General features: G+C 38.5%; 52 protein-coding genes. 30 read left to right on the top strand and 22 right to left on the bottom strand.

Features of this window, described 5'->3' with window-relative positions:
- Positions 1-50 precede the first annotated feature (50 nt).
- From FJR05_RS13660 to FJR05_RS13650, 3 genes are read right to left on the bottom strand one after another with little or no spacing between them, the layout of a single operon-like run.
- Positions 51-200, bottom strand: a complete 150-nt coding sequence (locus FJR05_RS13660; RefSeq protein ID WP_254446936.1) for a hypothetical protein — start codon at positions 198-200, stop codon at positions 51-53.
- Positions 197-1204, bottom strand: a complete 1008-nt coding sequence (locus tag FJR05_RS13655; protein WP_174783699.1) for a glycosyltransferase family 4 protein — start codon at positions 1202-1204, stop codon at positions 197-199. Before FJR05_RS13655 ends, FJR05_RS13660 begins: the two co-directional genes overlap by 4 nt.
- A complete protein-coding gene (locus FJR05_RS13650) occupies positions 1201-2259 on the bottom strand; it encodes a polysaccharide pyruvyl transferase family protein (protein ID WP_168644613.1) in 1059 nt (352 codons plus the stop codon). Before FJR05_RS13650 ends, FJR05_RS13655 begins: the two co-directional genes overlap by 4 nt.
- A gap of 408 nt (positions 2260-2667) precedes the next feature.
- Between FJR05_RS13650 and FJR05_RS13645 the strand changes: the two genes are divergently transcribed.
- From FJR05_RS13645 to FJR05_RS13615, 8 genes are all read left to right on the top strand, one after another.
- Positions 2668-3708: a polysaccharide biosynthesis/export family protein gene (locus FJR05_RS13645; RefSeq protein ID WP_168644612.1), complete on the top strand. Its 1041-nt coding sequence runs from the start codon at positions 2668-2670 to the stop codon at positions 3706-3708.
- The gene (locus tag FJR05_RS13640) at positions 3705-5102 is read left to right on the top strand and encodes a hypothetical protein (RefSeq protein WP_168644611.1); all 1398 of its coding nucleotides are present in this window, start codon (positions 3705-3707) and stop codon (positions 5100-5102) included. Before FJR05_RS13645 ends, FJR05_RS13640 begins: the two co-directional genes overlap by 4 nt.
- 243 nt (positions 5103-5345) lie before the next feature.
- Entirely contained in the window at positions 5346-5723 is a 378-nt protein-coding gene (locus FJR05_RS13635; RefSeq protein ID WP_168644610.1) for a hypothetical protein, read from the top strand.
- Positions 5724-5750: 27 nt separating this feature from the next.
- Positions 5751-8195, top strand: a complete 2445-nt coding sequence (locus FJR05_RS26980) for a hypothetical protein (protein WP_217385590.1) — start codon at positions 5751-5753, stop codon at positions 8193-8195.
- Positions 8196-8265: 70 nt separating this feature from the next.
- Positions 8266-8397, top strand: coding sequence for a hypothetical protein (locus FJR05_RS27655; RefSeq protein ID WP_256376193.1), 132 nt, complete (start codon positions 8266-8268; stop codon positions 8395-8397).
- Between the two features lie 121 nt (positions 8398-8518).
- Positions 8519-9091 carry a Uma2 family endonuclease gene (locus FJR05_RS13625; RefSeq protein ID WP_168644609.1) on the top strand — a complete coding sequence of 191 codons (573 nt, stop codon included), beginning with the start codon at positions 8519-8521 and terminating at the stop codon, positions 9089-9091.
- 37 nt (positions 9092-9128) lie between these two features.
- Entirely contained in the window at positions 9129-9386 is a 258-nt protein-coding gene (locus tag FJR05_RS13620; RefSeq protein ID WP_254446935.1) for a hypothetical protein, read from the top strand.
- Between the two features lie 132 nt (positions 9387-9518).
- Positions 9519-10823, top strand: a complete 1305-nt coding sequence (locus tag FJR05_RS13615; protein ID WP_168644608.1) for an O-antigen ligase domain-containing protein — start codon at positions 9519-9521, stop codon at positions 10821-10823.
- Between the two features lie 161 nt (positions 10824-10984).
- Here FJR05_RS13615 and petE read toward each other — a convergent pair whose 3' ends face one another.
- Positions 10985-11404: a plastocyanin gene (petE, locus tag FJR05_RS13610; protein ID WP_168644607.1), complete on the bottom strand. Its 420-nt coding sequence runs from the start codon at positions 11402-11404 to the stop codon at positions 10985-10987.
- Between the two features lie 185 nt (positions 11405-11589).
- Between petE and leuC the strand changes: the two genes are divergently transcribed.
- The 4 genes from leuC (at position 11590) to FJR05_RS13590 (ending at position 15557) form a co-directional block, all read left to right on the top strand.
- The gene (leuC, locus tag FJR05_RS13605; protein WP_168644606.1) at positions 11590-12993 is read left to right on the top strand and encodes a 3-isopropylmalate dehydratase large subunit; all 1404 of its coding nucleotides are present in this window, start codon (positions 11590-11592) and stop codon (positions 12991-12993) included.
- Positions 12994-13098: 105 nt separating this feature from the next.
- Entirely contained in the window at positions 13099-13707 is a 609-nt protein-coding gene (leuD, locus tag FJR05_RS13600) for a 3-isopropylmalate dehydratase small subunit (RefSeq protein WP_168644605.1), read from the top strand.
- A 54-nt stretch (positions 13708-13761) separates the two neighbouring features.
- On the top strand, positions 13762-14223 hold the full coding sequence (locus FJR05_RS13595) for an EVE domain-containing protein (RefSeq protein ID WP_174783698.1): 462 nt from the start codon (positions 13762-13764) through the stop codon (positions 14221-14223).
- 74 nt (positions 14224-14297) lie between these two features.
- Complete coding sequence (locus tag FJR05_RS13590; protein ID WP_168644604.1) at positions 14298-15557, top strand: GTPase family protein; 1260 nt, start codon at positions 14298-14300, stop codon at positions 15555-15557.
- A gap of 51 nt (positions 15558-15608) precedes the next feature.
- Here the strand turns inward: FJR05_RS13590 and FJR05_RS13585 are convergent, their stop codons facing one another.
- The gene (locus FJR05_RS13585; protein ID WP_168644603.1) at positions 15609-15995 is read right to left on the bottom strand and encodes a Fur family transcriptional regulator; all 387 of its coding nucleotides are present in this window, start codon (positions 15993-15995) and stop codon (positions 15609-15611) included.
- Positions 15996-16122: 127 nt separating this feature from the next.
- Between FJR05_RS13585 and purS the strand changes: the two genes are divergently transcribed.
- From purS to FJR05_RS13560, 5 genes are all read left to right on the top strand, one after another.
- Positions 16123-16401, top strand: coding sequence for a phosphoribosylformylglycinamidine synthase subunit PurS (gene purS / locus FJR05_RS13580; protein WP_027401955.1), 279 nt, complete (start codon positions 16123-16125; stop codon positions 16399-16401).
- A 105-nt stretch (positions 16402-16506) separates the two neighbouring features.
- Positions 16507-17178 carry a phosphoribosylformylglycinamidine synthase subunit PurQ gene (gene purQ, locus FJR05_RS13575; protein WP_168644602.1) on the top strand — a complete coding sequence of 224 codons (672 nt, stop codon included), beginning with the start codon at positions 16507-16509 and terminating at the stop codon, positions 17176-17178.
- Between the two features lie 133 nt (positions 17179-17311).
- Positions 17312-20353, top strand: coding sequence for a hypothetical protein (locus tag FJR05_RS13570; RefSeq protein WP_168644601.1), 3042 nt, complete (start codon positions 17312-17314; stop codon positions 20351-20353).
- A 90-nt stretch (positions 20354-20443) separates the two neighbouring features.
- Positions 20444-23122 carry a helicase-related protein gene (locus tag FJR05_RS13565; RefSeq protein WP_254446934.1) on the top strand — a complete coding sequence of 893 codons (2679 nt, stop codon included), beginning with the start codon at positions 20444-20446 and terminating at the stop codon, positions 23120-23122.
- A 178-nt stretch (positions 23123-23300) separates the two neighbouring features.
- Positions 23301-24176, top strand: a complete 876-nt coding sequence (locus FJR05_RS13560; protein WP_254446933.1) for a hypothetical protein — start codon at positions 23301-23303, stop codon at positions 24174-24176.
- Positions 24177-24428: 252 nt separating this feature from the next.
- On the opposite strand, the gene FJR05_RS13555 is transcribed toward FJR05_RS13560, so the two are convergent.
- On the bottom strand, positions 24429-25829 hold the full coding sequence (locus tag FJR05_RS13555) for a TldD/PmbA family protein (RefSeq protein WP_168644600.1): 1401 nt from the start codon (positions 25827-25829) through the stop codon (positions 24429-24431).
- Positions 25830-25861: 32 nt separating this feature from the next.
- Positions 25862-26278 (bottom strand): deoxyribodipyrimidine photo-lyase, encoded by a 417-nt coding sequence (locus tag FJR05_RS13550; RefSeq protein ID WP_168644599.1) that lies wholly within the window; start codon positions 26276-26278, stop codon positions 25862-25864.
- A 679-nt stretch (positions 26279-26957) separates the two neighbouring features.
- Between FJR05_RS13550 and FJR05_RS13545 the strand changes: the two genes are divergently transcribed.
- The 4 genes from FJR05_RS13545 to FJR05_RS13530 all read left to right on the top strand — a co-directional run bounded on the left by FJR05_RS13545 (position 26958) and on the right by FJR05_RS13530 (position 28329).
- Positions 26958-27218 carry a hypothetical protein gene (locus FJR05_RS13545; protein WP_168644598.1) on the top strand — a complete coding sequence of 87 codons (261 nt, stop codon included), beginning with the start codon at positions 26958-26960 and terminating at the stop codon, positions 27216-27218.
- A 143-nt stretch (positions 27219-27361) separates the two neighbouring features.
- Positions 27362-27619, top strand: coding sequence for a hypothetical protein (locus tag FJR05_RS13540; RefSeq protein ID WP_168644597.1), 258 nt, complete (start codon positions 27362-27364; stop codon positions 27617-27619).
- A gap of 118 nt (positions 27620-27737) precedes the next feature.
- Positions 27738-28046 carry a DUF3181 family protein gene (locus FJR05_RS13535; protein ID WP_168644596.1) on the top strand — a complete coding sequence of 103 codons (309 nt, stop codon included), beginning with the start codon at positions 27738-27740 and terminating at the stop codon, positions 28044-28046.
- Between the two features lie 58 nt (positions 28047-28104).
- Positions 28105-28329 carry a hypothetical protein gene (locus FJR05_RS13530; RefSeq protein WP_027401946.1) on the top strand — a complete coding sequence of 75 codons (225 nt, stop codon included), beginning with the start codon at positions 28105-28107 and terminating at the stop codon, positions 28327-28329.
- A gap of 55 nt (positions 28330-28384) precedes the next feature.
- Here FJR05_RS13530 and FJR05_RS13525 read toward each other — a convergent pair whose 3' ends face one another.
- The 6 genes from FJR05_RS13525 to FJR05_RS13500 all read right to left on the bottom strand — a co-directional run bounded on the left by FJR05_RS13525 (position 28385) and on the right by FJR05_RS13500 (position 33495).
- On the bottom strand, positions 28385-28843 hold the full coding sequence (locus tag FJR05_RS13525; RefSeq protein WP_168644595.1) for an ABA4-like family protein: 459 nt from the start codon (positions 28841-28843) through the stop codon (positions 28385-28387).
- A gap of 90 nt (positions 28844-28933) precedes the next feature.
- Positions 28934-29992, bottom strand: a complete 1059-nt coding sequence (gene cobW / locus FJR05_RS13520) for a cobalamin biosynthesis protein CobW (RefSeq protein ID WP_168644594.1) — start codon at positions 29990-29992, stop codon at positions 28934-28936.
- 175 nt (positions 29993-30167) lie between these two features.
- The gene (locus tag FJR05_RS13515) at positions 30168-31019 is read right to left on the bottom strand and encodes an alpha/beta fold hydrolase (RefSeq protein ID WP_168644593.1); all 852 of its coding nucleotides are present in this window, start codon (positions 31017-31019) and stop codon (positions 30168-30170) included.
- A 233-nt stretch (positions 31020-31252) separates the two neighbouring features.
- Complete coding sequence (locus FJR05_RS13510; protein WP_168644592.1) at positions 31253-32026, bottom strand: MlaE family lipid ABC transporter permease subunit; 774 nt, start codon at positions 32024-32026, stop codon at positions 31253-31255.
- Between the two features lie 46 nt (positions 32027-32072).
- Entirely contained in the window at positions 32073-32816 is a 744-nt protein-coding gene (gene rph, locus FJR05_RS13505; RefSeq protein ID WP_168644591.1) for a ribonuclease PH, read from the bottom strand.
- Positions 32817-32919: 103 nt separating this feature from the next.
- Positions 32920-33495: a nucleoside monophosphate kinase gene (locus FJR05_RS13500; RefSeq protein ID WP_168644615.1), complete on the bottom strand. Its 576-nt coding sequence runs from the start codon at positions 33493-33495 to the stop codon at positions 32920-32922.
- Between the two features lie 234 nt (positions 33496-33729).
- On the opposite strand from FJR05_RS13500, the gene FJR05_RS13495 reads away from it, so the two are divergent.
- From FJR05_RS13495 to FJR05_RS13485, 3 genes are all read left to right on the top strand, one after another.
- Positions 33730-34266 (top strand): P-loop NTPase family protein, encoded by a 537-nt coding sequence (locus tag FJR05_RS13495; RefSeq protein ID WP_168644590.1) that lies wholly within the window; start codon positions 33730-33732, stop codon positions 34264-34266.
- Between the two features lie 87 nt (positions 34267-34353).
- The gene (gene dcd / locus FJR05_RS13490) at positions 34354-34923 is read left to right on the top strand and encodes a dCTP deaminase (RefSeq protein WP_174783700.1); all 570 of its coding nucleotides are present in this window, start codon (positions 34354-34356) and stop codon (positions 34921-34923) included.
- A gap of 73 nt (positions 34924-34996) precedes the next feature.
- Positions 34997-35611 carry a hypothetical protein gene (locus tag FJR05_RS13485; protein WP_168644588.1) on the top strand — a complete coding sequence of 205 codons (615 nt, stop codon included), beginning with the start codon at positions 34997-34999 and terminating at the stop codon, positions 35609-35611.
- Between the two features lie 48 nt (positions 35612-35659).
- Here the strand turns inward: FJR05_RS13485 and dut are convergent, their stop codons facing one another.
- From dut to FJR05_RS13450, 7 genes are all read right to left on the bottom strand, one after another.
- The gene (gene dut / locus FJR05_RS13480) at positions 35660-36100 is read right to left on the bottom strand and encodes a dUTP diphosphatase (protein WP_168644587.1); all 441 of its coding nucleotides are present in this window, start codon (positions 36098-36100) and stop codon (positions 35660-35662) included.
- Positions 36101-36110: 10 nt separating this feature from the next.
- Positions 36111-36950, bottom strand: coding sequence for a deoxycytidine triphosphate deaminase (locus FJR05_RS13475; protein WP_168644586.1), 840 nt, complete (start codon positions 36948-36950; stop codon positions 36111-36113).
- A gap of 67 nt (positions 36951-37017) precedes the next feature.
- Entirely contained in the window at positions 37018-38523 is a 1506-nt protein-coding gene (locus FJR05_RS13470; protein ID WP_168644585.1) for a thymidylate synthase, read from the bottom strand.
- 107 nt (positions 38524-38630) lie between these two features.
- A complete protein-coding gene (locus FJR05_RS13465) occupies positions 38631-39191 on the bottom strand; it encodes a hypothetical protein (RefSeq protein WP_168644614.1) in 561 nt (186 codons plus the stop codon).
- A gap of 82 nt (positions 39192-39273) precedes the next feature.
- The gene (locus tag FJR05_RS13460) at positions 39274-40497 is read right to left on the bottom strand and encodes a type II secretion system F family protein (protein ID WP_168644584.1); all 1224 of its coding nucleotides are present in this window, start codon (positions 40495-40497) and stop codon (positions 39274-39276) included.
- Between the two features lie 101 nt (positions 40498-40598).
- Complete coding sequence (locus FJR05_RS13455; RefSeq protein ID WP_168644583.1) at positions 40599-41699, bottom strand: type IV pilus twitching motility protein PilT; 1101 nt, start codon at positions 41697-41699, stop codon at positions 40599-40601.
- A gap of 64 nt (positions 41700-41763) precedes the next feature.
- Positions 41764-43764 carry a GspE/PulE family protein gene (locus FJR05_RS13450; protein WP_168644582.1) on the bottom strand — a complete coding sequence of 667 codons (2001 nt, stop codon included), beginning with the start codon at positions 43762-43764 and terminating at the stop codon, positions 41764-41766.
- Between the two features lie 555 nt (positions 43765-44319).
- On the opposite strand from FJR05_RS13450, the gene grpE reads away from it, so the two are divergent.
- The 5 genes from grpE (at position 44320) to rsgA (ending at position 50447) form a co-directional block, all read left to right on the top strand.
- Positions 44320-44994, top strand: a complete 675-nt coding sequence (gene grpE / locus FJR05_RS13445; protein WP_168644581.1) for a nucleotide exchange factor GrpE — start codon at positions 44320-44322, stop codon at positions 44992-44994.
- 385 nt (positions 44995-45379) lie between these two features.
- The gene (gene dnaK, locus FJR05_RS13440; RefSeq protein WP_168644580.1) at positions 45380-47344 is read left to right on the top strand and encodes a molecular chaperone DnaK; all 1965 of its coding nucleotides are present in this window, start codon (positions 45380-45382) and stop codon (positions 47342-47344) included.
- Between the two features lie 558 nt (positions 47345-47902).
- Positions 47903-49042 carry a molecular chaperone DnaJ gene (gene dnaJ, locus FJR05_RS13435; RefSeq protein WP_168644579.1) on the top strand — a complete coding sequence of 380 codons (1140 nt, stop codon included), beginning with the start codon at positions 47903-47905 and terminating at the stop codon, positions 49040-49042.
- Entirely contained in the window at positions 49039-49296 is a 258-nt protein-coding gene (locus tag FJR05_RS13430) for a sulfurtransferase TusA family protein (RefSeq protein WP_168644578.1), read from the top strand. The genes dnaJ and FJR05_RS13430 overlap by 4 nt, the downstream gene beginning before the upstream one ends.
- The gene (rsgA, locus tag FJR05_RS13425) at positions 49293-50447 is read left to right on the top strand and encodes a small ribosomal subunit biogenesis GTPase RsgA (RefSeq protein ID WP_168644577.1); all 1155 of its coding nucleotides are present in this window, start codon (positions 49293-49295) and stop codon (positions 50445-50447) included. The genes FJR05_RS13430 and rsgA overlap by 4 nt, the downstream gene beginning before the upstream one ends.
- A gap of 286 nt (positions 50448-50733) precedes the next feature.
- Here the strand turns inward: rsgA and FJR05_RS13420 are convergent, their stop codons facing one another.
- A complete protein-coding gene (locus FJR05_RS13420; RefSeq protein ID WP_168644576.1) occupies positions 50734-52617 on the bottom strand; it encodes a bifunctional serine/threonine-protein kinase/formylglycine-generating enzyme family protein in 1884 nt (627 codons plus the stop codon).
- A gap of 355 nt (positions 52618-52972) precedes the next feature.
- Here FJR05_RS13420 and FJR05_RS13415 point away from each other — a divergent pair, with 355 nt between their 5' ends.
- Entirely contained in the window at positions 52973-54565 is a 1593-nt protein-coding gene (locus FJR05_RS13415; RefSeq protein ID WP_168644575.1) for a glycoside hydrolase family 57 protein, read from the top strand.
- A 118-nt stretch (positions 54566-54683) separates the two neighbouring features.
- On the opposite strand, the gene FJR05_RS13410 is transcribed toward FJR05_RS13415, so the two are convergent.
- The gene (locus tag FJR05_RS13410; protein ID WP_217385588.1) at positions 54684-57215 is read right to left on the bottom strand and encodes an ATP-binding protein; all 2532 of its coding nucleotides are present in this window, start codon (positions 57213-57215) and stop codon (positions 54684-54686) included.
- Between the last annotated feature and the right edge of the window lie 75 nt (positions 57216-57290).

Raw genomic sequence — 57290 nt, 5'->3', positions numbered from 1 at the left:
TCCTATCCCTGTTACTTCCTAATTCCTTTTTAGTGGGGGAGTGTGAACAGTTACTCTTCAGCACTTAAAAACCGAGCGAGAATAACTGTGGTAACAAGCCGAAATACCCTGATTACTAATTCCGAAGCCCCCATCCAGCCAATGTTACGCACAAAGCGGTCTTTTTTAAAGGAGGATAAAGTTTGCATGATATTTTTCATGTCATTTCCTCCAGCAATTTATCCCAATTAGATAGGTAATTTTCCCAAGCATTTATGGCGGAGGTTTTTCCCTGTTCTCCTATTACTATTAATTTGTCTGCTGGTAAATTCACTAATTCTTGAATGGCTTTAGCTAAGGCGACAGAATTTCCGGGAGGAACAAGTAGCCCAAAGTTTTGAATTTGTTCACTTAAACCATCTACCGCTGAAGCAATAATTGGTTTACCAGCAGCCCTAGCTTCTAAACAAACATTGCCCCAAGGTTCCCAGCGGGAAGGAATAACCACAGCATCGCATTGACTTAAGAAAGCCGGCACATCATCAATGCGTCCGACAAATTCAATATTGGGACAGTTACCAGCTAATTCTTTGAATTTGGCTTCATCTGGTCCCCCACCACCAATTTGTAATTTAATTCTGGAATTGGGAATTTGTTTAACAGCATCAATGAGAATATCAAAACCTTTTTGGGAAGAAAACCGCCCATAAGCACCTAATACAAATGGTTGATCTGGGGATTGATTTATTGATTTAATGGGAACATTTAGAAAATCAGAAATGATGCGAGAGGAGGGAATGAGAGTCAGTTTATCAGCAGATGCTAATTTATTTTTTAAGATCCAATTTTGCTGTCCTTGGGAAACTGTAATTACGCGATCGCACATTCCATAAGCCAGCTTTAACATTCCATGAAATCGAGTCACCGCAGGAACATTAAAATCTTCAAAACCTGCACAATAATGATGTTCGTTAATAATTAATTTACCTTTACGTCGAAGTTTCCACAGTGGAAATAATCCCCGCCATGAGGAAGCAGCATGAACAATCATCACATCAGGACTTTGTTGGGGAATGACAGTAGATGCCGTTGATAAAGTGGCTGTGATAAATTCAAATTTTTCTGATAAATAAGAGCTTTCTAAACTGTTTAAAGTGGCTTTAATTCCTCCAGTCCAGCCCATACCCTGACCGCCGATGAGATGGCAAATTTTTGGTTTTATCATGGTAGTATACGGCTATAACACTTTTGAAAATCCTGTTTTACCTGTTGACGAATTGCTTCATGATCAAAGGTAGCCATAGAGGTAGTAATGATTTCCTCTCCATGAATATCTGGATCAAATTCTTCCAAGCTACAACCAGGAATTTGTAACCGTTTGGTGATATCTTTACCTTTATTTGAATAGTACAAATTGAAAGGAACTCGACCACTAGCCAAGGCTAAAACAGATGTATGATATCTAATCGCCACAATCAGACGAGAAATAGCCAATGCACCCATGACTAATTCCCATTTGGCCAAGTTACTATTAACGACAAAGGGATTAAATATCTTTATTTGCGGTACTTCTTGGCGAATTTCTTCTGCCATTGCTAAGTCATTATCAGCACCGTAAGCTTGAGACTGAATTAGCAATACAGGTTGATATCCCTGTTGACAAAATTTGCGACTCAAAGCTACTAATTGCTTTTGAAATTTTTGATTATCATGCTTATACATGGAATCAAATGTCCGCAGAGAAATTAAAGCCGCTGATTCTGGTGTAATTGCTAATGTGTGTAATATCTCTTTGGCTTTTTCCTTTGCTGCCTCACTAACTGATAAAGCAAAAGCCGCATCAAAAGATAAAATTGCGGGGATACCAGATGCCGTTAACCGTTGATGGCTTTCCGTATCTCTGACGCAAACAGCAGCGAGTTTACGTAAGTAAAAGGCTAAAGCTTGAAAACTTAAACCATGACAGGAACGGGGAATAGATTGACCGAACAAAAAAGTATGTCGAGGATCTCTTCCTAATTGTAATAAATTGCCAATGAAAGCTTTGGTAATTAAACTTTCACGGGCATTATTAAAAATATCACCACCGACACTAATATAGCCATTGCAGCGACCAATCTGCGGCAAAATCTGCAAACCAGGAATATATTCCGGTTGTGAATCTGAAAATTGCGCCACAACCTTAGACCCAGAAGCTAAAGCAGTTAAGGAACTATAGATAGCTGCGTCACCAATATTAAGAGTTGAATAAGTGTTTACCAGACCAATAGTGAGTTCCATCGGAAATTCTCATAGTTAATTAAGTGGCGGATACCCTGGCATTTCCTTATGTAGTAAATATCCACAACTTTTCTAAAAAACTTGTATTATTTTTATATACTTAATTTGTATCTCTTGTCAAATAAATTTTGTATAAATTTTATGTATTTTTTTGTCACTTACTTATCAGTAAATCTCGATAATTACCGCCGTTACTATCAGTGAGTTAAGTTTGAAGTTAAGTAATATCACTCATTGCTACTACCTGATTAGTTAGTTAGATTAGTAAAAAAGATTTTCTATTACCAAGGCTATACTGTAACAATATAAGTGATTGGGGCATAATTTTTCCTGGCTGTAGTTTTTACTAAATTTAGAAAATATTACAGATTGTTAACTTTGTCTACTTAAGTATTTTGTCGGACTTTCATGCTAAAAAAATTAATTTTTAATACAATTTTTGCCATATTAACCTTAGCGACACCTAGTTTTGCTTTACCGCTATCTCCAGGCGATCGCGTGAAGATCAGTATCCCCGAAGGTGCGGAATTTAGTGGGATTTTTGAAGTCAATTTAGAAGGCAATTTAGAAATTCCCTATTTAAACTCTTTACCGGTTGTTGGTTTAGAACCAGAGCAAGTTGAAGAAAATCTCACCACAGCTTTGGTAGATGGAGCTTTTTTTAAACGCTCTTTTCTGCAAGTAAGTTTGAAAGTTGTCCAATGGGGTCCTGTAGAGGTGTTCGTCAGCGGGGCAACCTTTTTACCAGGAAGAGTATTTATCAATGAACCTTCCCCAGCCGAAAAAACACAACCGCCGATGCTGGTAGCTGGACAATATCCTCTCAACCGTTATTTAGCAACAGCTATCCGTGATGCTGGTGGGGTTAAGCCTACTGCTGATATTAGAAATATTCAATTGGTCCGCGACGGAGAAACCCGAACCATTGACCTATCCGGGATGTTGACAGGTGAACCATTTACAGATGTTGCCTTAATTGCTGGCGATCGCATCATTGTTCCCGATGCGGGTAAAATAGACAACGGACTCATGCGTTCTTCCCCAATTACCCCTGGTGGAGTGAAAGTATTTCTTTCCAATCTCACCGTACCAGCTACAGGTAACGGTGTTTCTGCTATTGGGAAGGATTCTAGTTCATTGACCTATGGTTCTCGTCTTTCTCATGCAGTGGCGGCTGCCAACTGTGCCGGGGGAACAAGGGGAACAAATGCCGAACGACAAGCAATATTAGTAACTACTGAACAATTAACTGGTAAAACTACTTACTTGAAGCGTCAAGTTAACGATATTCTGACAAATTCTACCAATGATCTCAACAACCCTTTTCTCCAATCTAATGATATTGTTGTCTGCTATGACTCAAAGGTTGTGGAATTTCGGGATGTTATCCAAAGTATCATATCCCCTATCATATCTCCTATTAACTTTTTGCGAGATTTGTTCAAATGACACAGCAACCCTTAGTTTTTAAGATGGTAAATCTGGGGAGTTTGCTCAAAGGTCGGTGGCTACGATATCTCATCCTCAGTGCTTTAGGCAATACTTTTATTTGGGGTTCATCACTCCAATATTTGAAAGTGACAAAACCTACTTATACTAGCGAGTGGGGTCTAATTTTAAGTAGTGGTAGTTTAGGGGTGAGCGTCAACTTGCCAGGAATTGGTCAAGCTTCTTCCTCCAGTGGCTCGGCTTTAGGCAGTTCTACCTATGATCCGCGAGAGAATTTTTCATATATTTTTAGTAGCGAACCAGTTTTAAAAGATGCCGCAGCGATCGCTAAAATTCCAGTGGATAAATTTGGCAAACCGCGCATTAAACTGTTAAACAATACAACCATCATGCAGTTTGAAGTCACCGGCAAAAGTCCCAAAGAAGCACAGGATAAATCCTTAGCTCTTTATCAAGCGATTATCAGCAAAGTTAACCGCTTACGCGCCAGTGAAATTAGTCAACGCGGTAAACCTTCCCAGCTAATTCTCCTTTCCAGCCAGCGAAAACTAGAACAGGCACAAAAACGCCTTTCTGACTATAAAATGCGTTCTGGTCTCAACTTTCCCGATCAAGTAGGCAATTTATCCACCAATATTGAGCAATTACGCCGATTACGAGCCGAAACCCATGCCCAGGAAGAACAGGCTGATAAACGAATACGGCAGTTAGCCCAGGATTTAGCACTTTCTCCTTCCGAAGCAGCAACAGCTTTTCTACTTCATGTAGATCAAATCTTTCAACAAAACCTCAAAGACCATAGTGAAGCCACAACAACCTTAGAAGTTTTAATGACCAAGTATGATGTGAATCATCCCCAAGTAATTAAAGAAAGCAACCGCCAAGAAGTTGCTTGGAGTGCCTTACTCCAGCGAAGTGAATACCTAGCAGGTAAACCTCTAAATCCATCCACACTCAATCGTTTAGCCCTGGCTGTAAACGGATCGGCACGGGATACATTATTCCAGAGTTTGGTATCCTTCCAGTCAGATTTGCAGGGACTCAAAGCCCAAGTTAAAGGATTAGATATAGCGATCGCAAAATTAGAAAATCGTCTCGATAATCTCTCTAAAAAACAATCAATCCTCGAAAACTTAAAGCGAGATCAACAAATTGCCGAAGCGACTTTTGCCTCTACCCTCACCAAATTAGATTTAGGACAAGGAGACGTATTTTCCACCTATCCTTTAATTCAAATGGCGATGGAGCCTAGTTTACCAGATGAACCTACTACTCCCAAGAAGAACTTTGTTCTTGTTGGGGCTGCGGCTGGTTCTCTGTTTTCCACCCTTGGTCTTTCTTTGTTGTGGATTCGTAAACCCTGGATAGACAAACTATCTAAATGGATTTCATGAAGGAAACAACTTTAAATTTTTTGAATAGTGCTTGCTTGAATATGTATTCTTGTGGAGTATTAGCGATCGCCCTACATAAACCCCGAACTTGATTGCAATAATTCGTACTCATAAAGTAGAATTCAGAGAAGTATTTGTAACTGTTCACACTCCCCCCTATCTTTAACGAGAGATCAAGGGTTTCGATAATTTTAGAGGACGGGAGTGAATAACTACAAGTATTTTAGTTTGAAGTGTAAAACGATGGAACCTATTTCTCTGATTTTGACGGCGTTAATTGCGGGGGCGACTGCGGCGACGAAGGATACGGCTAGTGAGGCGGTTAAGGATGCCTACAAGGGTTTGAAGGCTTTAATTAAGAAGAAATTTGCAGAACAGGGCAAGGACGATCCGTCAACGATCATTGAAAAGTTCGAGAAGAAGCCTGAAGTAACCAAACCACTTTTGGAAGATGAGTTAAAAGAAGCAGGTTTGGAGAAAGATGAGGAGATTTTGAAAGCGGCGGAGGCTGTGATGACCAAAAAAGACCCTGAAGGTGCTTCTACTGGCAAGTATGACCTACGAGGAGCTAAGGCTGTCCAAATTGGCAACTACGGCACGCAAAACAATATTATTAATTAATAATTTTGTAATGGAGTGTTTTTTGTCATGGAAGAGCTAACTGGTAATCACAATAATATAGACCTAAAGCATGGTAAGGGTATTCAGGTTGGTGATGGCAATAAACAAACCAATATATTTTATGGGGATGATCCTGATGAGGAGAAAGTTGCCCCAACTATTGATGCAAATTCTCCTTATTTGGGTTTAGCTTCATTTACGGCTGAAACTTCTAAGAATTTTTATGGTAGAAAAAAACTTGTTGATAATTTATTACAAGATTTAGAGAAAGATAATCTCATTTTTCTCTTAGGTGCTTCGGGGAGTGGCAAGTCTTCTTTGGTTAAGGCGGGGATGATTCCGAAACTTATTCAAAGCAATATCAATAAGCCTTTTGTTGAACTTAGCTTTGTTCCTAGTGATGATCCATTTGATAACTTTTTTGATGAATTAAAAATATCGCTGCCTAAGAAATTAAGTTTATACAGCAAATCAGAAATTAAGTCAGTTTTTCAAGATTCTGATAATCCTAAAGTGAATTTACCTAGCATTATTGAGCAAATAAGACTGGGTAAAAATGATTCTTGGCTAATTTTTATTGATCAATTTGAAGAAATTTTAACTACTACTTCAAAGGAGGAAGGTTTATTATTTATTCAGTTCCTCAATAATTTGATCAGTAGTCTTAGGAAGTCTCAAGATAATTCGATTAAGTTGATTTTGGCTATGAGAACTGATTTTTTAGATCAGTTTATGAATGCGTTTCCTGATTTTGTAGTGACGATACAAAGTGATGGGAATAAGCCTTTTAGTTATATTACGCCGATGACAGATCGGGAGTTGAAGTTAGTCATTAAAAATCCTGCTGCTACTCATGGAATCAATGTCGAGCAGGATTTGATTGAAGAAATGATTGATGATTTTCGTGGGGAGTCTCGATCTTTGCCTCTGTTGCAATATACTTTGAATTTGTTGTGGGAAAAGGATGATCTAACGGATAGATTGCTGAATCAGGAAACCTATGAAGATATCGGCAAGGTTGGGGGCGCGTTGCAACAACAAGCAGAAAAAATTTATCGGCATTTTGAATCTCAAAGACTAGAAAAAGCGGTTGAGCAAATTTTTGTTAGATTAATCACGATTACGGCGGATGGGAAGAGAGTTAGTAAACGGGAAAATAAGTCTAGATTTAGTGGTGATTTGGGAAAGATTGTTGATGAATTGGTTAAAGAACACCGTTTATTAATTAGTGGTCGTCAACTGGATACGGTAGAAATTGCCCATGAGGCTTTGATTCGTTCATGGAAAAGATTGCGGGGCTGGATTACTAAACATGAAAAAGAGATTATTTTAGAAAGGCAATTAGTTGAGTCGGCGCAAATTTGGTGGGAAGTTAAATCTGATGAGAAAAGAGCTATTAGTGAACTTTGGACGGGTGCTAAATTAGGGCGAATTTTAAAGCTAATAAAAGAACAATCTTTGTCTAATTTAGGCGCTGTAGTGAATAGATTTATTCGAGCTAGTGTGGATCATTATCAGCAACTCCAGAAAGCTGAAACAGAAAGACGACAAAGGGAAGTTGACTCAGATTTGGGTTTAGCTAATTCTCTTGGGCGTTATTCTTCTGTGCTATTTGATACTCATAAAGAGTTGGAGGCTTTTATTGAGGCGATTAAGGCGGGGCGAATTTTACAGAAACACAAGGCGATCGATGGGAAAGTAATCAATGCCTTAGATAAATTGCTTGTTAAAGGAAGCGAATATAATCGCTTGGAAGGGCATACAAATTCTGTCAATAGCGTCAGTTTTAGCTCTGATGGCAAGACCTTGGCGAGTGGTAGTTCTGACGAGACGATCAAACTCTGGAATGTGGAGACAGGAGACAAAATTCGCACCCTCTCTGGGCATACAAGTTCTGTCCATAGCGTCAGTTTTAGCGCTGATGGCAAGACCTTGGCGAGTGGTAGTGGTGACTATACGATCAAACTCTGGAATGTGGAGACAGGAGACGAAATTCGCACCCTCTCTGGGCATACAAGTTCTGTCTATAGCGTCAGTTTTAGCGCTAATGGCAAAACCTTGGCGAGTGGTAGTTATGACGAGACGATCAAACTCTGGAATGTGGAGACAGGAGACGAAATTCGCACCCTCTCTGGGCATACAAGTTCTGTCTATAGCGTCAGTTTTAGCGCTAATGGCAAAACCTTGGCGAGTGGTAGTTATGACGAGACGATCAAACTCTGGAATGTGGAGACAGGAGACGAAATTCGCACCCTCTCTGGGCATAGAGGTGATGTCAAGAGCGTTAGTTTTAGCGCTGATGGCAAGACCTTGGCGAGTGGTAGTTATGACAATAGGATCAAACTCTGGAATGTAGATTTAGATTCGTTAATGGCGCGTAGTTGCGATTTGGTTCGCAATTATTTAACCCACAATCCCAACGTCAGCGAGAGCGACAGACACCTCTGCGATGGCATCGGCGGTAAACAATAATTCTCCCTCCTTTTTTAATTGGGGACTGGGGGAAATCAATTCCCAGTAAGGTTTCAGCAACTTCTGCATAATGAATAGAAACTCATCATCCAACAACAACAGCGATTTTCATAACCCGCGATCGCTTGCCCTTCAATTAAAACGTTATCCTAATAGCGATCGCCCAAAAATCGCGATTCACAGTAATTGCGATCGCCAATAGCGTAGCCTTGTTCTTTGTCATAATAATATAAGGATCCGAAAAATTCAAAAAAGTTTTGCTGCAAAAAATGTTTGTGTAAACCGTTAAATAGTACCAAAACTAACTAAAGAGTGATTTCCCCATGATCGCAGTTAAAGAAAACTTTACCCCAGAAGAATACTTTGCTTGGGAAGAAAAGCAACTAGAAAAACACGAACTGATTAACGGTCAAGTTTACGCCATGAGCGGCGGCAGCGTTAATCATAGCCGCATTGCAATTCGACTTGCGACTATGGTTGATACCCATTTAGACGCTAGTAACTGCATAACAGGTAACTCAGACCTGAAAGTTAAAATTGTTGGCACAAATAACTACACCTACCCAGATGTCAGCGTCACCTGCGACGATCGTGACAAAAACACCCCAAATTATTTCACCTATCCCTGCCTCATCGTTGAAGTTCTTTCGCCTAGCACTGAAACCTACGATCGCAGTGGCAAATTTAGACTGTACCGCAAAAATCCAGTTTTACAGGATTATTTATTAGTGAGTTCCACCAGCATCGAAATGGATTTGTATCACAAAAACGAAGCAGGTGATTGGTTAATTATTAACTATCAAGCAGGTGACATTGTAGAACTCAAAAGCATTAATTTAAACTTTCCCATTGAGCAAATCTATCGCAACCTCGATCTCACACCAGAGACCGATTAAAAACTATCGCTTCTAGCGATCGCCTACAGCAAACCTTTTGCAAGATAGACAAATTGCCGAAGCCACTTTTGCCTCTACCCTCACCAAATTAGATTTAGGACAAGGAGACGTATTTTCCACCTATCCTTTAATTCAAATGGCACTAGAACCAACTTTAGCCAAAGAACCCACCGCTCCCAAAAAGAACTTTATCCTCGCAGGTGCGGCTGTTGGTTCAGTCCTTTCCACCCTTGGTCTTGGTTTGATGTGGATTCGTAAACCCTGGATAGACAAGCTATCTAAGTGGCTTTCGTGAACAGGTAATAGGTAATAGAAAATAAAGATGTACTAATTTTTTCAAACATCAAATAGGAGTCCTATCTATGATTCTTTTTTCTTCTTTCTTTCCTCCTGACTCCTGACTCCTGACTCCTAACTCCTCAAAATAATGTTAAAACAGACCAACGAAGATGATATCAAGCCAGAAAATATACCAGAAAAAGTTGTCTGGTGGGCGATCGCTAACACTTATTCTATCTGGGTTTTTGGGGGGCTATACGTTGTCGGCGCTCTCTTGGGTTGGATACTACTACTGTTTTTACTAATCAAAATCCTAGCGCAAACTGAAGACACCCCAGAAGACGAAAAAATCACCATCTCCTTATCTTTGTGGGTTTGGATTGCAGGAATGCTGATGATGCAAGTGGCATTGATAGCCGGACATCTCGACTACAATTTACCAACAGGTCTAATCATTAAATCCTCCATTGGCTGGGCTAAAGGTTGGGCTGCATTGGCTCTGTATCCCTTAGCAGGATGTTTAAAAATCCGCCCCCAGATAATTTATCGAGCAGTTTGTATTGTGGGTCTTCATACCCTATTGATTATCCCTTTTTTACTGTTAGCACCCTCTTTGCACCTACCCCAAGTTCTCTATGTCTCACCACTCAAAGCCGTAGGAGGACCAGGTAATGAATTTTTTGATGTGCCTCTCTATGAAATTGATGGCAGCACAGGTGACTTGCGTTGGCGGCTATTTACCCCTTGGGGTCCAGCATTAGGTTTTGTGGGGAATGTTAACTTTATGCTGGCCTTACAAGAAAAAAATAAAAAATGGCGCAGGTTAGGACTAGCAGGATCAGTTGTCATGTGTTTTGTTTGTAAATCCCGTATGGCTCAGGTTTGCATTGTTATTATCCCTTTACTAACAAATGTCTTATCTAGTTTGACTCGACCACGAATGCTCATCGGAATGGGGTTTTTTAATTTCCTTGCTGGTATTTTTGCCCCATCAATCATTGTGGCCTTTAATAATTTTTGGGAAGGTTTCAAGGCAGCAAGAGCCGGATCTACACGAGTACGCATGGCGTTAAAAGAAATTGCTGTCTATCGTTGGAAAACTGAAGCTCCAATTTGGGGACATGGTGTAGTTGAAGAAGGACCACACATTGTTGAGTATATGCCCATTGGTTCACATCATAGCTGGGCGGGTTTATTATTTGTTAAGGGTATTGTTGGGTTTATGGCTTTAGCTATTCCCTTGGGGTTCAGTTTTTTTGATTTGTTAATTAAGTCAACGGACAGTAGAAGACCAACCGCTCAAGTTGGTTTGAGTATTGTGATGATTCTTTTTCTCTATACCTTTGGTGAAAATTTAGAAATATTAGTTTATTTATATTGGCATGGATTATTGGTTATGGGTATTGGTTTCCAAGAAAAACCAAAGTCTCAACCACTTGTTACAATAACCTAAAGTTGGGGACTGGGGACTGGGGACTGGGGACTGGGGACTGGGGACTGGGGACTGGGGACTGGGAGCAGGGGACAGAAAAAACTTTCTAGACTATTCTTAGTTTCTTCTTCCTCCTGACTCCTGACTCCTGACTCCTGACTCCTGACTCCAAGCCCTATATATTAACCTTCAACAATGATTTGACCAACCATGCCAGCACCACGATGAGGTTCACAATAGAATGTGTATGCACCAGGAGCAGCATCAACAGGAATAACTGTGGTTTCGGTTTGTCCGGGACTCATTAATAACTTCTTGTGGGACAAAGATTTTGCTAAAGCAGCATCCTTATTGGGATTCTTCTTAGCATCAAAGACAACGTTGTGGGGGGGAACTTTGTTATTCTTCCAAACGATTGTATCACCGGCTTTAACAGTCAATTTCTTGGGTTCAAAGGCTAACATACCTTTATCACTGCCCAATTTAACTGTATATGTTTCAGCAGATGCAGTAGGAGTGAATACCGCAAAGCTGCCAAAAATTACAATAACTGTTAATACAGCTAGGCTCAAGCGTCGCAAAGTTGCTGCGATAGATTTCATGGTTCTGTCCTGTGGAAATATGTTTATTGTTCTCATCTCATTTTAAATACAATCAATGCCAAATATGACAACCCGTCATATATTTATTTTTGTTAACCACTATCGGCAGCTAGATTTCTAAAATCCTATTGCCACCCAATTTCTGATACAATCGGAAATCCGACTCCTTTAACATAGATTGATGTATGAGCAAGGGTACACTATTTGACAAAGTTTGGGAATTACACACCGTTGGTACATTGCCATCAGGATTAACGCAACTATTTATTGGACTACATCTTATTCATGAAGTTACCAGTCCCCAAGCCTTTGCTATGCTCAAGGAGCGGGATTTAAAAGTATTATTTCCACAACGGACAATAGCCACAGTTGATCATATCGTTCCCACAGAAAACCAAGCTCGTCCCTTTGTGGATAGCATGGCCGAAGAAATGATTCAGGCATTAGAAAAGAGTTGTCAAGAAAATGACATAACTTTTTACAATATTGGTTCAGGAAATCAAGGCATAGTTCATGTTATTGCCCCTGAATTGGGACTAACACAACCGGGTATGACGATCGCTTGTGGAGATAGCCATACATCGAGTCATGGTGCATTTGGAGCGATCGCCTTTGGTATCGGTACAAGCCAAGTGAGAGACGTTCTCGCCTCCCAAACCCTATCATTATCAAAACTCAAAGTCCGCAAAATCGAAGTTAACGGCAACTTAAAACCCGGAGTTTACGCCAAAGACGTAATTTTGCATATCATCCGCACCCTCGGCGTAAAAGGTGGCGTAGGCTACGCTTACGAATTTGCCGGCACAACCTTTACCCAAATGAACATGGAAGAACGGATGACCGTTTGTAACATGGCGATCGAAGGTGGAGCGCGATGTGGATACGTCAACCCCGATCAAATCACCTACGATTATCTGCAAAATAGAGACTTCGCCCCCAAAGGTGCAGACTGGGAAAAAGCCATTGCTTGGTGGGAATCTCTCAGCAGTAATGCTGATGCCGAATATGATGATATTGTAGTCTTTAATGCCGAAGATATTCCCCCCACAGTCACCTGGGGAATTACACCCGGTCAAGGAATTGGCGTAGATGAAAAAGTCCCCACAGCCGCCGAACTCCTAGAAGAAGACCGCTTCATCGCCGAAGAAGCCTATCGCTACATGGACTTATATCCTGGTCAACCCATCCAAGGCACAAAAATAGATGTCTGCTTCATTGGTAGCTGCACCAACGGACGTATCAGCGACCTCAGAGAAGCCGCCAAAATTGCCCAGGGTCGCCAAGTTGCCAAAGGTATAAAAGCCTTCGTAGTTCCCGGTTCAGAAAGAGTCAAAAAAGAAGCCGAAGCCGAAGGACTAGATAAAATCTTCCAAGCAGCTGGCTTTGAATGGAGAGAACCAGGCTGTTCCATGTGTTTAGCCATGAACCCCGACAAACTTCAAGGCAGACAAATCAGCGCCTCCTCTTCCAACCGTAACTTTAAAGGTAGACAAGGATCATCCTCCGGTCGCACCTTACTAATGAGTCCCGCAATGGTAGCCACAGCCGCCATCAAAGGCGAAATCGCCGACGTGCGCGAATTGCTGTAACCCCACCCCCAACCCCTCCTCGCTTGCGGGGAGGGGAGTGAAAAATCTCTCTTAAACTCTTCTCTTCTTTCTTCGTGTTCTTCGTGCCTTCGTGGTTTATTAATTATGGTAAGTGAAGTAAAACAAATATCCGGTAACGCCGTTCCCCTCATCGGTAACGACATAGACACCGATCGCATTATTCCTGCCCGCTACTTAAAAGCCATCACCTTTGACGACTTAGGAGAAGGCGTATTTGTGGACGACAGAAAAGCCTTAAACGGTGAACATCCATTTGATCTAACCCAATATCAAGGTGCAAAAATTCTCATAGTTAACCGCAACTTTGGCTGTGGTTCATCACGGGAACACGCACCCCAAGCATTGGCAAAATGGGGAATTAAAGCCCTAATTGGTGAAAGCTTCGCGGAAATCTTTTTTGGTAACTGCGTAGCAATGGGAATACCATGTGTAACTGCTGAATCAGAAGTAGTTAAACAACTGCAAGAATTAGTTACTACCAATCCTCAAGCAGTTACAACCATAGATTTGGAAAAATTGCAAGTGCAAATTGGAGATTTTACTGCCTCAGTTGTGATTGGTGAAGGAACAAGAAGCGCCTTTATTGCGGGAACTTGGGACGCTTGCGGACAGTTAGTAGCAAATGCCCAACAGGTAAAAGCAACAGCAGCAAAACTACCTTATATTGCTTGGGGTAATTTAGCCGCAAGTTAGTATATATAGAGGCGTTCTCTGTAACGTCTCTAAAATTATGGGATTAATTATTATATGAATACAATTAATTATTGGTTAATGAAGTCAGAACCAGCAGTTTATAGTATTACTGACTTACAACAACAAGGCGAGACAATTTGGGACGGTATCCGTAATTATCAAGCCCGGAATTTTTTGAGAGAAATGCGAATAGGAGATTTAGCATTTTTTTATCATTCTAATGCTGAACCTCCGGGTATTTTTGGTTTAATGCGGATAGTTGAAACAGGTATTGCTGATCCAACACAATTTGATATAAATAGTAAATATTATGATGCTAAATCAACTCTTGAATCTCCCCGTTGGCAAACTGTAAAAGTGGAATTTGTCGAAGTTTTTCATCATCCTCTTTCACTATCAACACTCAAAGCTAAGTTTAATGATGATGAATTATTAGTAGTGAAAAAAGGCAATCGTTTATCAGTAACTCCGGTAATAGAACCAGTCGCCAGTAAGATTTTAGAAATGGGCAGGTAGGGGCGGGGAAACCCCGCCCTCTGTTGGGTTTCTAAAAATATTCTCTATCCAATTAATTATAGGGAGTGGAATTTATGACTGAACAAGGTAATGATAATTCTTGGAAAAAAAAGGTTACAGGGGCTTTTAATCAAGCTACCGATAAATTAACTCAAATTTTACCAGTCGAACAAGTTACACAAACTGTAGAACAATGGTTTAGCGTTAGTGATACTCAAGTTGCGGAAATTCTTGAATCCATTCGCGCTGAATTACCAACGACAGAAGCCTTACTTTTAGGAAAACCCCAAGCAGGTAAAAGTTCAATTGTTAGGGGTTTAACTGGGGTGTCTGCGGAGATTATTGGTCAAGGTTTTCGTCCCCATACCCAAAATACTCAACGTTACGCATATCCTTCCCAGGATTTACCATTGCTGATTTTTACAGATACGGTAGGTTTGGGAGATGTCAGTCAAGATACTGAAACAATTATTCAGGAATTAATCGGTGATTTACAACAGGAAACAACTAAGGCTAGAGTTTTGATTATTACTGTTAAAATTAACGATTTTGCCACTGATACTCTGCGACAAATTGCCCAGAAATTACGGCAGCAATATCCTAATATTCCCTGTTTATTGGTGGTAACTTGCTTACATGAAGTTTATCCGCCAGAAATTGCCAATCATCCTAATTATCCTCCAGATTATCTAGACTTAAATCGGGCATTTATAGCTATCAAAGAAAACTTTTTAGGTTTATATAATCGGGCAATTTTAATTGATTTCACTTTAGAAGAGGATGATTATTTCCCGGTATTTTACGGTTTAGAAGCACTGCGAGATAATTTAGTTGAACTTCTTCCAGAAGCAGAATCGAAGGCAATTTATCAATTATTAGATCAACAAGCTGGCGAAAAATTAGGTACTATTTATCGAGATGCTGGCAGACGCTACATTTTGCCTTTTTCAATTATGGCTGCAACTCTGGCGGCAGTTCCTTTACCTTTTGCTACCATGCCTGTTTTAACGGCATTACAAGTATCAATGGTGGGATTGTTGGGTAAATTATATGGACAGACTGTAACACCATCTCAAGCTGGGGGCATTGTTAGCACTATAGCAGGTGGTTTTATTGCCCAGGCAGTGTCACGGGAATTAATTAAATTTATCCCCGGTTTTGGTAGTGCGATCGCAGCTTCTTGGGCAGGTGCTTATACTTGGGCTTTAGGTGAGGCTGCTTGTGTATATTTTGGTGATTTAATGGGTGGGAAAAAACCTGATCCTCAAAAAATTCAAACAGTCATGGAACCCATTTTCCGCAACCTAACTATCACACATCAAGAAAAAAGCTGACAGGGTGTTTAATGCTGATTTTAAAGTGACTCCTGACTCCTTCTTTCATCCCTAAGCCTTAGCTTGACATTTTGTACATAGTCCAAAAAATTCTAGAGTGTGATAAAACACTTTAAATTGATGACTGGTTTGTAATTGGTTTTCGAGTTCATGGACAGGACATTGATGAATAGGGATAGAAAAACCACATTGTAGGCAAGTTAGATGATGCTTGTCCTGCTGTATTAGGCTATAAAGGGCTTCACCATTTGCCAAAGTTCGCACTTGCACTAAGCCTTCTAATTTGAGAGCATCCAAGGAACGATAAACTGTTGCTAAACCCATGCTTTGGTTGAGATTACGTAGTTCTATGTAAATTTCTTGGGCGGAAATGCCTTGTTTAAGATTTTGTAACAGGTTTAAAATCCGTTCTTGACTACGGGTATGTATGGCTCTCATAAATGTTTGTTAAATTTGTATCTATGGTAGGGTAAATTCATGAATTACTTCTACTCCTGATTATATTTTCACTCAGTTAGACCATAAAAGTTATAGGATAGCGATCGCAGCATTCAGCAAAAAGCCTGTGCAAATAAAATATTTAGCTAAAATTTTCGTGACTCTGAGAACATCAGTTTTAGATCCTGCTGGTGTGGCTGTACAATCTGGCCTCAAACAAATGGGATACGACAACGTGGAACAGGTGAGAATTGGTAAGTACATTGAGTTAACCATTACCGCACCTGATGAGATGAAAGCGCGTCGAGACTTAAATCAAATCTGTGACCAAATGTTATCTAATCCGGTCATCGAAAATTATCGCTTTGACTTGATTGAGGTAGAATCACAAACTGGCGTATTTTGAAACTGCTAATTGGTAATTGGTAATTGGTAATCGGTAATTGTGAAAATTCTTACCTTTTGCCTATTCCCTGACAAAGAACAACTGACAACTGACAACTGACAAACAATGAAATTCGGTATTTTAGTTTTTCCAGGTTCTAATTGCGATCGCGACGTTGCCTATGTGACTAGAGATTTGCTAGGACAATCAACGCGGATGATTTGGCATCAAGAGACGGATATTAGTGATATAGATGTGATCATTGTCCCCGGTGGCTTTAGTTATGGGGATTATTTGCGTTGTGGTGCGATCGCTCGCTTTTCTCCTGTGATGCAACAAGTTATCAACCATGCACGGCAAGGTAAATTTGTCATCGGTATTTGTAACGGATTTCAGGTATTAACTGAAGCTGGTTTATTACCTGGGGCATTGGCGAGAAATCAGGATTTGCACTTTATATGCGATCGCTCTCCCTTGAAAGTTGAGCGTAATAATTTACCTTGGACTCAAGGTTATGCGGAAGGGGAAGTTATCACTTTACCCATTGCACACGGAGAGGGGCGATTTTACAGTAACGAAACCACTTTAGCAGAAATCGAAGCTAACGGACAAGTTTTATTTCGTTATCAAGAAAATCCCAACGGTTCACTCAACAACATTGCGGGGATTTGTAATCTTCAAGGCAATGTTTTGGGCATGATGCCACATCCAGAAAGAGCAGCAGATAAGGCGTTAGGTAATAGCGATGGTTTGCGGTTGTTTCAGGGGTTGTTGGGGAAGGTAGCGGCTTTAGTCTAAACAGATCCCCGACTTTTTGGAAAAGTCGGGGATCTAATAGTTTATTTTTTTATTTACAAAATCTTGACTTGTCAAGTCGCAAGGCATTATTATTTATAATAAGTAATTTTAGAGACAAGTATTAAGGGTGCAAATGAACAAAATAGCAATAAATCCAGACTTAGCTAATGTAGATTATACTGATTTGTTAACTAAAATCTTACAGGTTTTAAAAGAAAAGCAAATATTTACCATTTCTAAAGATAATCAACGGGTATTTATTAATATTAATGAGCTAGTTAATGAAGTCATCAAATTAAATCCAGAAAACCCTTTAGGGAACGAAAGATTACTTGGTGCTGCTACCCTAAATTTTAGTGCTAACTCTCAAGATTCTTTCGACAAAAAAATTAAAGAAATTGTAGCTTATATTCAGCAACATTTAACAACAGCGATTCAAAACAATCCAGGTAATGAATCAATAGATAGATTTCAGTTTATTAATCATCTACTTACCGACTTACAAACATTTCAAACCACCAAAAAACCATCTAAATTAGACTTGAGTTATGATTTTCCTCCATCTTCCCAACTAGAAAAGCAAAGATTAACACTGAAAAAAGACGAAAACAGGAAACAGAAACAACTTCTAAAAGCACATAAAGTAACAATTTCCGTAGATAAACCTCGTGATTTTTACGCTGCATTAGTAACAGGAATTAATAATTTTATAGATATAAACTTTTCTGATTCTAGCGATAGACAAGAATTAGCATATATTTTAGAAAATCTCAAAGAAAATACCAACTCTGATATTTATAAATTACAAAACCTAGTCAACCAAGAAACACTAGGTAAACTCAAAAAACTATCACAAATTAAATATTTAGAATTTTTATTAGAAAATTTAGATGAAAAAGCCAGTCATAAAAACTTTAGAGCTAAAATATATTTAGAAGATCTAATTAGAAGATTGAAACTATTAGAAGATTATATTAACGATACCAACAAAGCAGATGGAGAATATCAAGTTAGCTATGAGGGAATATCAGTTAATTATCAAACCATGTTTTCTCGGAGTGAAGCTTATGATAAATTACCGATTATTCCCATCGTTGAAGGTTATTTAGGAGAAAACGAAGATCCAAAGCGCGAAAAAATAGAATTTACCTTTGGGTTAAAGTTAAAATTTGATGGAAAAGTACAAACAGATGGAGGTAAAAACGTTTTTGAACGCAATCTCAATCTTTTGAACCCAGATAGTGACGAACATAAAAAAGAAATTGCAGATGATTCCAGAAGATTCACTTTTGTAAATAAAGTTCTTAAAATCGCATTTCTCTATTATTTCATATTTGCATCACGTCAAGATCCAGACGCAGCAAACTATAACCCAAAAGCAGAATTAGATTATGATCCAGTTGAGAAATTTGCAACTGTATTATCAATATTAAAAGGTAATAATGATGCAGCTAAGAAGCAAATATTCAGAAAATTGGTGGAAGGTTTCGAGAAATTTAAAGTTCAGCAAAAAATAGACACACTCAAAGAAGTTTTAGTAAACTTAATCAAAAGAGAAACACCATTTTCTACCACACATTATCCTGTACATATTTCCGTAAAACAGAGTATTTTAGAAGATGACATTGACGTAATTACTACAAGAGATACATTCTTTAAAGAAAAGTTGCGAGAAAATTTTAAAGATTGCTTAAAATATATTAACTTAGGAAATCCCAGCACACAGACAAACTTACTTGTCAGTCTTTCCGCAAACATTACTATTAGCGAAATTCATTTTTTAGAGACTGAAGATCGAGAAACCTTCAGTATGGAATATGATATTCCTCAAAATATTAATATGTTACCAGTAGTATTTCTCCCTTATGAAAATGAAATCTGCAAAAAATTTTACACCGCAAACTTACAACATCGGAACTTGTTAATTTTTCCCCATCGTTTAGAAACTCCCAAACTAGAAAAGCATCAAGAATTTATTTACAAAATTGCATATAGTTTACTTGCTTATCTTTGTCTTCACGTCATCTTGGAAAAACAAATAAAACCATTTATTCCCTTATTAAGGATACACCTCAAAGAAAAAACCGATGAAACCGCAACTATTGAAAAGTTTATGGTTTCCTTTACCAAGGTATTGTCTCATATATTTAAGGAGGAGTCTCTGAGTAATGAACAGGGGATAGTGATTACTAATCCTGATAAGGTAAAATATAAAATTCCTAATGTTCTCAGTTCTTTGTATTCAGTTGTTCCCAAAAAATTTACATTACATAGTCATGAAAAGTTTAAATTTGAAACCTTGGATAAACTTGCAATTATCGTAGTTTCCAGTCGAGAAAGTGATGCTAAAAAAGGAGTAACCACGAAAAAATCTAACCTCATGGGAGAAATTATTACCTTACAAATGGAAGCGCAAAGCGTAAGATTTCAACTTTTCAAAACCTTCTCCCAAAACTTTGAAGATCATCAAAAAATGTATGAATATCCTACAGTTGTGGTTGATAATGTAGATAAACTTTATCAAAAAGGGTACAAACACTTTATTTATATAGCGAAAGTTCCCTACAGCAGCACATTACATATTACCCAATCTGAAAAAAACGCAGAATTATTTTTCATGTCGGAAAACGTGATTAAAGCATTAAAAAAAGAAAGACATGATATCAAAATTTATCCCATGTTTTTTGATAAATACTACGCTGTCAAACTTTCCGGTAAAAAGTCAACATCATTATATATTCAGGATACCCTAGAAGTAACTAACTTAGCAGAGGACAAAAATAAACAATCTGTGATTTTTTTCAACCTTTTTAATGGATTTTCACTTCCTGGAGATAGTAAATATAATGGAGTTATGTCTTATGCGACATTATTAAATATTTACGATGAAACAATTTTAGATGATAAAGATATTCGAGAAGGATTAATATATGATAACAGTCAATTAAAAAATGAAATTTTGCAATGTTTAACCTTATTTCATTTTTCCCGCTATGAAAAATCGAGAGATGTTCAATTAAAGTTAGATCCATATCAAAATTTAATTGGAGATGAATCAGTTAGTCAAGCTGCGATATTTCAACATGGTAGAATTACAGTAAATTTTAATTCTCTCGCGTTTTTAACTCACATCAAAGGTATATTATCAGAGAAAACAAACAATCAAACTTCGTAGGTTGGGTTAAGCGACAGCGCAACCCAACTTTTGATCAACATTAAATCATGTTGGGTAACATCCGTCAACCCAACCTACAGAGGAAAAAAGATGACAGCAAAAATAGCAGATGATTTAGGAAGATTATTTGAAGTAGGTTTCAATATTGGAATCTTATCTTATATTCATAAAAATAATCTTAAAAATCGCTTTGGTAATTTATATCGTCATGAACTGGAAAATATCAAATTTGCAAAAATCAAAAAACGCATAGTTGATAAAGTCATTAGTAAGTTAGAACGAGAAATAGCTGAAACTTGGTGTCAATTTTTTCTTCAAAAAGGGTTTTTATCTGGTTTAAATTTCTTTCGAGAATATCTCAAATCTTTGGGATGTGATGAAATACCAAAATTTCGACATTTAGAAATTTTATATTATCAATGTCGGTTTAATGGTGATAATAGTATTGGTACTCATGAGATAAATGAAAAACAATGGTTTAAAGATGTGCTTTCGCAGTTGGAGAATTTAGAAATTACTTCTCAAGATATTGATATATATAAAGGTAGAGGTGATTTTCTTAACGCTGATAGTTTAATATTGCTGAAATATAGAAATAACTACCGGGTTTTATGTCTCGATTTATCCGTGTTTTCTATTCACACTGACGAAGACATCCAAAATATTGACTATGTGGAAATTATTCGCCGCTTGTTACTGCGAGATGTCAGCTATATTCGTTCTAAAAGCGTATTTTCCAGCTTGCGTATTGATACCGAATCTTTAGGCTTAGATTTTTCCCCAAGTTTAAAGGAATATTTTACAGCTTTTAAAGCTAAGGATAAGGAAAGTGCGAAATTAATTCAAGCTGGTAGTTATATTTATAGTTTCTGTCAGTTTCTAGAAAAAACGACAATTATCCCCAATATATCAAAGTTGGTATGTAATGCTGTCGGATATAGCGATCGCTCATTTAACACCATCTCTATTCAAGCAGATAATCTAGACATTCTGCAAACTTGTTATCAAATCTATAAACATCATAATCGAGAAGAAGAAATTACCAACGCACGTTATCGAGTTTTACAACAAATTAAACGTAACGCATCCAAAAGTTTTGAGAGAGGAGAAGAATTTGTTAAATCGCTGTTAGAAATAACTCCCGATACCATCAATATATTACCGCGTCACACAGAAACAATCACGGATTTTTTCAACTCTGTCGCCACAGTACCACCAGAATTAATTTCTAGTTTAGGTTTAACCGGAAATCCCAATTTTCGACAAGCACATAATCAACTAATTAAAAAATATCTTCTTTCTGAACATACTTACATCTTCTTAACTGGAAATCCTGGAATTGGAAAAACTACCGCTATTGTTGATTTTCTCAAAAACTATCAAGATGAAGGGTTTCTTTTATTTTACGTCAGTCCCCGCAAACAAGTCAATCTTGACATCATTGAAAAATTTAAATCTCAAGAAACGGGGAAATTAGTTGATGACAGAATTTTTGCTATCAATACTCACAGTAATTTGATTCAAGATAATCGTGGTAAACTATCAGTTGCATATACATCTAATCAACATAAAAATGATTTTCGTTTAGGGGATGTTCACTTTCTCAACAGTGAAACCGTAGAAAGAAAATCACGACGTAAAGATAGATTCAAACATATTACCGATGATACATTTCAAGATATTGGACAAAAAACCAAAGGAGTTCTGAATAGTATTTGTGAAGCTTTATATAATCTGATTAGTTCTGAACAATATAACCAAATTATTGCTACTACTTCTACACAGTCATTAAAGAAAACAGACTATGGTGATACTCTCAATCATCTCGAAAAAATCTTTTGTGACGCATACAGCACCCCTGAAAATAAAGTATTTCCTGAAAAAATGCGAAATATCTCTCATCGCATTAAACATCTATTGATCATGATAGATGAAATTACTGGAGATGAAGGAGGAGTAGAATTTTTAGATGGGATTCAAAAAATAGTGAAGCGTTATCAGTTAGCAAATCCAGAAAATGGTTTCAATACCAAAATCGTCGTTGCTGATGCTTCCATTGTTGATAAAAATGTCATTCGTCAACACTTAGAAGATACTACCCCCGAACCAAATAAAGTTTACTTTCGCACAGCAGCAGCAAATATTCAACCTTTATCTGTAGAATCTTTCACATTTAATAATTTACCAGCAATCATTATTAATACTAACACCTATCCAGCCAGAAGTTTAACTATTAATTATCAGATTATAATTGAATCTTGTCGGGTTACAGATAAAATAAAATTAATAGATGAATCCGATCTAAAGAAAATATCTCAAGAGGAAATTTTCAAAGAAATTCAAATTCTCTTGCAAAAATCCGATGTTGAACAATTTATAGTTTACATCCAAGATAAATCCAAGTTATCAGAATTTATTGATAAAATTAAATCTGAGTTAGGGAAAGACAACTTTACAAAATATATCCATTACCTAGAAATACACGCAAACATCTCTGAATATGAAAAACAAGAAATAAAAAAATATCAAGAAAGCGCCAAAGTTGTTTTTATGACAGCTTCAGGAAGTCGCGGTTTATCATTTCCCAAAGCTAGACATATATTAGTCGAAATCCCCAAATTTGAAATTGAGAAAAACCTGATGGAAATCATTCAGGTGATTTATCGAGGACGGGGAAATGATATCATAGATAATCAGGATAAATATTTAACTTTCTATTTAGCTGAACGTTCTCTTTATTATCAAGATAACCCAGAAATAAGTAGGTAAACATAATAAAACCAATATATGTTTAGTTTTGTGAAACCCGTAAAACAACCTATTTGTAAGGCATTCATTGAATTTACATTTCGTCACATACCTTTAAATTTTTCGGTTTACCTACTTATCTAGAAAAGAAAATTGTTTGAGTTTATTAAATCTCCTGTTAATTCTCAAAGCTTCTATCATGACAAGAATTCAAGGTTATGGTAAAATAGGAAGGAAAAATTATCTAATTATCCCCATTGGAGGAAAATCGGTTTTAGCTGCTGGAGAAAGTTTTTCCAGTCAAATCGAACATCTTATCAAACAACTCAAGAGAGAATATAATATCAATAAAAGTCACATATTATTAAAACAAGCTTATACAAATTTAGAATTATTGATGGGAGAAGGTGATTTTCTGGTATCTCAAAATACGGAAGAAAGTTATTTAACGATTAGAGAAAATTTCAACAATAAATTTTTAGAAGTTTCTCAAACCTTGGATCAATTACTTGATTTTAAACCCCTAGAATTAGGTTATATTAGTGGTGGTTTATTGATAGTACCCAGTCCAAATATCCAAGAATCTTATCAAATGCGATTATTAGATATTCAAAAATATGCAAATGCAGAATTATGGAATAATTTAAAAACTATTAGTAGAAGTCAAACTTATCCCGAAAGTCTCACCTCTGCGGTTAAGAATGCTATAGAATTAGTAGAAATGCTAATAAATGCACCTGAAAAAACCCAGAATTATATCCAAAAAAGTCATCATATTGATCAATATTATGCTTTACCATTATTTGCATTTATTAGCGGGGAAGTCATGAAGAAATATTTTGAAAATAATTCAGAAGAACCGGAGGAACAAAGATTTAAAGATATTTTATCTACCTACATTCGCTCATTATATCCTGTCGGTAACATTTTACCAATTGGTCATCATTACAAAGAATTTCCCTTTGTGGTATTTAGAAGTTATAGCTTAGAAGAAATCAGAAACAAAATATTTACAGAAAAGTACCTATTAAATTCTCAAGAGTTAAATGTACTAAATTTGATTCTTTCTTCCTAAACATCTCCCATAAGTCCCCAAAAATAAAATAAGGTCTGAATCACGGATTAGACGGATTGCACTGATTTCACGGATTTTAGTAACTCTTATCATAGCAAACAACCTAATCCGCGCCATCTTTTAATCCGTATAATCCGCGTTTCTGACTTTTAAGCGATGTCATGACATCTTAAAATGAGAATTGCTGTTTATGGGTTGAGGCTATTGACTTGCACAGAAAAATATGTTATGCTCAATCTTGACAAGGAAGAACTATTCTCCACTTTCTCCTCCCACCACAACATCCCGAATACGTAAACTGGGACCACCGCAACCGACGGGTAAACCATTTTGTCCACCTTTACCACAACCCCCGGATTCATCCCAGTAAAAATCATCACCAATGGCTTCAATATCGGCGAGGGTTTGAAAAACATTACCGGAAAGGGTGACATCTTTTACAGGTTCAGCAATTTTGCCATTTCTAATCATCCAAGCTTCCCCAGCACTGAAAGTGAACATTTCCCCGTTCGTCATTCCCCCTAACCAATTTTGGGCAAAAACACCTTCTTTAATCCCAGTAAATAAATCCGCGACTGGGGTTTTCCCCCGTTCAATCCAAGTATTTGTCATTCTCACAATGGGAGAATAGTGATAATTGAGACAACGAGCATTACCTGTGGGTTTCTCGTCTAATTTACCAGCAGTTTCACGGGAATGGAGTCTACCAACTAATACACCATCTTCAATTAATTGGGTTGTTGTCGCCGGTGTACCTTCATCATCGTAAAAATAACTACCGCGATGTCCTTGGGGTGCAGCGCCATCAAATATTTGCAGTTCTTCGGGTCCAAAACGTCTTCCTAAAGTCATAACTTCGAGAATATCAGGGTTTTCATAGGCCATATCTGCTTCCGAAAGATGTCCAAAGGCTTCATGCACAAACAAACCGCTGAGAATGGGATCAATAACGACGGTGTAAGTATTACCCTTAACAGATGGTAAAGATAAAGACGTAACTGCTCTTTCTGCCGCACCTTTAACTTGTGTATCTAAATTAGTTAAATCTTCGTAAGCCTTGCGAGAACCAGTAGTTTCTCTACCAGTTTGCACAGTGTCTCCATTCCTGGCTGTGGCTGCAAAGCGCATTTCCATATCTACCCAAGATTGATCAATGAAAGTTCCTTCAGAGGTGACAATAATTACTCTTTGGGTACTGTCACTATAATGAACTGAGGTGGTAGTAATTCGATGATCAACTGTTTTCAAAAGGTCCGTATAGCGATCGCATAATTGCTTTTTCTGCTTTAGCGAAACCTGACGGGGATCAGTACCCAATAGAGGTAATTTACATACAGCTTGCACGGGATCAATCGCTGCAAGTATGGTTTCTTCATCACCCACTATCCGGGCTGCGGCGATCGCCTCTTCTATGCGTTCTTCAATGGTTGCTAATTTATTAAAACTACTTAATCCCCAGCCACCTTTATAACAAGTGCGAACATGACCACCAATGGAAATCCCCTCGCTGAGAGTTTCCACTTTATCACCACGCAAAACAATATCTGTTCCCTCAGCTTCTTCCAAGCGAATCATTAAATAATCCACACGTGAAGAATAACGGGAGATTAAATCTGAGAGAAGATTTTGAACGTCAGTAAGTTTAGTTGTCATTTTACAAATCGCTATAAATTACATTTATTTTCTTATTGAAAAACATATTTTTCTGCTACTTTCCAATAACGGGAAAACCGCTTTAAATCAATATATCCGTCATATTCAAAAAACGGTTCTACAGCAAAAACTTCCAACTTGACAGACTGTTCTATTTGATGACAAATATCATCAAACCTGGGGCTAGGACTATCTGTAGTTACAACTAAATTAGTATTATATTCCTTTGCAAAAGCTAAAACTTCTTCTGCCACATTTCCCCGGTGAATTTCCACAGGTAATTCTAGCAAACATTCATAAATGAAAGTCAGACGTTTGAGGCTAATTTGCCATTCTGTAATTAAAGCATCATCCCAAACCCAAATTGCTGGGGCTTGGGGATATTCTTGAAATGCAGGGTTGTGGGGACTCAGACAATCTCCATTGATCCAAATAACTGGTTTATTCATAATTTTTGCTTATCTATATCAATAGGAATACCAATATATAACCATCTTAAATTATAACGGTGATGGTTGATCATTTTCAAAAAAGCTTAAATCTTTTGAATGCTGATTTGACAAGCATTCTGAGTCATCATTCCTAACTTGTGAATTCCGTTGTCCATGAATTTTTAATAATTTTTGTAAAATCGTAACTATAGATACATACAATTTTAGTAATTGTAGATAACATGATAAAAATATTCACATAGTAAGAAACATCAAGAATCAAAAAACCATTTCTTGCGCCTCTTACCATCTTCATAAACAGCAACCTACAGGAGTTTGTCTTCCTAAATAATTTACCCGACAAGAATAATCTTTATTACCTTAAATATAAGGTCAAAACAACTCTATCACAATTCATACCAATTTGATGTGAGACTGCACAGAATCATAAAATCCATGAATTCATCCGTCCTTATCCGCGTTTATCTGCGTTTATCTGCGGTCAATGATTCTAGAAATCTGATCCTATGTAGCTTCATCTGAATTTGGTATCAGTATGACATGATCAAAATATGTCATACTAATTCGGAATTTTAGATTGGGAATAAAAAACACTTTGACAACAGTTTCCCACACCACTAAATATCCGCAGTTAGCGTCCTTGTGATATTTCAGCTAAACAATCAAGGAGTTCATTATGCTTCGACAAATGTGCTGGTTATCTAAGTCTAGCGGCGATGATGAAAAGATTTTACACTTGCAAATTGCACCTGGACAACCTTGGCGACCTTACACAGCTTTTCCGCAATTTTCAGTTCCAGACTATCGCATTCCTCGCGGTTCTAAGGGTTGGGCCACTTATCAAAAACTCTTGAAAGCAGGTTGGACTTTAGTACCTAGTGCCAGAGGCAGCGAATTTGCCCCCACTAGCTATGCAGAATCAACTGTGCAGAGTTGATAGAACATATTACCATCTGGGGCATCCTAGCAACATTTTTCATCCCCAGATGGGGGAAATTATTTGCGAATTTTGAGACAGTCAACACCAAAAACCTTACAATGTATAAGGTGCGTTAACTGCTGTTACAAACATTTATATTTATGCCTCCTCGTTGGCCTCGCAAACCAGATCGCAAAGATCCAGATTTCCGTAAACTAGATGATCGCATGAATTTCGCTGTTCATGTCGGTATTTGTGCAACTGTCACTTCTGGGTTGTGGTTTTTCCACATTTTGAAAACTACTGCCTGGGAATGGCTTCCTGGGGTAACAATTGGTTGGGTAGGAGTATTGCTGCTGCATCTAATTTACATTGGTGCGATCGCTAATTACGACCAAACTCCACCAAAATCTACCTAAAGAAAGACAATCTAGCTAGGGAATTCTTGCCTGTAGTAGTAGCTAAAGTCTAGCTAATTGAGTAATAATGTGAAATGGAATCAGACATCCCAATATTACTAACAATGAGGTTATATTTATGGCTAAAACTAATACTACAGAATTACTGGAAACCCTAGCTGCCGAAATTGGTGAAAGTGTTTATATAGATATTGCAAAATGGCATCTTTATTTAGCCGATGCCAAATTGCATCATATTGTTGCTGAAAAACTGTATCCTTTAATTACTTCTAAAGGCGTTAATGAAGAAAAAGTAATTGCCGCTTTAGAATCTATCACCGTGAAAGTTGGTGGTGGCAGAAATGAAATATCTTTAATTAATTTATTGCCCTTGCAATGTCAAGTTACCTTAGTAGATATTGTTGAAAAATATCAACGGGAAATGTAATCTTCATTTTCTTCCCATTGACAGATTTACACATTTCAAATAATGGAGGTTGATCAATATGTTTTTACAAATCAAAGATAGCCGCGATTTGGTGAAAATAGTTGATGTTCAAGAACTATTAGACCCCACTAGTAAAATCGTTCACGCCCAAGATCAAGAAGGACAAGAAGAACAGGAAACGGACATTTATCAAAAGGAAGAACTGGTATTTCCCTCTGGGGAAAAATTACCACGCTGTTGGTTAGATGCCAAATTTAGAGAAAGAGAATCTGTAGCAGCTTAATATTAATTACAGCATAATTCAGGAGGGTTTAGCAATGCTAAACCCCTACATTAATTTAATTCACAGCAGCTTTTTCTGTCACCCCTTCAGAACCTTTAGAAAAGGCTTTAGTAATCCAATATGTGAAAATATGAGAAAGGACACCTAAAGGACCTGCAAATAAACACAAAGCTATCGAGTGAATTGTCCAAATTCCGGTTTTTTGTCCTTCCCAATAAATCCATCTTCCCACAAATAAATCCATTACTAAAAAGTGAATCCAACCTGTAGCAGCAGCCGTTTCATCACTAAAAAACCTGGCTATATCTGCTAATTGAGGATTTGATAAAGCTGCGGCGTTTTCGGGAGTAATGCTGACGACAAACAAGTACAAATATGCACCAGCTAAAACCACAAAAGGTAGATATGATTCCATTACCTTGCGGGTGACATTCCAGTTAGGTAACAAAATCATCAAAGCCCAAAAAGGCAAAACAAAAAGATTAGCAACGTTAAATAAATCTGTGATATTCATATTTTCAATTAAACCTCAAACACTAAATGGTTTTACTCCTGATTTCTGTAAGGGTTTAGCAGTGCTAAACCCCTACCGAATGCTAATATATTACAAAGCTACTAATTGAGATTCTATTGCTGAAGATTGTAAATTACGACCGATAAAAACTAAACTCGTTTGTTTCGCTTCTTCTAATTTCCAAGGACGATCATAAAATTTATCAAATCTATTTCCTACACCTTGCATAACTAAACGCATGGGTTTATTAGCAACAGCCACAAATCCTTTAATTCGGTAAATCTCTTGTTCTTGTGCCAGTTTTTCTAATGTTGCTTGTAGCTTTTCGGGGTCAAATGTTCGGTCTAAAATGACGTGAGTTGAGTTAATTTCATCATCATGATCATGGTCTTCTTCTGTGTCATGATGACTAGGACGATCATCTAAATTATCTTCTACTGCGGCTGCAAATCCTAATAATATAGATGGGTCTAATTTACCATAATCACTAGAGACAATTTTCACAACTCTAGGTAATTCTTTCTTGACTAATTCTAAAACTTGCGCTTGGGTTTCACTATCAACTAAATCAGTTTTATTCAAAATTACTAAATCAGCACAAGCAAGTTGATCTTCAAACAATTCTTGTAATGGTGTTTCATGTTCTAGACTATCATCTTCTTGACGTTGGGCTGCGATCGCATCTAAATCACTGGCAAATGTTCCCGCTGCAACTGCGGCACAATCTACTACTGTAATTACTGCATCTACTGTAGCAGCGTTGCGGATTTCTTGCCAACGAAAGGCTTTAACTAAGGGTTTTGGTAAGGCTAAACCAGAAGTTTCAATGATAATATAATCAATACTATCTCGACGTTTAATTAATTCCCGCATTGTCGGGTAGAATTCTTCTTGAACGGTGCAGCATAAACAGCCGTTTGTTAGTTCAAATATATTATTATTTTGGGTTTCTGGATTTGCTTCTGTTTCATCTTCGGGGCAAATTTGACAAGATTTCAATAATTCTCCATCTATCCCCAGTTCGCCAAATTCGTTGACTAATACTGCTATGCGTCGTCCTTGGTTGTTTTGGAGGAGGTGACGGATAATGCTGGTTTTACCGCTTCCTAAGAAGCCTGTGATGACGGTAACGGGGATTTTTGTAGCCATGTTTTGTGTGTGGTTTTGAATTCAATTTTACCATATATTACCAGCCCCAGATCCACGACTTCTTTGAGAAGTCGTGGATCTAAACTTGTTAAGGTGTTAGATGTAAAACCAGATTTGGGTTAAGCATTAGAGAAAGAAAGAAGGATAGCAGAGAATAAGAAATGCAGGTTGATCTTTAATTCGATTGGGAACGCCGAACAAATGGGAGTAAATCTTGTAAAATCACTTCATGATAATGTTCTTGGGGATAATGTCCAACATTATTAAGTTTGATTATTTCCCCATTGGGTACAGATTTTACAAAAGTTTCTGCCATATCTACAGATAACCAAGGATCAATCATGCCCCATTGGACTAAAATAGGTTGTTGCCATTCTTTGAACCCATTTTCTATTTCTAGCATGGCTTTTTCTAGTTGGAAATTGCGAATTGTTGCTAGGAGACTTCTCCCAGGAGAAGAACTTTTCAAAAAGGGTTTTCTATAAATATCTAAATCTTGATCTTCAACACGATAACGACTTCCACCTTCTAGGGTTCTATCAACTAATAAAGGATCTTGGGTAATCATATCTCCTGCAAAAGGCAAACCCATTTGTTTGATTTTCCAAGGTAATTTTGCTGCTGTAGAAATGGGTGTATTTAAAATAGCAATATTAGCAACTTTTTCAGGATAACGAAGGGCGTATTGTAAGCCAACTGAACCTAAAAAACCTTGAACAACTAGGGAAACTTTTTCTAATTCTAAAGCTTGAACAAATCCTGCTAAGGCGGTGATAAATGCGTCCGGAGTATAAGCAAAATCCTGTTTTTCTGGTGTACCGGAAAATCCACAACCAATCCAGTCAGGTGCGATCGCTCTATTTCCCTGTGCTGCTAAACTAGGTATAATATTTCTCCAACTATAACTTTGAGCAACTATCCCGTGTAAAAATAACACAGGGATTAAATCAGTTCTCCCAATTGGTTCAGCTTCTCGATAAAACCATTCTAGAGAATCTACTGTAATTTTATGTTCTTGAATTGACACGCTTTTTTCCTATTGACGACTGCAACAACACCATACAAGTGCTAATATCATCATCCTATAAATAGGTAATAGATAAACAAATCCCATAAATACTTAAGTAGGGGTAGCGCCCCCGTGCCTACCCCGTTCTTATGGCAACCACAGGGGGTTTGCCCCTACATAATTTATCGGTTTAGGGATTAATTTTAAAATGTTCAATTAATTTTGCTTCTTCCTCCTGACTCCTGCGATACTTATAGCAAGGGTTTCTCAAACAGTAGTAACGCCAAGATAAAATCCATAATGAAAATTGCCACCCAAGTAGTTACTACAGAAGTTGTTGCTGATTCTCCCACTTCCTTTGCGCCTCCTTGAGTTGTCAGTCCCCAACTACAGCCATTAACCGATACTATAGCCCCAAAAATCAACCCCTTCAGCAAAATAATCAGAATATCTGATGGTAATAAAAAATTTCTCACCGATTCTAAGAATGTTTCAGGAACAACCTGATAAAATTGCATAGCCGCAAAAGCACCACCCATAACACCTGTAACTACAGCAAAAATCATCATTACAGGCATCATTAAACAGCAAGCAATGACTCTGGGTAGGACAAGATAATCAATAGGGTCTGTTCTGAGCATATATAAAGCGTCAATTTGCTCTGTTACCCGCATTGCTCCTAATTCCGCTGCAAAAGCTGAACCGACTTGTCCGGCGATAACACTAGCTGTTAAAATTGGCGCTAGTTCTCGACAAAATGCTAAAGCAAATACACCACCAACTGTATCTACAGCCCCAAATCTGACTAATTCTCTAGCGGTTTGAATTGTAAAAATCATTCCCGCAAAACCGCTAACTAATAATACTGGAGGGAGGGAAACGGGTCCTGCTGTCACTGTATGTTCTAATATCTTGCGATAGTAAGTTTTTCCGCGCAGGAAATGCAGTAAAATTTGACCGAACAACAGAAATACTGACAAACAGCGAATTATCCAAGATTGTGCTAAATTTCTTTTTGGTTGCAAGTTTACGGCCACTAATTAAATTTTTTTACTAGGGAATTATGAAAATTTAAGTTTCTACAAATAGAGTATTCCAATCACTAATAGCATTTCTTTGAGCAGTTAATAATTCCTGGATACCTTGTTCCGAAAAATCTAGCATTTGATTCAATTGCTGACGACTAAAACTTCCCGCTTCCGCTGTTCCCTGAACTTCAATAATGTTCATTTTATGGTTCATGACTACGTTAAAATCCACATCTGCGGCTACATCTTCAACATAGTTAAGATCCAAAAATGGTTCACCCTGCAACAAGCCTACAGAAACTGCTGCTATTTGTCCACATAAAGGCGATCGCTCGATCACCCCCTGGTGCAATAATTGGGAAATAGCATAAGCCAAAGCCACAAAACCCCCCGTAATTGCCATTGTCCTCGTTCCTGCGTCAGCTTGCAGCACATCTGTATCCACAGTCAGGGTTCGTTCTCCCAATGCCTCAAAATCCACCGCAGCCCTTAAACTCCGCCCAATTAAACGTTGAATTTCCTGGGTTCTGCCCGACAATTTCATCAATTCCCGTTCCTGGCGTTTCTGGGTAGCAGAAGGCAACATTCTATATTCAGCAGTTAACCAACCCTTCCCACTACCAGTCAAAAATTTAGGCACTCCTTCCGCCACACTAACCGTACACAGAACCTGAGTATCACCAGCTTTCGCTAAAACAGAACCAGGTGCAAAGCGAGTGAAATTAGGATAAAAACTATGGGGACGGAGTTCACCAGGGGTTCTCCCGTCAGGACGTTGCCAAGTCATGGAAATTGCCTTTTGAATTTTGCTTACTGCCTTATAGAATAACTGAGTAGTAGCAATAAAACTATTTATTACCAATTACCAATTACCAATTACCCATTACCAATCACCCTAATAAAGTCAAAATATTTTGCTGTACTTGTTCTGGGGACTGATCACCATTAATAGTTAAGAGGCGATGACGGCGATCGTAGTATTCTAAAATGGGGATAGTGCGATCGTAAAATAACTCTACCCGACGCTGGACAATTTCCAGTTGATCATCAGGAAGTAAACGCCCCACAGAACGACTAACCATAACTGCTGCGGAAACTTGTAGATAAATTGCCCAATCGAGATTTTGTCCTAAATCTTCCAACAAAAAATCCAATTCTTCACATTGAAAAGCAGTCCGGGGATAACCCTCTAAAATCCAACCATTATTTACATCAGGTTGCTTAAGACGGACTTTAATAAATTCAATCATCATTTCATCTGGAACTAATTCTCCCTGTTCCAAATAAGGTTTAGCTTCGATAACTAAATCATTTAATTCATCGTATGTATTATCCTGATTGTTTCCATATATCGCTTCTCGTAAAGTTTCACCAGTAGAAACCAAAGGAACATTAAAAAACTTCCCCAGCCTTTGTGCTTGAGTGCTTTTCCCAGCCCCTGAACCTCCCAAAACTACCAATCTCATCACAACGTAATCCTCTTATATAAAATTCACTATTGTTGAAGTATCTTTTGTTATAGCAATCCTAAATCATTTGTGGAAAAAATATCTCCAAATCAGTGCGAAAGTTAAAGCGAAATATCAAGGCTGTTTTCCTTGCAAATACTGCTGTATGATAACTATATGTTTTGCAATTAGCAAAGATTTACCCTTAAATGTAAGTCATTAAATTTATAGTGAGTTTTCAAACACCCTCTTATGGTTGCCCAATTAGAAACCCCAGGTCTAAATTCAACCCTCAGCTTACCATATTCCGTAGAAGGACTGGTACAAGTTTTCACTAGCCCCCAGCGGAGCTTTTTTACCAGCGTGATGGCACAAGCACTGAGAATTGCTGGACAAGGTACACCAGTATTAATAGTCCAATTCCTCAAAGGTGGGATTCGTCAAGGACATGAACGACCCACCCAAATGGGACAACATTTAGATTGGATTCGCTGTGATTTGCCCCGTTGTATTGATAATTCCGATTTAGACGCAGCGGAAAATCTAGCTTTGCAACAACTTTGGCAACATACTCAAAAGGTAGTTAATGAAGGTAAGTATTCTTTATTGGTATTAGATGAGTTGAGTTTAGCGATTAATTTCGGTTTAATTCCAGAAACCGAGGTGTTAGAGTTTCTGTCTCACCGTCCCCCTCATGTTGATATTATCCTCACAGGTTCTCAGATGCCCCAGTCTCTTTTAGATGTAGCAGATCAAATTACAGAAATTCGTCGCAGTCATCAACCTTAAGACAGAGGGCTTTGTTTACGGTATGCTAGTAATTCTGTTTGAATTAACCGTTAAATTGTGATTAAAAACGATCTTTGGATTACCGAAATGGCTCAAAAAGGTATGATTTCGCCTTTTGAGTCTAGTTTAATTCGTAAATTGCAACCTGATTCATCTCAGCTTCCGCAACCTGTAATTAGTTACGGACTTTCTTCTTACGGCTATGATATCCGGCTTTCTGGCTCGGAATTTCGGATTTTTCGCCATATTCCTGGTACTGTCATTGATCCTAAAAACTTTAATCCCCAAAATTTAGAGTCCACTCAATTACATACGGATGAAAGTGGTAGCTATTTTATCTTACCTGCTCATTCCTATGGTTTGGGTGTGGCTTTAGAAAAACTGGAAGTTCCAGCCAATATTACAGCGATCTGTATCGGTAAATCTACTTACGCAAGATGTGGTATAATAGCCAACTTAACTCCTGCGGAAGCGGCTTGGCGAGGACATCTCACTTTGGAATTCTCTAATTCTTCCAGTGCTGACTGTCGTATTTATGCTAATGAGGGTGTGGTGCAATTGCTGTTTTTAGAGGGTGAACCCTGTGCTGTTAGTTATGAAACTCGTCGAGGTAAATACCAAGATCAGTTAGAAATGGTTACAATAGCTAGAATTTAAATTTGAACAATAAATCATTTTCCTGTTCCCAGTCCAAAATAGATATAATGGTGCTTTAAACGGAGATGATATTATGAGTCGCTCCCGAATTATTCAGCCAGGTCAAAGTTATACTTTTAGTAAATACTTTGAATTACCATTTTCTCCAGAGGATATTTTGGCAGAACTTGGTTGTGTTTATCAACGTGAAAGGCTAAAGTTACCAACTACGGAATCAACACCGCGCTATATTAAAGAATTGCACCGAGTAATTGAACGTAACCTCCAACGGGTCAAATTACTCAGTGAAGATGCTCGTAAACAAGCAATTATAGCGCCGATTCTTTTAGAAGTTTGTGAAATTACAGAAACTCAATTGAATATTGAATATCCTATTAGCGTCAGTGACCAATTAAAAGGTAGTTTAGATTATTACATTAATAAAAGTGAAAGTTTATTAGTTATTGAAGCTAAACAAGCGGATTTGAGTAGAGGATTTACACAATTAGCTGTGGAATTGATTGCTCTTGACCAATGGATAAATTCAGATAAAACTATGCTTTATGGAGCAGTAACTACTGGAGAAGATTGGCGATTTGCTATCTATAAACGTCAGGAAAAAGAAATAATTGAAGACATAAAATTATATCGAGTTCCTGAAGAATTAACTGAATTAGTCAAAATTTTAGTAGCTATAGTTAGCAATTAGTAAAAGTATATTCTCTTTTGCTACCTACAGTGATATTTTTCGCACGACCTACTTATTTGCAGTAATTCCCGTTGAACCAAAACCACCAGTTCCCCTAGATGTATCACTTAAGCTATCAACTTCTTCAATTTCAACACGAATTACTGGTGCAATAACCATCTGAGCAATTTTCATTCCTTTTGATATTTTAAAAGGTTCTTTTCCATGATTTATTAAAATTACACCTATTTCTCCTCGATAACCTTCGTCTATTGTACCTGGAGTATTCAAAACCGTAATTTGGTGCTTAAGAGCTAAACCACTTCTAGGACGAATTTGAGCCTCAGTTCCTGGTGGTAATTGTATGGATATACCCGTATGAATTAATTTGCTTTCTCCAGCCGGAAGTTCTAATTCATCAATAGATATTAAGTCTAATCCTGCATCATTCGGGTGTTCATATTTGGGAATAGTTGCTGATTCATGTAATTTTAGTATTTTCAGATTCATTATATTTCCTTTATGATTGCTTAGTTATTTTCTGAATATCTTTAATTAATTGTAATATCAATGCTCCAGTAATGCCATTAGTCCCTTTGTCTGCAAGAAAGTTAGCTGTTGAATACCAAGATTTATTACTGAATTCGGTTGAATTATTTAATAGAAATCCTCCTAAATATGAACCAGCTATGATAAATATAGCATAAGCAATATAAGGAAATAAAACAGAAAAATCAATTTTATTCTTTTTAGATTTATCTACTAAATCTTGAAACTCTTGAGAAGATTCTAATTTTTTCCGCAAGTGTACTTTAGAGTTTCTGAATTGTTCATATAGCCACTCTTCCTCTTTATTAGTAAGACCTACCCTATTTAAAATATCTGGTCTTCCAGGATTATTATCATGTTCTTCAGGTTCAGATTTTGTTCTGACAAATTGAAACATTAGAGATGCAAAAGTAGTTTTTCCTGTCTCTAGCTCTATATTTTTTTTAGTATGATTATGAATAGTTATCACGGAAACTCCCAGATATCCAGGATCTAATGTAGTACCAATATGACCTGTACCTTCTGAAACTAACCTAACCTTTGAATGATAAGTTCCAGCTATTCTTTCAGAAATCCAAATAGTTTCATTTGTTACGATTAAAACAGTTGATTTGCCAGGAATAATAAGTTTATCACATCCATCATAAATAGTAGCAAAAGTATCGCCATCTTGTTCAGGAATTTTCCATGCTAGATGACTAGCTGTTAAATTATAACTTGCGGCTTTAAGGTTATTCGTACTAAAAGGAAATATTGAGATATTGCCGTTTACTAATTCCTTCTCAATATCAATATTGCTAAGTACAGCCATAATAATAGTACCTCTAACTGTTCAAACAAAAATTTTAGGCATGATTACAGTAAAACGATAGCATATTTTATTGTAGTTTTAGTAACTTATCCTGCTCATACATAAAATCTTTTCCCAGAGACAAAGCCATTTCCGCTTTTTGCAATTCCACACCTAAATACATTGCATGAGAAACTTGTAAACCAGGACAATCTGTGAATATTTGCTGGGAAAGTTTATGTGCAGATTTACCAGAATAACAATTAACTACTTCTCCAGAACCAGGAGTTGTATGTTCGACAATAATTTGATTATTCTGGATGGTAATAATAAAACTACCAGCAGGATCAAAATAGTCTTTTTGCTGAGATATTTTAGGATATTGAGATGAAATGACATTAGCGACATTTTCAAAACAATCATCATAAATGTGGGCGCTTTGACTCATGGTAATTAATGCTCCCATTTTTAATTTATGATCAGTTTTTTTAACTAAAGAATTATAAACATATTTTTGTAAAGCCCTTAATCCCATTGCATTTGCTGGCCAAGCTGAAAACATATCATTACTGCGAAAAGTGGCAGTTAAAGATAGTTCATGATCCACTATTCTCACCCAAATATGATTAAGACAAGGTGGATTATCATTATCATCTTGACTAGCATCCCATAAGGACATTACAGCCCTTGCGGAATCAATATCTTTTGCTAATTTGTCAATTACCTTTTCAATTTGATCTCTTCCAAACCAAGAACGTAACCGTTGCCCATAGGTATATTTTACCCCTTCTCGGTTGGGTGCATCATCTAAAATTTGCGAAATATACTCTTCTAGAAAACTTCTATCAATTGGTAAATAATTGGGTTCAGGAAAATAGAAATCATCAGGTTCGTCGGTAACAACTGCCATTAAATCTATCAATTCTTGCCATTTACCATCATAACCAGTTGGTCTAATTGTGCCAGTGGTTTTAATTCTATGAATGATTTTTACCCAGGTTTCAGCAATTGTTTTACCTTCAATTCTATGTCCATAGCGTGTTCCTGGTAAAACTGTTGGTTCAACTGTAGTCATGGGAAATTCTACAGGTGTTCCCCAAGGTACAACTGTTTCTTTTTGGGCGTAATATTGAATTTTTTCAACAGCATCAGAAATTGATGTAGCGTCTTGAATTTCTACAGAATGGCGTAATTTTTCCAAGGTATTTATATCAATATCAATATCAATATAACCAACAACTTGAGAACGAATTACCCAAGATTTTCGCCCCGCATCACTAATACTTTCTTCCACACCATGACGGAAGAAATCACTTAAACATTGACAAGCACCGGCATTTTTATCTTCTTTGGTAGCGTTGAGAATGACTAAATACCGCACATGAGGATTTAGTAATAAATTGCGAATTAGTAAGTTGATACCTCTAGTGGGTGAGTATAACTGTCCAATTACAGCATATTCATTTGATTGTAGATGTTTCGCTACAGCTTGTTTTACCATCCATCCTGTAATTACTGCGGTTTGACCGCTACCATAAATTAGTTGGTTTGGTTTGTGCTGTGCTGTGTAATAAAACTGGGTGATTTGACCCATATTGAGATGACCACTCACTGAATTTACTAAGTTTTTATTTAGGATACAATAATTAGTCTAGATTAATCACACATTGTCAAAAAAGGTAGCTAAAATCAGATACACCTTTATGGGTTTTCGGCATTTTCTTGATAAGATACTTGGTATTCTTGCTCTTCCAAGGTTATCGGTGTTTGCTTGACAAAAGGTAAATCCGCACCTACCAAACCTCTTTGAATCCGTTCTGATGTTTGATTAAAAACTACAAACAGAGGATAAATGGTATTAGTACCTTCACTCAAAATATGACTGTGACGAGGGTGCATAATCCATTCATATTCTTTATCTAAGTAAACTTGGCTTTTTCTCCATCTTCCCAATAAATCAGAAAAGTCTTCATGGGGACGATGAATAAAAACTAAAATCTCCACACCGGTTTTAATTTTCCATTCCGGGTCACACATGATAATAGCAATATCACAGGGTAAACTGGTGGTTTGTGAGGTTTTAGTTTCTAGATTACGGATACGGACAATGGGTAGAGTGATAGTAATGACACTTTCAGCAGGCCGACGGAGACTAGGAATCATCTCCAAATAGGGACGATGTTGTTTGAGGAGAGCGATCGCTGATAAATGATTGCTATACTCAGCTAAACTGGTTTCATAAACAGATTTTTGTAAAGTCATATCTTTCTCAAATATAAAAATGTTAAGCATAAAAAATGAAGTATGAAATTTGGTTTAGTTTACATACTTCATTTTTAGGTCTTTAACCTAATGATTCAAATACTTTAAACATCGGTAGATACATAGCCAGCAAAATTGTTCCCACCATACCCCCTAAGACAACAATCATTAGTGGTTCTAAAATGCTAGTCAGTGATTTAACTGCCTGTTCTACTTCATCTTCATAGAAATCGGCAACTTTCATCAACATTGCATCCAGTTGACCTGTTTCTTCACCAATACTCATCATCTGAATCGCCATACCTGGAAAAACATCTTCTTTGAGTAAAGCAACGCTAATCATTCCCCCCTGTTGAACTTCTTCACGGGCGGCATCAATAGCATTAGCAATAACTTGGTTTCCTGATGTATCTCGCACAATTTCTAAACAGGTCAAAATCGGGACTCCAGAGCGAGTTAATGAACCAAAAGTTCGGCTAAACCGAGCAATAGAAGATTTTTGAATCAAATCACCAAACAAAGGTAGCTTGAGAGCAATACCGTCAATCTGTAATCTACCCACAGGGGTTTTGTAATACTGCTTATAGAGAAACGATAGTACACATAACCCGCCAATAATTGCCAATGACCAATAACTTCGTAATAACTTACTACAGGCCATCAAGAATAGTGTCAATGCTGGTAATTCTACCCCTATAGATGCAAAAATGTCTGCAAAAATGGGAATTAAAAAAACTGTCATCCCCACAAAAATAGCAGTTGCCAAAAAGCCTACTACCACTGGATAAGACATAGCCGATTTAATTTGGTTCTGCAATCGTGCCATATCTTCTAATAGTTTAGCCAGACGATTTAAAACCTCATCTAGCACACCTCCAATTTCTCCAGCTTGTACCATACTCACATACAAACCATCAAAACACTCAGGATGTTTACGCATGGAATCGGAGAGGTTAACTCCCGTTTGAACATCAGCACAAATTTCGATTAAAGCAGCTTTAAGTTTAGGATTACTACACTGTTCAGAGAGTACACCCAAGCCTCTAACTATGGCTACACCCGCATTTACTAAAGCAGCAAATTGGCGGGAAAAAATTGCTTTATCTTTGACGGAAACCTTAACAAAGGAATTTTGAAGTTTCTGGATATCAAACCGAGAAGCCAAGCTTTGAGATTCTTTTAAGTCTTGAACAACAAAACCTTGATCTCTAAGATTAGTCCGAGCATCAGTCAAGGAATCAGCGGTAAATTTTTCAGTTCTGGATTTTCCTTGAGAATCACGAATACGAGCAACGTAAGTAGGCATAATATTAATTTAAAATTTTAGAATTGGTCAGTTGTCAGTTGTTAGTTGCAAAAGAATATTTCTCTCCCCTGCTCCCTGCTCCCCTGCTCCCCTGCTCCCTGTTAACGCAATTTAGCTCCTGCTGGGGCTGTTGCACCAATTAGACGCTGTACTTCATCTGGTTTAGAGGTTTTAGAGATTGCGGCTTCAAAAGAAATAGTTCCAGCTTTGTATAAATCAGCTAAAACCTTTTCTAGAGTTTGCATTCCCAATTTACCCCCGGTCTGAATAGCTGAGTAAATCTGTGCTGTTTTTCCTTCCCGAATCAAGTTAGAAATAGCGGGGGTAATTACCATAATTTCTTGAGCCATGACTCGACCATATTCATTGGCTTTGGGATTTTTCTTAGGTACTAAAGTTTGACTAAAAACAGCAACTAAGGAGTTAGATAACTGCACCCGTACCTGAGTTTGTCTTTCTGAGGGGAAAACATCAATAATCCGGTCAACGGTTTGTGCAGCAGAACTTGTATGTAATGTACCAAATACCAAGTGACCTGTTTCTGCGGCGGAAATTGCCAAAGCAATTGTTTCTAAATCCCGCATTTCTCCTACCAGAATAATATCTGGATCTTCCCGTAAAGCTGCTTTTAAAGCATTAGCAAAACTCTTCGTATCTTCTCCTAATTGGCGTTGGTGAACTAGACTTTTGATGGGTTCATAAACAAATTCCACAGGATCTTCAACTGTTAAAATATGTTCTGCCCTAGTTCGATTAATTAAGTCAATCATTGCCGCTAGGGTAGTAGTCTTACCAGAACCAGTCGGACCTGTTACAAGAATTAATCCTCTAGGTTTTTCTGTCATTTCCCGAACTATGTCGGGTAAACCTAATTTGTCAAAGTTAGGAATTTTAGAACTTAATGCTCGTAAACAGGCGGCAAAAGCGCCCCGTTCTTTGTAGACGTTCACCCGAAACCGAGCTAATCCTTTGACACCATAAGAACAATCTAATTCCCAGGTTTGCTCTAAGGTTTTACGCTGAGTGTTATTGAGCATACTGAAAATTAATCTTTGGCACTCATCAGCAGTTAAGATATTTTCACCAATAGGTGTTAGATGTCCACTAATCCGAAAATAGGGAGGCAAACCAGCAGATAGGTGTAAGTCCGAGCCACCCATATTAATTAGTTGCTCCATTAAGTCTTCAATCATCATTTCCATAGTCTGAATGCACTCCCATTAATTAACAATAAAAAACTTAAAACTCTCAATGCAAAATGTGTGGTTAATCTGTAAATCGAGGTGTCATACAGTAAGGACAATCTAACCATTCTGGTTGTAATTCCCCTGTACAAGTCCGACAAGTCAGACCACTTTTACGTTTAGCCTTTAATTCAGCTTCTAAACCTGTGTCTGTAAATGTTACCCGTTCTACTTCCTCCAGGGTAGTTGCACCTTGACGAACTAGGTCTAAACTGTATGCCAGTAAGGTTTTCATACCCTCTTCAACAGCTACTTCTTTGATCCTTTCTGTAGGTGCTTCCTGATTGATGAGGGTTTGTAGATCTTCAGTAATCCGCATCACTTCATAAACACCACAACGCCCTTTATAGCCAATGCCATTACATTTTTGACAAAGACCTTTATGGCTGGCTATTTCTTCCGGTGGGATAATATTGGCTTTATAGAAAGTCACCTGAGCCTCTTGGGAAGCTGATAGACCATAGCGAGCGAGTTCTTCAATGGTGGGAGTGTAGGCAATCCGACATTCAGAACAGACACGACGAACGAGACGTTGTGCTAAAACACCAATCAGAGAACTGGAAACCATGAAAGGTTCAATACCCATTTCTCCTAAGCGAGCGATCGCTCCCGGCGCATCATTAGTGTGTAAAGTAGTTAATACCAAGTGACCCGTTAATGCCGCCTCAATCGCCGTTTTCGCAGTCTCCTTATCCCGTGTTTCCCCCACCAGCAACACATCTGGATCTTGACGCAAGAAAGCCCGCAAAGCCGTCGAAAAATCCAACCCCTTTTCCCGAATTACCTGTACCTGAGTAATCCCCGGCAAACTATACTCAATCGGATCTTCTACCGTACTAATATTAATCCCTGGATCATTCTTTTCTGATAGCGCCGAATACAACGAAGTCGTTTTCCCCGAACCAGTCGGACCCGTCACCAAAATCAACCCAAAAGGCTTACTCACCATATCCTTAACAATATTTAAGGTTTCTGGGTCAGTAATTAACTTATCCAAACCCAATTGAGTCGAAGAATTATCTAAAATCCGTAGACAAACCTTTTCCCCATAACGACTAGGTAGAGTATTTACCCGAAAATCCACCTTTCTCCCCGCAAATATCCGGCGGATACGTCCGTCTTGAGGTAAACGTCTCTCCGCAATATCCAAGTTAGAAATAATTTTAAATCGGGCTGTTACCGCCGGGATAATTTTTTTCGGCATATTTTCAAATGCCTCACGTAATACCCCATCCTTCCGGAAACGAATCCGTAAATATTCTTCCTGGGGTTCAATGTGAATATCCGAAACACCCTCACTTAAAGCCTTCAACAAAATCCGATTCACAAGTTTAATAATAGGTGCATCATCAGCACCCTTCATCGCCTTATCTAAATCAACATCATCATCAGTAGTTTCCTCTATTTCCAGATTCTCTAAATTATCTAAATCCCCCTTCACATCATAACTTTTTTGTTGATCTAAGGTCTTTTGGCGGGCAGCTTGCTCATTTAGGTATTGATTAATAATGCCCCAGTAATCTTTCTGAGTAATTACCCGCCGCTGAACAGACAAACCTTTAGGACGCAAAATCCGGTTAAGATCATCAGAAGCGTCTAAATTATCCGGGTCAACCATTGCCACCAAAATATAAGGTGAAGCTTGGTCATCATGCCTTGACAATGGCACTAGATAATGGCGACGACATATTTCCACAGGAATGAGTTCTTGAATAAGTATCCCCACGTTTGTTGTATCAATTTCGTGGATTTCAATATCAAGCGACTCAATACCGTATAAGATCTTAAGTTCAAATAAATGTTGTTTTTTGTATGCTGTTATTTGGTCAGGTGCTAATTTTCGGTTAGTAATTGACTCTAATACTTCTGTCAGCTCCTTGCCAGACTTGCGGCTCGTAGCTACAGCCTGTCTCATTTGTTCATGATTGACATAGCCAGATGCTACTAGTTTATTAGCAAAAGGCGAAAACTCGGTTTTGACAGTTATCGCCGTACTGCGCCCTTGTGGTGATGAGTAAGTCATAAGCAAATGGGTTAGGGTAGGGGAACCTCTTTTTTAAGTATTCCCACACTGTGGTACATACTTCTCATTGATACTGTACTAAATTCTAGCCAACAACCTTTCGATGTAAAAATTTTTATATTGGGAATTTATTATCATAGGACTAGGGGTAACATCACTTCTTGCAAAACACTGGTGATTATAAAAACTTAAGCTGGTTGTTAAATACGGAATTTAAACCCAGAATTAGCTCACTCGCCAAATACTGATAGCTCGTTAAATTTCTGCTGTTAAAAGCATCTAGGATAGGTGGATAATAGTAAACTAAACGAAAATAAACGGGTAAACTATTTAAAGAAGAATTCAGGAGTCAGAATCAATCTGTCGGGGATTAGGACACGCAACCGATTGTAGACCATCAAATATAGGATTTGGTGAGGTCTTAAACCCGAGTACTCATCCGCCACTCACACAGAATTCAGCATAAATTCTGACCCCTGACTAACGCCTAAGTCTACCGCAAACCATTCTTCTCAGCACTTCAGTGACTGAGTTTTCCATTTACCACATATTCTTATGAAAAGTGACTCCCCGTCCGAAATTAACCCCCAAGACTCTAGCAGCGAAGCTAATGAGCAAGTAGCAAACCAAATAAATGAACAGGGAGATAATATACTCACTGAAGAAAATGGTAATGCTACAGTCAACCCCATTGAAGTAGATGTCGCTGTCTTAGCAGATTTATCTCAACAAGTTGAAACTCTCAAAGCTCAATTAGAAGACCGTAGCACTCAATATATGCGAATTGCCGCAGATTTTGAGAATTACCGCAAACGCACTGCCAAAGAAAAAGAAGAAATTGACCTACAGGTAAAGCGCAACACAATTACAGAATTGCTACCTGTCGTTGATAATTTTGAAAGAGCGCGAGCGCACCTCAAACCCCAAGGTGATGGCGAAATGACCATTCATAAGAGCTATCAAGGGGTTTATAAACAATTGGTAGATTGTCTAAAACGTTTAGGTGTAGCACCCATGCGTCCTGAAGGTCAAGAATTTGACCCCAATTTGCATGAAGCTGTGATGCGAGAACAAACCGACGAACATCCAGAAGGAACTATTTTAGAAGAGTTAGTTCGTGGCTATTATTTTGGCGACCGTGTACTCCGCCATGCAATGGTAAAAGTAGCTGCGCCCAGAGAAGATATATCTGTGGACTCACAAGATTTGTCCAATCAAGATAACGGTTAGCCTAAACAGTATAAGGCTGTTGATACTTACTTAAAGTTTCACAGCCTTACGCCCATAGCATCTAAATAGGATCATTAACCATGAATGCCAATGTAATAAGTAGGTAAACCGAAAAATTTAAAGGTATGTGACGAAATGTAAATTCAATGAATGCCTTACAAATAGGTTGTTTTACGGGTTTCACAAAACTAAACATATATTGGTTTTATTATGTTTACCTACTTAGTAATTTTTTAAAACGGTAGCCTCTGTGTAAGCGATCGCCTATAATGTGTTTTTAATAAAGTTTGCATAAAGTTTGCATAAATTTATTGCCTGTAGCTAAAACACAATCACTTGTGAATAATTACTTACGGTAGAGCATCTTACTAAAAATAATTCAAGTATGGGAAAAGTTATCGGGATTGACTTAGGGACTACCAATAGTTGTGTAGCTGTTTTAGAAGCTGGCCAACCAAAAGTAATTGCCAACTCCGAAGGTGGACGCACTACCCCTAGTATCGTAGCCTTTGGTAAAACTAACGATCGCCTCATCGGACAACTAGCCAAGCGACAATCTGTAACCAATGCCGAAAACACAGTCTACAGTATCAAGAGATTTATCGGTCGTCGCTGGGAAGACACAGAATTAGAGCGTGGTCGTGTCCCTTATAACTGCATCAAAGGCAGAGATAACACCGTTGATGTCCAAATTCGCGCCCAAAATTACACACCCCAAGAAATATCCGCTATGGTCTTGAAAAAACTCAAGCAAGACGCGGAAAACTTCCTGGGAGACGAGGTTACAAAAGCCGTAATTACCGTACCAGCATATTTTACAGACGCTCAAAGACAAGCCACAAAAGATGCAGGTACTATTGCTGGACTAGAAGTATTAAGAATTATCAACGAACCCACCGCCGCCGCCCTAGCCTTCGGTTTAGACAAACAAGATCAAGAACAATTAATCCTCGTATTTGACTTAGGCGGAGGCACATTCGACGTATCTATTCTCCAACTAGGAGATGGAGTTTTTGAAGTTAAAGCCACCTGTGGTAATAATCATCTCGGCGGAGACGACTTTGATAATGCCATTGTCTGCTGGATGGTGGAGCAATTCCTGGCAGAAGAGAAGATAGACATCACCCAAGACAAAATGGCACTCCAACGTTTACGAGAAGCAGCGGAAAAAGCCAAAGTCGAACTATCCACCATGTTTATTACCTCCATTAACCTGCCATTTATCACCGCTGATGCCACCAGACCCAAACATCTGGAAATGGAACTCAGCCGCTCCCAATTTGAAGAACTCACAGGGAGTTTAATCGAGGGGACTATCGCCCCAATGATGCAAGCCCTCAAAGACGCAGAAGTCAAACCACAGAATATAGATAAGATTATTCTCGTCGGCGGTTCTACCCGCATTCCTGCCGTTCAAAACGCCCTGATTAAATTTTTCAATGGTAAAACCCCAGATCATTCCGTCAACCCTGATGAAGCCGTAGCCCTGGGCGCAGCTATCCAAGCCGGGGTTTTAGGAGGGGAATTAGACACCCTGTTACTTTTAGATGTCACACCGTTATCTTTGGGGATTGAAACACTAGGAGAAGTATTCACCAAAATTATTGACCGGAATACCACCATACCCACCAGCAAAGCCCAAATATTCTCTACAGCCGTTGATGGACAAAACTCCGTAGAAGTTCATGTCCTCCAAGGAGAACGCGCTATGGCCAAAGATAACAAAAGTCTGGGCAAATTTCTCCTCAGTGGTATTCCTCCTGCTCCGCGCGGCGTTCCCCAAATTGAAGTCGCTTTTGAAATTGATGTGAATGGCATTCTCAGAGTTGCGGCACAAGATAAAGGTACAGGTAGAGAACAAAGCATCCGCATTACCAGTACAGGCGGTTTAAGTAACAACGAAATTGAGCAAATGCGGAAACAAGCAGAATTGTTTGCCGAAGAAGATCAAAGACGTAAAGAACTGGTGGAACTCAAAAATCAAGCTACTAATCTCTTGTTCACCTATACTTCCACATTACGGGATAATTCCAATCTACTCAGTGAGCAATTAATAGCGATCGCTAATCAGAAAGTTGAACAACTGCAAGCCGCAATGAGCAATTCCCATATATCTCCAGCGAAATTTAAAACCCTTTTAGATGATTTACAACAAACTATCTTTGCTATTGGTACAGACGTTTACAAACAGGCTAGTGAAGATAATTTCAAATCAGAAGATACCACACAAATAAATCTAAATCTGACAGAAGAATATCATTCTCCCGTAACCAACACGCAAATACCACAATTCAATATTGATTTAGATGAAGAAAATAACTCACAAGCTGATTATGAGACGATAGATTAGAAATTTACCCTGCCAAATATCTGCTCAACAGAGCCATATCATATACCTAACCAAAAGTATAGGTTGGGTTTTCCACATTTAATATTACGGCTAGTTCCTATAATTAATGGGTAGGTTTTTCCCCAATTCAATAGCACAATAATAAAAAGTTAATCAAAAGTATCATCAATAATAAATGCTGTCAGTAACCCAGCCCTAAAGGGACTGAGCTTGCAAGAGTAATCAAGCAAGCTATGCTGACCAGACCACCCTGAGCCACTTGCCCTGAGCGAAGTCGAAGGGAGTCTCATGGTAGCCGTTATTGGAGTCACCACACCCTGGAATGCGAAGCCCCTTTAGGGTTCAGCCGTCGCTCATGGGGGAAACCTAAGATCATTGTTGTGGACACTAATGCCAAAAAAATAATTATTATTAACAAAAATTAAAAAAGAGCATGACTAACACTACCCCACGCTATTTGCACTCCTAAATTTCTGTATTCTTGTTAAAGTGTTACCTTAAACCTATTAGCTACTATTTTCCGTACTTCTGCTTCCTTCTAAATTTTAACCTTGCTATATGGCCCGAGACTATTATGAAACCCTGGGTGTCTCTCGTGACGCCGACAAAGAAGAGATTAAACAGGCTTATCGCCGCCTAGCCCGAAAGTATCACCCAGATGTAAATAAAGAATCTGGGGCAGAGGAACGATTTAAGGAAATTAACCGCGCCTACGAAGTGCTGTCAGAGCCAGAAGTTCGCGCTCGTTACGACCGCTTTGGTGAAGCCGGTGTTTCTGGAGCAGCAGCGGCTGGTGCTGGTTTCCAAGATATGGGTGATATGGGTGGTTTTGCCGATATCTTTGAAAGCATTTTCAGCGGTTTTGCTGGCAGTCCAGGTGGACAACCCCAACAAAGACGGCGGAGTGGACCAGTTCGAGGTGATGACCTGCGCTTAGACCTGAAATTAGATTTTCGGGAAGCGGTATTTGGTGGAGAAAAGGAAATTCGGATTTCCCATTTAGAAACCTGTGAAGTTTGTAGTGGTTCTGGCGCTAAATCAGGAACTCGTCCCCGGACTTGTAGCACCTGTAGCGGTTCAGGTCAAGTCAGACGGGTAACAAGAACTCCTTTTGGTAGTTTTACTCAAGTGTCAACTTGTCCCACCTGTGATGGCACAGGAACGGTGGTGGAAGATAAATGTGATGCTTGTGATGGTAAGGGCGCAAATCAGGTAACAAAGAAACTGAAAATTAATGTTCCTGCTGGTGTGGACAATGGCACAAGATTACGGATTTCCCAAGAAGGAGATGCGGGTCAACGGAATGGGCCTCCAGGTGATTTATACGTTTACTTGTTTGTCAATGAAGATGAAGAATTTCATCGTGAGGGCATCAATATTAACTCGGAAATTAAAATTAGCTACTTACAAGCAATTTTAGGTTGCCGGTTGGAGGTAAATACGGTAGATGGACTGGTGGAGTTAATTATTCCCGCTGGAACTCAACCGAATACGGTGATGAAATTAGAAAATCGTGGTGTTCCCCGTCTGGGTAATCCTGTAAGTCGTGGTGATCATCTGTTGACGGTATTAATTGATATTCCGACAAAAATCATCCCAGAGGAGCGAGAACTACTGGAGAAGCTGGCTAAAATTAAGGGAGACAGAACTGGTAAGGGTGGTTTAGAGGGATTCTTAGGAGGCTTGTTTAAGTCATGAGTGGGTCTTCTGTATTAACCCCTGATGCTCAACTCGATTTACGTGGTACTCCTTGCCCAATTAATTTTGTGCGAACAAAACTCTATCTTGAAAAAATGCCACCGGGAGGTTTACTCGAAGTCTGGTTAGATCCAGGTGAACCGATAGAACAAGTTCCTGATAGTCTGACAATGGCTGGTTATCAAGTGGAACAAATTACGGATTGTGCTGGCTATTTTTCCCTGGTTATCCGTCGTCCGGTTACTGTGGCATGACAGGGGAAAGTATTTCTACTAAACAGTTATTGGGTACGGTGTTAGCTGTACAGGCGAATTTTTATCGCGTGCAGATGGATGAATTAGAAGGAGTCAGGAGTCAGGAGTCAGGAGTCAGGAGTTCGGAAGAAGAAAGAATGAATAAGGAAGAAAGAAATTTCTCCTCTGCCCCCTGCTCCCTGCCCCCTGCTCCTATCCTCCTCTGCACAAGGAGAATGCGCTTAAAAAAGATTGGTCAACAGGTGATGGTGGGCGATCGCGTGATTGTGGAAGAACCAGATTGGACTGATGGACGGGGGGCTGTTAGTGAAGTTTTACCGCGTCATAGTCAATTAAATCGCCCAGCGATCGCTAATGTCAATCAAATTCTCCTGGTTTTTGCGGTGGCTGACCCGCCTTTAGAACCTATTCAATTGAGTAGATTTTTAATTAAGGCTGAATCTACAGGCGTTGATGTGCTGTTATGTTTGAATAAATGTGATTTAGTCTCTTTAGAAGAAAAACAGCAAATTAGCGATCGCTTACTGGCTTGGGGTTATCAACCTTTATTTATTAGCGTTCAAAATAGCATTAACATTGACCAAATAGCCACATATTTGCAGGATAAAATTACAGTGATTGCTGGTCCTTCTGGTGTGGGAAAATCCAGCTTGATTAATAGTTTGATTCCCGATATCAACCTGCGAGTGGGGGAAGTTTCCGGCAAATTAGCTCGCGGTCGTCATACCACCCGTCATGTAGAATTATTTGAAATGCCTACAGGTGGGTTATTAGCAGATACTCCCGGTTTTAATCAACCTGATTTAGATTGTAGCCCTGAAGAGTTAATTCACTATTTCCCAGAAGCAAGAGAACGCCTAGCTGTTGCCCATTGTCGCTTTAGTGATTGTATCCATAAAGATGAGCCAGACTGTGCTGTTAGTGGTAACTGGGAACGATATCAGCATTATTTAGAATTTCTGGATGATGCTTTAGCCCATCAAACCCATCTTAACCAACAAGCTGACCCGGAATCAAATTTAAAATTAATATCTAAAGGTAAAGGTCAGAGTCAATACGAACCAAAACTAGAAAGTAAAAAATACCGCCGAATTTCTCGAAAGACTCAATTGCAAGACTTACAAAATTTATATCAAGACAGTGAAGATTGATTCTAGATAAATTTCATATCCCCGACTTCTTCAAGAAGTCGGGGATATTGGGATCTTGAATGAACCGAATTTCCTAACATTCAAAATCCCACCCCTTCTTCCATCCTGAAAATCCTTAAATCCTGGTAATCCTGATTCAGACAAAATAAAAAATCTGTGCTATAATGAATCCAGACATCAAAACCAGATTTTTGGAAAAAAATTTTTTAAGTCGCCTAAGGGCGATGAAGAGAAGAAGGGAAAAGAAAAAGAAGGGCAGAGGGTAAAAGGGTAAGAGTATAAAGGGCTACAAAGTCCTGAACGAAGACACGACCCGAAAACCGTAGTAGAGACTAATGTCGCGCGAATCCCTATCGCGATCCGCAGCCCGACAGCTCCCAGCATCGAGGCTCCAAGAACCGCCACGTTGCAGCTTTAAGTCGCTACTGCTTCGACTATTCCAAGCACTGCCATCTATAGGCGCGTTTATATAATTTTCTTGGTAATCATCTTGACACCACTCCCAGACATTCCCGTGCATATCGTACAAACCAAAAGCATTAGGGGGAAAAGTTCCTACATCTGTTGTTTGGCTTCGATCTTGACCCTTGGAAGCAGAAGCATAAGGATAACTACCATCATAGTTTACCAGTTCTGGGGTAATACTTTCACCAAAATAAAATGGTGTGGTAGTTCTGGCACGACAAGCATACTCCCATTCAGCCTCGCTGGGTAATCTGTAGTTTTTCTGTGTTTTTTGACTTAACTTTTTACAGAATTCGACTGCATCATCCCAACTAACACTTTCCACAGGGCGGTTATTGCCTTTGAAGGAGGAAGGGTTAGTTCCCATGATAGCTTGATATTGTGCCTGTGTCAATTCATATTTTCCCATGTAGAAACTGGGAACTGTAACTTGACGTTGGGGACCTTCATCTGAATCTCGTTCTGCTTCACTTTCCGGTGAACCCATGATAAATGTTCCCCCTGGTATTTCCACCATGTCCAACGTCACACCATTTCCTAAGTCTTCTGTGAAGTATTTCGCGCTTGCGTTGCGTCGGTTGGTGATATTTCCAGTTGCGTCTGTGGTGACAACTTCAAAACTGAAAGAACTTATGTTAATGGGAGTTCTATTTTGATGTTTATTTCCCAAAAAATTGTAACCTACTACCGCTAAAGTCGTACTACCAACAACCAAACTCGCAGTTTTAATAAAACCTCGACGGCCAGTTGATTGTATTGGAGATTTTGGTGGTTGAGGTTTTAGTGGTTGAGGTTTTGGTGGTTGTAAAGATTTTTCTATTGCTGCTATTCTTTGCAAAATCACCTGAGTGTTTTGAGGACGATCTTTATATAAACGCTGCATCATATCATCTAATAAATCTGCCAACATAGATGATATTTGTGGTGCATGATTCCGCCAATTTAATCTTTCATTATAGGAATCATACATGATTGGGTCAAGTGGTTCTTTACCCGTGAGTAAATAAACAAATGTCCGTCCTAAAGCAAAAAAATCAGACTGGGGTACAGCATTATTATTAATTTGTTCCGAGGGTGTGTAACCAGCAGAAATAATTCCCGTTACACCACCTTGTTGTTTAAATACTGTAGATGTTACCTTCCTCACAGTACCAAAATCAATTAATACTAATTCGGCACTTTCAGACCTCAACATAATATTAGGTGGTTTAATATCTCGATGAAAAAAGTTTTTATTATGTACCTGTTCTAAAATAATAATTAAATCTTTTAGCCATTCTATAGCTGTAGTTTGGTTAATAGGACGCAAACCACGTTTTCGCATATATTTTTCTAAATCTTCTCCCACAACTTTTTCCATTACCAAACAATGAATCGGGTTTTGACTGTTGTAGGGATAATATTCAAAATAAGCGTCTAATTCTACATGAGGAATACCGGAATGATGGAGTTGACTTAAAACATCAGCTTCCTGTTTAAATAATTCTATGGCTTTAGGTTCGTTATTAATCAAGACTTTGAGAACTTTAGCCTTGTTGGTTCTGACTTCGTTAATCTCGAATGTCACACCAAAGCCACCCCGTCCTAACTGACATTGTACCCGATAACGTTGTTGTAGCAAGACTTCTGAGCCACAAGCCTCACAAAAGTTGATATTATCGGGATTTTGTGGCTTTGGGCAGTTAGGATTGATGCACAGGCTCATAATCTTGGTAGTTAGCACGTTTATTTGATATTCTACCTTGATTTACTGAAAATCAGTAATTTAGGATTTATGCACTGTCAAAATTAATCATTTTATGTATTGAGGAAAAAAGGCTATTTCCGAATTTGATTGATGATTATATTGATCATGAACAAACACGCCAGGGAATTAATTCCCTGTCTCATAGCTCAAGTCCGTTTTAACGGACTAAAAAATCTCACGACCAAAATATTTTTCTATTAAGTATTAGCCGAGGATTCATGACCAATGACCCATATCGTCTTAAAATATTCTTAATTTCCCCACACAGACTTTTTTGTCTGTAACCTCCAAATACCACACCAGAAGAAATATTATGGCTCTAGGCTACGTCGCGCTTGTACTTCACGCACATCTGCCCTTTGTCCGTCACCCCGGAAGTGACTATGTGCTGGAAGAAGAATGGTTATATGAAGCAATTACTGAAACTTACATTCCCTTATTAAAAGTATTTGAAGGTTTAAAACGAGACGGTGTTGATTTCAAACTCACCATGAGTATGACTCCGCCTTTGATTTCTATGCTTCGTGATCCTTTATTACAAGAACGCTATGATGCTCACTTGGCTCAACTAGAAGAGCTTATAGAACTAGAATCCGAGCGCAATGTCCATAATGGTCATGTTCGATATTTGGCAGAACATTATGCAACTGAGTTTAATGAAGCGCGGGAATTATGGGAACGTTATGACGGTGATTTAGTTACAGCATTTAAACAGTTCCAAGATAGTAATAACTTGGAAATTATTACCTGTGGTGCGACTCACGGCTACTTACCATTAATGAAAATGTATCCCCAAGCTGTTTGGGCGCAAATTCAGGTAGCTTGTGAACATTATGAAGAAACTTTTGGACAACGCCCTAGAGGGATTTGGTTGCCAGAATGTGCCTATTATGAAGGCGTGGAGCGAATGCTGGCGGATGCTGGTTTACGTTATTTCCTCACCGATGGTCATGGCATTTTATACGCTCGTCCCCGTCCTCGCTTCGGTAGCTATGCTCCGATTTTTACAGAACCCGGTGTAGCGGCTTTTGGTCGAGATCATGAATCTTCCCAGCAAGTGTGGTCTTCTGAGGTGGGTTATCCTGGTGCGGCAGAATATCGGGAATTTTATAAAGATTTGGGTTGGGAAGCTGAATATGAATATATTAAGCCCTATATTATGCCCAATGGTCAGCGCAAAAACACGGGTATTAAGTATCATAAAATCACTGGGCGTGGCTTAGGTCTTGCGGATAAGGCTTTATATGATCCTTACTGGGCAAGGGAAAAGGCGGCAGAACACGCTGCTAACTTCATGTATAATCGAGAGCAGCAAACTGGGCATTTACACAATATCATGGGTCGTCCGCCAATTATTGTTTCTCCCTATGATGCGGAGTTGTTTGGTCATTGGTGGTATGAGGGGCCTTGGTTTATTGATTACCTGTTCCGTAAGTCATGGTATGACCAAAAAACTTATGAAATGACCCATTTAGCTGATTATCTACGAGTTAATCCAAATCAGCAAGTATGTCGTCCGGCTCAATCGAGTTGGGGCTTTAAGGGTTTCCATGAATATTGGTTAAATGATACTAATGCTTGGGTTTATCCACATTTACACAAAGCTGCGGAACGAATGATTGAAATTTCCCAAATTGAAGCTGAGGATGAGTTGCAGGAAAAAGCACTGAACCAAGCTGCGAGAGAGTTGTTATTAGCACAATCTTCTGACTGGGCGTTTATTATGCGGACAGGAACAATGGTTCCCTATGCGGTGAGAAGAACTAGATCACATTTAATGCGGTTTAATAAGCTGTATGAAGATGTGAAAGTTGCTAAGGTTGATAGTGGTTGGTTGGAAAAAGTTGAGTCAATGGATAATATTTTCCCCAATATTAATTATCGGGTTTATCGGCCAGTGTTTTAAGTTGGGGATTGGGGACTGGGGATTGGGGACTGGGGACTGGGGATTGGGGACTGGGGACTGGGGACTGGGACAATATTTATTGCCTCTTGCCTCTTGCCTCTTGCCTATTCCCTATTACCTATAACGGCAAAGTAATTATAAATTCAGTTCCTTGATTGGGTGTAGAATTGACTGTGATTTGTCCTTGATGTTTTTCTACCACAATTTGACGGGCGATCGCTAATCCTAATCCAGTTCCTTTATTCACTGCTTTGGTGGTAAATAGATTATCAAAAATCTTTTGTTTAATTTCTGATGTCATACCTTTACCATTATCTTGAATGTGAATTATGACTTGTTGATTATCCGTTGATAATGCGGTTTTGATAGTAATTTTATTATTGATATTTTTATACTTACGGCCAATACTTGCTTCATCTAAAGCATCAATCGCATTGGCTAGGATATTCATAAATACCTGATTTAACTGTCCAGCATAGCATTGTATCTGGGGTAAGTCGCCGTAATCCTTGATCACAGTAATTTCTGGACGAGTTGTATTGGCCTTGAGACGGTGTTTAAGAATCATAATGGTGCTATCAATGCCATTATGAATATTACAGGCAACGGGGTGATTAGTATCCGCACGTGAGAATGTTCTTAAACTGGTGCTAATGTCAGTAATTCGCTTCACTCCCTCTTCCATCGAAGCGATTAATTTTGGTAGATCTTCGCGGATAAAATCCAGATCAATATTTTCAATTTCCTCTTGTACTTCTGGATGTAATTGAGAATATTTGGTTTGGACTAAATCAAGTAATCCAAATAAATCGCTGATGTAATCTAGAGCGGGTTTAATATTACCATTCAAGAAACCAACTGGATTATTAATTTCATGGGCAACCCCAGCAACTAAGTTCCCCAGGGCTGACATTTTCTCATTTTGAATCAGTTGAATTTGTGTATTTTGGAGTTCTTCGAGAGCCTGTTCCAGAGCTTCGGATTTACGTTTATATTCGGCTTCAATGCGTTTGGAGTCACGAATATCTCGAATAATGGTCGAGAGAAATTCCACTTCTCCTTGGGCATTTTTATGGGTCATGAGAACTTGAGATGCGGGAATTTCTTCGCCACTACGACTGAGGAGGATTGTTTCTCCTGACCAAATTCCGTCGCGTAGTGCTTTGGGTAACATTTCTGTTTCCAGCATTGATAACATTGCGGGAGCAGTTGTTTCAGAGATATGAAATTTATTGATTTCTGATGCTGGAATCTGTAATAATTCCTGACCAGCTTGATTGAGATAGAGATTATTGCCATTGATATCAGCAATACCGACGAGATCGGATGTTGCTTCGAGAATGGAGATGAGACGAGATTTTTCTGCTTCGGCTTGTTTGCGATCGCTAATATCTTGGTAAGTCCCTAAAATGCCAATTATCGTGCCATTGTCATCCTGCAAGGGAATTTTATTAGTTTCTGCCCATGTTTGCTTGCCGCCAGCTTGCTGTTGAGTTTCAATAATCCCTATTTTGGGAATACCTGAATCCATAATTCGGCGATCGCACTCCCGATAAAAATCAGATTCTTCTTTTTTCCAAGGCAATTCATAATCAGTTTTACCAATAATATCTTGAACAGAATTCAAGCCGGCTACTTCTGCAAACAGGCGATTACAACCCAAGTAAACTGATTGGGTATCTTTCCAAAAAACTAATTGAGGAATATTATCTATAACCAATTGTAAGAATTTCTGCGATGCCTGTAATTGCTGCTCTACTTGTTGAACTTCTAATAAAGTTTTTTGAGATTGATGATAGAGTCGAGCATTTTCTAGAGAGATAGCAGCTTGGGTGCAAAGAAAGTTGATCACCGTCATGCGATCGCTATTAAAAACTCCAGCCGAAAATTGATTTTTGAGATAGAGAAGTCCTACTAAATGTCCTTGATTGAGAATTGGTAAACAGAGAATACTTTGAGGAGAAGTTTGCAGGAGATAGGCATCAATGACAGGTAAATCTGTTTGTAAATTATCAATTACCACTACAGATTGGGTATTTTTAACATACTGAATCAGTTTCAATGGCAGGTGAGAATGAGATTCTATGGGTTGACAACAAAGTTCTGTGGTTTCCAGGTTAGCGATCGCTTGCACCTCCCAAATCCCCTCCTGTGGCATGATTAATAAACACTCATCACCTCCAGAACTTTGGAGAATAATGTGGGTAAGCTGCTGAAGCAGTTGATCGAGTTGGATGGTGCTAGAAATAGCTTGGGCAGCTTTAATGATTGAGGCGAAATCGAGAGAATCAGATATACTACTATTCGACGGCTCTGTGGCTGAATTAGTCACACTGATCAAAGTTTCTAGAGGCGCAAAACTAATTTTGTATTGTTGCAAGATTGGTTGAAGTAATTGGGGATAGCGTCGTTCTAAATCAGTAACTTTGGCCTTAGCTCCCCATTTTGCATAACAATAGTAAGCTTCTTGCATATAACCAGCAGCTACTTTTTCCTTCCCCCAATCGAGATAGAATTTAGCAGCCAATTCATTAGCCACTCCCTCTTCTTGCAGATATTCGTAAGTTTTTGCCCCCAGAATTGCTTTGTCATAAAATTCAATAGCTGCGGCTTTTTGTCCTAAAACTCGGCATTGTTCCGCTGCTACCAAATCAAATTTGTGCTGAAAATTCGTAGTTTTTCACTCTCCCCCCACTTTCGAGAGTTTATAGGGTAGGTAGAAGTA

Source organism: Dolichospermum sp. UHCC 0259 (assembly GCF_009711935.1).
Classification (GTDB): Bacteria; Cyanobacteriota; Cyanobacteriia; order Cyanobacteriales; family Nostocaceae; genus Dolichospermum.
The sequence above is the reverse complement of the archived record's forward strand: the minus strand, read 5'-3'. Positions and strand labels throughout refer to the sequence as shown.

What these genes read in the sequence shown, in the direction of transcription:
- FJR05_RS13660 (WP_254446936.1), bottom strand. Translation starts at nt 200, where the DNA reads ATGAAAAATATCATGCAAACTTTATCCTCCTTTAAAAAAGACCGCTTT.
- FJR05_RS13655 (WP_174783699.1), bottom strand. Translation starts at nt 1,204, where the DNA reads ATGATAAAACCAAAAATTTGCCATCTCATCGGCGGTCAGGGTATGGGC.
- FJR05_RS13650 (WP_168644613.1), bottom strand. Translation starts at nt 2,259, where the DNA reads ATGGAACTCACTATTGGTCTGGTAAACACTTATTCAACTCTTAATATT.
- FJR05_RS13645 (WP_168644612.1), top strand. Translation starts at nt 2,668, where the DNA reads ATGCTAAAAAAATTAATTTTTAATACAATTTTTGCCATATTAACCTTA.
- FJR05_RS13640 (WP_168644611.1), top strand. Translation starts at nt 3,705, where the DNA reads ATGACACAGCAACCCTTAGTTTTTAAGATGGTAAATCTGGGGAGTTTG.
- FJR05_RS13635 (WP_168644610.1), top strand. Translation starts at nt 5,346, where the DNA reads ATGGAACCTATTTCTCTGATTTTGACGGCGTTAATTGCGGGGGCGACT.
- FJR05_RS26980 (WP_217385590.1), top strand. Translation starts at nt 5,751, where the DNA reads ATGGAAGAGCTAACTGGTAATCACAATAATATAGACCTAAAGCATGGT.
- FJR05_RS27655 (WP_256376193.1), top strand. Translation starts at nt 8,266, where the DNA reads ATGAATAGAAACTCATCATCCAACAACAACAGCGATTTTCATAACCCG.
- FJR05_RS13625 (WP_168644609.1), top strand. Translation starts at nt 8,519, where the DNA reads ATGATCGCAGTTAAAGAAAACTTTACCCCAGAAGAATACTTTGCTTGG.
- FJR05_RS13615 (WP_168644608.1), top strand. Translation starts at nt 9,519, where the DNA reads ATGTTAAAACAGACCAACGAAGATGATATCAAGCCAGAAAATATACCA.
- petE (WP_168644607.1), bottom strand. Translation starts at nt 11,404, where the DNA reads ATGAAATCTATCGCAGCAACTTTGCGACGCTTGAGCCTAGCTGTATTA.
- leuC (WP_168644606.1), top strand. Translation starts at nt 11,590, where the DNA reads ATGAGCAAGGGTACACTATTTGACAAAGTTTGGGAATTACACACCGTT.
- leuD (WP_168644605.1), top strand. Translation starts at nt 13,099, where the DNA reads ATGGTAAGTGAAGTAAAACAAATATCCGGTAACGCCGTTCCCCTCATC.
- FJR05_RS13595 (WP_174783698.1), top strand. Translation starts at nt 13,762, where the DNA reads ATGAATACAATTAATTATTGGTTAATGAAGTCAGAACCAGCAGTTTAT.
- FJR05_RS13590 (WP_168644604.1), top strand. Translation starts at nt 14,298, where the DNA reads ATGACTGAACAAGGTAATGATAATTCTTGGAAAAAAAAGGTTACAGGG.
- FJR05_RS13585 (WP_168644603.1), bottom strand. Translation starts at nt 15,995, where the DNA reads ATGAGAGCCATACATACCCGTAGTCAAGAACGGATTTTAAACCTGTTA.
- purQ (WP_168644602.1), top strand. Translation starts at nt 16,507, where the DNA reads ATGAAATTCGGTATTTTAGTTTTTCCAGGTTCTAATTGCGATCGCGAC.
- FJR05_RS13570 (WP_168644601.1), top strand. Translation starts at nt 17,312, where the DNA reads ATGAACAAAATAGCAATAAATCCAGACTTAGCTAATGTAGATTATACT.
- FJR05_RS13565 (WP_254446934.1), top strand. Translation starts at nt 20,444, where the DNA reads ATGACAGCAAAAATAGCAGATGATTTAGGAAGATTATTTGAAGTAGGT.
- FJR05_RS13560 (WP_254446933.1), top strand. Translation starts at nt 23,301, where the DNA reads ATGACAAGAATTCAAGGTTATGGTAAAATAGGAAGGAAAAATTATCTA.
- FJR05_RS13555 (WP_168644600.1), bottom strand. Translation starts at nt 25,829, where the DNA reads ATGACAACTAAACTTACTGACGTTCAAAATCTTCTCTCAGATTTAATC.
- FJR05_RS13550 (WP_168644599.1), bottom strand. Translation starts at nt 26,278, where the DNA reads ATGAATAAACCAGTTATTTGGATCAATGGAGATTGTCTGAGTCCCCAC.
- FJR05_RS13545 (WP_168644598.1), top strand. Translation starts at nt 26,958, where the DNA reads ATGCTTCGACAAATGTGCTGGTTATCTAAGTCTAGCGGCGATGATGAA.
- FJR05_RS13540 (WP_168644597.1), top strand. Translation starts at nt 27,362, where the DNA reads ATGCCTCCTCGTTGGCCTCGCAAACCAGATCGCAAAGATCCAGATTTC.
- FJR05_RS13535 (WP_168644596.1), top strand. Translation starts at nt 27,738, where the DNA reads ATGGCTAAAACTAATACTACAGAATTACTGGAAACCCTAGCTGCCGAA.
- FJR05_RS13530 (WP_027401946.1), top strand. Translation starts at nt 28,105, where the DNA reads ATGTTTTTACAAATCAAAGATAGCCGCGATTTGGTGAAAATAGTTGAT.
- FJR05_RS13525 (WP_168644595.1), bottom strand. Translation starts at nt 28,843, where the DNA reads ATGAATATCACAGATTTATTTAACGTTGCTAATCTTTTTGTTTTGCCT.
- cobW (WP_168644594.1), bottom strand. Translation starts at nt 29,992, where the DNA reads ATGGCTACAAAAATCCCCGTTACCGTCATCACAGGCTTCTTAGGAAGC.
- rph (WP_168644591.1), bottom strand. Translation starts at nt 32,816, where the DNA reads ATGACTTGGCAACGTCCTGACGGGAGAACCCCTGGTGAACTCCGTCCC.
- FJR05_RS13500 (WP_168644615.1), bottom strand. Translation starts at nt 33,495, where the DNA reads ATGAGATTGGTAGTTTTGGGAGGTTCAGGGGCTGGGAAAAGCACTCAA.
- FJR05_RS13495 (WP_168644590.1), top strand. Translation starts at nt 33,730, where the DNA reads ATGGTTGCCCAATTAGAAACCCCAGGTCTAAATTCAACCCTCAGCTTA.
- dcd (WP_174783700.1), top strand. Translation starts at nt 34,354, where the DNA reads ATGGCTCAAAAAGGTATGATTTCGCCTTTTGAGTCTAGTTTAATTCGT.
- FJR05_RS13485 (WP_168644588.1), top strand. Translation starts at nt 34,997, where the DNA reads ATGAGTCGCTCCCGAATTATTCAGCCAGGTCAAAGTTATACTTTTAGT.
- dut (WP_168644587.1), bottom strand. Translation starts at nt 36,100, where the DNA reads ATGAATCTGAAAATACTAAAATTACATGAATCAGCAACTATTCCCAAA.
- FJR05_RS13475 (WP_168644586.1), bottom strand. Translation starts at nt 36,950, where the DNA reads ATGGCTGTACTTAGCAATATTGATATTGAGAAGGAATTAGTAAACGGC.
- FJR05_RS13470 (WP_168644585.1), bottom strand. Translation starts at nt 38,523, where the DNA reads ATGGGTCAAATCACCCAGTTTTATTACACAGCACAGCACAAACCAAAC.
- FJR05_RS13465 (WP_168644614.1), bottom strand. Translation starts at nt 39,191, where the DNA reads ATGACTTTACAAAAATCTGTTTATGAAACCAGTTTAGCTGAGTATAGC.
- FJR05_RS13460 (WP_168644584.1), bottom strand. Translation starts at nt 40,497, where the DNA reads ATGCCTACTTACGTTGCTCGTATTCGTGATTCTCAAGGAAAATCCAGA.
- FJR05_RS13455 (WP_168644583.1), bottom strand. Translation starts at nt 41,699, where the DNA reads ATGGAAATGATGATTGAAGACTTAATGGAGCAACTAATTAATATGGGT.
- FJR05_RS13450 (WP_168644582.1), bottom strand. Translation starts at nt 43,764, where the DNA reads ATGACTTACTCATCACCACAAGGGCGCAGTACGGCGATAACTGTCAAA.
- grpE (WP_168644581.1), top strand. Translation starts at nt 44,320, where the DNA reads ATGAAAAGTGACTCCCCGTCCGAAATTAACCCCCAAGACTCTAGCAGC.
- dnaK (WP_168644580.1), top strand. Translation starts at nt 45,380, where the DNA reads ATGGGAAAAGTTATCGGGATTGACTTAGGGACTACCAATAGTTGTGTA.
- dnaJ (WP_168644579.1), top strand. Translation starts at nt 47,903, where the DNA reads ATGGCCCGAGACTATTATGAAACCCTGGGTGTCTCTCGTGACGCCGAC.
- FJR05_RS13430 (WP_168644578.1), top strand. Translation starts at nt 49,039, where the DNA reads ATGAGTGGGTCTTCTGTATTAACCCCTGATGCTCAACTCGATTTACGT.
- rsgA (WP_168644577.1), top strand. Translation starts at nt 49,293, where the DNA reads ATGACAGGGGAAAGTATTTCTACTAAACAGTTATTGGGTACGGTGTTA.
- FJR05_RS13420 (WP_168644576.1), bottom strand. Translation starts at nt 52,617, where the DNA reads ATGAGCCTGTGCATCAATCCTAACTGCCCAAAGCCACAAAATCCCGAT.
- FJR05_RS13415 (WP_168644575.1), top strand. Translation starts at nt 52,973, where the DNA reads ATGGCTCTAGGCTACGTCGCGCTTGTACTTCACGCACATCTGCCCTTT.